Raw genomic sequence first — 55534 nt, 5'->3', positions numbered from 1 at the left:
CATCGCGCGTGCGCTGGCGCTGTCGCCGCGGCTGGTGATCCTCGACGAAGCCGTTTCGGCGCTCGACAAATCCGTCGAGGCACAGGTGCTGAATTTGCTCGCCGATCTCAAGCGCGAGTTCGGCCTGACCTATCTCTTCATCAGCCACGACCTCAACGTCGTCCGCTACATCAGCGATCGCGTGCTGGTGATGTATCTCGGCGAGGTCGTCGAGCTCGGCCCGGTCGACCAGGTCTGGGACAACCCTGCGCATCCCTATACGCGTGCGCTCCTTGCCGCGATGCCGTCCTCGGACCCCGATCGTCGCACCGAGAAGCCGCCGATCACCGGCGACCCGCCCAATCCGATTGATCCGCCCCCGGGTTGCCGCTTCCACACCCGCTGCGCGTTTGCGGAGCCGCTCTGCGCAAATGCAGCACCAAAGCTCACCGCGCTCGATACAATGGGCCACGAAGCCGCGTGCTACATGGCGATACCTGGATCAGGCCATAGCCGCGCGCCCGCAGAGGAAACAGCATGACAAGACCGACACCGAAAGAGATCAAGCCGATCGCGCAAGTCGCGGGCGTTCCTGTCGATGACGAGATCGCAACGCGTATCTCCAATTCCATCGGGCCGGCCTTCGAAGGCTTTGCGGCCATCGCCGGCACGCTGCCATTCGATCTCGAGCCCGCGCTCTATCCGATCGCGCAGACACAGAAGGTGTCGAAATGAGCCGTGAGCCTGCATTGATGACGCTCACCGAGGTCGCGCGCGCGATCGCGATGAAGCAGGTGTCCTCGCATGAGGTGACGCGCGCGCTGCTGCACCGCATCGCGCAGTGGCAGCCGCATCTGAACGCTTTCATGTCGGTTGAAGCCGAATCCGCGTTGAAGGCTGCCGCGGCCGCCGATGCCGAGCTCGCCAAGGGCAATGTCCGCGGTCCGCTGCACGGCGTGCCGCTCGCGCACAAGGACATGTATTACGACGCAGGCCACGTCTCGACCTGCGGCTCGCTGATTCGCCGCGATTTCGTGCCGACCGTCACGTCCACGGCCTTGCAGCGGCTGAAGGATGCCGGGCAGGTCCGCCTCGGCACGCTGCATCTGGCCGAATTCGCCTATGGACCGACGGGGCACAACGCCCATTACGGCCCTGTGCGCAATCCCTGGAACGTCGCGCACATCACCGGCGGCTCATCCTCCGGCTCCGGCTCGTCGGTCGCGGCGCGCCTGACGTTCGCGGCGCTCGGCTCGGACACCGGCGGTTCGATCCGCATGCCCGCGCATTTCTGCGGCGTCACGGGATTGAAAACCACCGTCGGCCGCGTGAGCCGCGCCGGCGCGATGCCGCTGTCGCAATCGCTCGACACCGTCGGCCCGCTCGCCCGCACCGCCGAGGATTGCGCGCTGCTGCTGGCGCTGATGGCCGGTCCCGATCCCGCGGATTCGACCTGCAGCCACGAGCCGCTGTCCGACTATGTCGGCGCCACCAAGGGTTCGCTCAAGGGCCTGAAAATCGGCGTGCCCGCGTCCTTCTATGTCGACGATCTCGACGGCGAGGTCGCGCGCGTGCTGGACGAGACCATCGCGGTGCTCAAGCGCGAAGGCGCCGACATCGTCACGGTCGAGCTGCCGGACCAGCGGCAATTGTCGTCGGCAAGCCAGCTCGTGCTCGCGGCTGAAGCGGCCGCCTTCCACAAGCGCTGGATGATCGAGCGTCCGCAGGACTACGGTCCGCAGGTCCTGATGCGGCTTCAGAACGGTCTTGCCGTTCCAGCCATCACTTATCTGGAGGCGATGCGCTGGCGTGGTCCGGCGCTCGCCGCCCACAATGCGGCCACGGCTGGTGTTGACGCGATCATCGCGCCGGCATCGCCGGTGCCGGCACCGACGATCGAGGAGAGCGATGTCGGCGGGGGCCCGAACGCGCCGGCGATGGTGCAGCGGCTGACACTGTTCACCCGCCCGGTGAATTTTCTGGGCCTGCCGTCGCTCACCATTCCCTCCGGCTTCACCAAAGGCGGCCTGCCGGTCGGCATGCAGCTGATCGGCCGCTCCTTCGATGAAGCGACCCTGCTCACCATCGGCGCCGCCTTCCAGCGCGTCACCGACTATCACGATAGGTTGCCGAAACTGCCGTCATGACAAAGCTCGTCGACATCTCAGGCCTCAACATCCGCTTCACCGGCGAGCGCACGGTCTTTGCCGTGAACGATCTCAGTCTCTCGCTCGGTGACGGCGAGGTGTTGGGCCTGCTCGGCGAGTCCGGTTCCGGCAAGAGCGTGACCCTGCGTGCGCTGATGCGGCTGCTGCCGAAGAAGCGCACGCAGATCACGGGCAAGGTCAATGTGATGGGCCGCGACGTGCTCGCCATGAACGACGAGGAACTTTCGTCCTTCCGCGGCCAGACCGTGTCGATGATCTTCCAGGAGCCCGCGCTCGCGCTCGATCCGGTCTACACCATCGGCGCGCAGATCGCCGAAAGCGTCGTGCGCCACGAAGGCAAGAGCTTTGCGGAAGGGCGGGCGAGGGCGCTCGAAATGCTCGAGGTCGTGCGCATTCCCTCCGCAAAGCGCAGGCTCGATGCCTATCCGCACGAGATGTCCGGCGGCATGCGCCAGCGCGCGATGATTGCCCTTGCGCTCGCCTGCCGCCCGAAGATCTTGCTCGCGGATGAGCCGACCACCGCGCTCGATGCCACCGTGCAGATCCAGATCCTGCTGTTGCTGCGTGAGCTGCAGCGCGAATTCGGCATGTCCGTCATCTTCGTCACCCATGACATTGGTGTTGCGATCGAGATCTGCGACCGCGTCGCGGTGATGTATGCCGGCCAGATCGTGGAGCAGGGGACGCTCCGCGACATCGTCCGCACGCCGGTGCACCCCTACGCCAAGGGCCTGCTCGCCTCCACCATCCACGGCGCCAAGCGCGGCGCCCGGCTGGAGACCATCCCCGGCACCCCGCCCTCGCTGGCCGAAAAGCCGAACAACTGCTCCTTCGCCCCGCGTTGTGCGGTCGCCCAGCCGCGGTGTCTGGAGCAATTGCCTGCGAATGTGGATGTAGGGCCGGGTAGGGCGGCGAGATGCGTGCTGGCCGAGCCGGTGACGGCGTCGTAGTTCGTTCTCCAGCCGTACTACATCCCCGCGCAACACTGCGCTCCCTCCCCCCTTGCGGGGGAGGGCGGGGGAGAGGGGTAGCCACAAACTCAGACCTCGCCCGTGGCCACCCCTCTCCCTGCCCCTCCCCCGCAAGGGGGGAGGGAATGAGAGAGCGGCTCCCTCACTTCGCTGGGTGGAAAGTGAGTGCCGCGCGCCCCCACCTCCAATCGCGCACTTCTTCAGAATCCCTCTACGACAACACCGACTTGTCACAGTTCACCTCGCACCGCCGGCCAACTGCACTCCTACTGTGCATGGGGTTGTTTTCGACATTTTTATCCGAACCGACCATTCAGACCCCATTCATCCCGGTTCCGGTTCCATGCCCCCGTTCATGGAGAGGGACTTCAACTTATGTACATTTCTGGCCAAGGCCTCATCGTCATCCTGTTCGTCGGCCTCGTCGCCGGCTGGCTCGCCGGCAAGGTGGTGCGCGGCAGCGGGTTCGGCATCATTGGCGACATCGTGATCGGCATCGCCGGCGCGTTTGTCGCAAGCTTCCTGTTCCCGAAACTCGGCATCCATCTCGGCACCGGGCTCGTGTCCGAGATCATCTATTCCGCCATCGGCGCCATCATCCTGCTCCTGGTGGTGCGGTTGGTGCGCGGCGGCGGCCGGCTCTAGCGTCACATTGGCTCGGTGAGCCAGAACTTTCGCCTCTCCCCCGCTGGGGAGAGGCCGCGATGTCTGCTATAAAAAGCCGCAAAGACTGTGAAATACCGGACTTGCGTGCGAGGCCGTCAGGGGTAGAGGTGGCCTATCAGGGACCTGGATTAATTCGACCGCGTTCGTCGCGGGGGAATACGATGTTAATCCGGGTCGCGTACCCCTGAACGACCTAGGAAATCAGGGGCGTTGCCCCTTACCCGAAAGAGATCAGACTGATGGCAGCCGTACCCGGCGTCCGCCGTTCAGAGCTCGGTGACGCCTTGCGTGCTTGTCGCACGGCGTTCGTCGGCGTCGGCTTGATGAGCTGCATGATCAACCTGCTCTATCTGACCGGGTCGATCTTCATGCTGGAGGTCTACGACCGGGTTCTGCCGAGCCGCAGCGTTCCGACTCTCGTCGGCCTGATCATCATCGCCAGCTTCCTCTATATCGCGCAGGGCATGCTCGACATGATCCGAAACCGGATCCTGGGGCGGGTCGGCACGGCGCTCGATGAAGCCCTCAACAAGCGCGTGTTCGACACCGTCGTGCGCCTGCCGCTCCTGGTCGGCAGCCGCAACGAGGGCCTGCAGCCGCTGCGCGACCTCGACAATGTCCGCTCGTTCCTCGGCGGCATGGGCCCGAGCGCGTTCTTCGACCTGCCCTGGCTGCCGCTGTACCTGGCCATCTGCTTCGCCTTCCACGTCATGATCGGCCTCACCGCTCTGGTCGGCGCCATCATCCTGGTCGGGCTGACGCTGGTCACCGAATTCATGTCCCGCCAGCCGGCGAAGGACGCGATGGGCCTCGCCGCCCAGCGCAACGATCTCGCCGCCTCGAGCCGGCGCAACGCCGAAGTCATGGTCTCGATGGGCATGACCGGCCGGATGAACCAGCGCTGGAGCGAAGCCAACGAAAAATACCTCGACGGCAATCAGCGTGCGAGCGACGTCGCCGGCGGTCTCGGCGCGGTCGCAAAAGTGCTGCGCATGATGCTGCAATCGGCCGTGCTCGCAGTCGGCGCCTATCTCGTCATCCACCAGGAAGCGACCGCAGGCATCATCATTGCCGGCTCGATCCTCTCCGCCCGCGCGCTCGCGCCGGTCGATCTCGCCATCGCGCACTGGAAATCCTTTGTCGCGGCACGTCAGAGCTGGCAGCGCCTCACGCGCCTGCTGGAGCAGATGCCGCCGCAGACGATGCCGACCCAGTTGCAGGCGCCCACCAGCCGTCTGTCGGTCGAGGGCATCGCCATGGTGCCGCCGGGCGATCAGCGCCTCATCGTGCAGGACGTCAGCTTCGCGCTCACCGCCGGCAATGGCCTCGGCGTGATCGGGCCGAGCGGCTCCGGCAAATCGTCGCTGATCCGCGCGCTGGTCGGCGTCTGGCATCCGGTCCGTGGCAAGGTGCGGCTCGACGGCGCGGCGCTCGACCAGTGGGCCTCCGACATGCTCGGCCGCCACATCGGCTATCTGCCGCAGGACGTCGAATTGTTCGGCGGCACCATCGCGCAGAACATCAGCCGTTTCGATCCCGAGGCCACCTCTGACGGCATCATTTCCGCGGCGAAGGAAGCCGGCGTGCACGAGATGATCATCAAGATGCGCGAGGGCTACAACACGCAGGTCGGCGAACAGGGCACCGCGCTCTCCGCGGGCCAGGCGCAGCGCGTGGCGCTGGCGCGCGCGCTCTACGGCAGCCCGTTCCTGATCGTGCTCGACGAGCCCAATTCCAATCTCGACACCGAAGGCGACGAGGCGCTGACCCGCGCGATCCGCAGCGCGCGCGAGCGCGGCGCCATCGTCATCGTGGTGGCGCATCGCCCGATCGGCGTCGAGGCGGTCGACCAGATCCTGGTGCTGCGCGACGGCCGTATGCAGGCGTTCGGGCCGAAGGAGCAGGTGCTTGCCCAGGTGCTTCAGCCGCGCGTGACGCCGCCGGCACCGATCAAGATCGTCAGCGAAGGCGGAGTGCCCAAGTCATGAGCACGATGGCTATCGGCGGCGGAAAGCCCGCCGCGAAGAGGACCGTGCGGGATTCCATCAGGTTTCACCTGATGCTCGGGCTCGCCATCGTGGTGGCCCTCGTCGTCGGCCTCGGCGGCTGGGCCTCGACGGTGCAGATCTCGGGGGCCCTGATCGCGCCGGGCCAGGTCGTGGTCGAATCCAACGTCAAGAAGGTGCAGCATCCGACCGGCGGCGTGGTCGGCGAGCTGCGCGCCCGCGACGGCGACGTGGTCAAGGCCGGCGATATCGTGGTGCGGCTCGACGACACCGTCACCAAGGCGAACCTCGCCATCGTCACCAAGAATCTCGACGCAGCGCTGGCGCGCGCGTCGCGGCTCCAGGCCGAGCAGCGCGCGCTCGACAAGATCGAGTTTCCGCAACCGCTGCTCGATCGCACCAATGAGTCCGACGTCAAGACGCTGCTCTCCGCCGAAACCAAGCTGTTCGACGTCCGCGTCAATGGCCGTGCCGGGCAGAAGGCGCAGCTCCGCGAGCGTGTCCAGCAGCTCAATGAGGAGATCGAAGGACTGTCCGCGCAGGAAAAGGCCAAGGACAGGGAGATCGTCCTGGTGCAGCAGGAGCTGGTCGGTGTCCGCGATCTCTATGAGAAGCACCTGGTGCAGATCTCCCGCCTGACCACGCTGGAACGCGACAGCGCCCGCCTCAACGGCGAGCGCGCGCAATACATCGCCTCGCGCGCGCAGGCCAAGGGCAAGATCACCGAGACCGAGCTCCAGATCATCCAGGTCGACAAGGACATGGTGAGCGAGGTCTCCAAGGATCTGCGCGAGACCAACGACAAGATCGGTGAAATGATCGAGCGCAAGGTCGCCGCCGAAGACCAGCTCCGCCGCGTCGATATCCGTGCGCCGCAGGACGGCATGGTGCTGCAATCGACGGTGCATACCGTCGGCGGCGTCGTCACCGCCGGCGATGCCCTCATGCTGATTGTGCCGCAGGCGGACGATCTCCAGGTCGAGGCCAAGGTCAATCCTGTCGATATCGACAAGCTTCAGATCGGCCAGAAGACGCTGCTTCGCCTGTCCGCGTTCAACCAGCGCACCACGCCCGAGCTCAACGGCGTCGTCAGCCGCGTTTCGCCCGACGTCACCACCGACCAGCGCACCGGCCAGAGCTACTACACCATCCGCGTGTCGATGTCCCCGGAAGAGGTCGCCAAGCTCGGCGACTCCAAGCTGATCCCCGGCATGCCGGCGGAAGCCTTCGTCCAGACCGGCGACCGCACCATGTTGTCCTATCTGATGAAGCCGCTGCACGACCAGCTGATGCGGGCCTTCCGCGAGAAGTGACGCGCGAAGGCGCGTCATCCCGGAGCGCACTTAGCGCGGATCCGGGATCTCGGGCGACATACGCGATCTCGTAGGGTGGGCAAAGGCGCAGCGCGCCGTGCCCACCGCTCTTCGTGCGATGGTCAAGATGGTGGGCACGCTTCGCTTTGCCCACCCTACGGGACCGCCTTCTTTGCTATAGTTCGACTCAAGCCCAGCAACCCGGCGGTCGAACAATGCAGTCCCCACCCTCCATCGCCACCAAATCCTTCACCGACGCCGTCCTCGCCGTCGCCCGCCTCGAGGAAATCTACGAGCGCAACACGAAATTCCTGCGCGACCGGTTCGAGGCCTATGTCAACGGCGAGGCGATCACGACGCGGGTGCGGGCCTATTATCCCTTCGTCCGCGTCACCACCGCGACGTATGCGCGGCTGGACTCGCGTCTCGCCTACGGCTTCGTCGCCGGCCCCGGCGTGCACGAGACCAGCGTCACGCGGCCGGATCTGTTCCGCGCCTATCTCACCGAGCAGATCGGATTGTTGATCCAGAACCACGGCGTTCCCGTCGAGATCGGCGAATCCGCCGAGTCGATCCCGATCCACTTCGCCTATCGCCGCGACATCAACATCGAAGCCGCCATCACCACCAGCGAGAATTCCCTTGTGACGCGATCGCTGCGCGATGCGTTCGACGTGCCCGACCTCGCCACCATGGACGATTCGATCGCCGACGGCACCTTCGAACTCCAGCCAGGCGCGCCCGAGCCGTTGTCATTGTTTCGCGCCGCCCGTGTCGATTATTCGTTGCGGCGGCTCTATCACTACACCGGCACCGATCCCGAGCATTTCCAGAATTTCGTGATCTTCACCAACTACCAGTTCTATGTCGATGCCTTCGCGCAGCTTTGCCAGCAGCGGCTGCAGTCCGGCGAAGCCGGCCTCGAAGCCTTCGTCGCGCCCGGCAATGTGATCACGGGCAGCGGCGGCGCAACCAGCGGGGTGGCGCCTGCCCGCGCGCCGCAGATGCCGGCTTTCCATCTGGTTGCGCCTGGCTATCGCGGCATCACCCTGATCAACATCGGCACCGGCCCGTCGAACGCGCGCAACGTCACCGACCACGTTGCAGTGCTGCGCCCGCATGCCTGGCTGATGCTCGGCCATTGCGCAGGCCTACGCAACACGCAGCGGCTCGGCGACTACGTGCTCGCCCACGGCTATGTACGCGAGGACCACGTGCTCGACCGCGAGCTGCCGCTCTGGGTGCCGATCCCGGCACTGGCCGAGATGCAGGTCGCGCTCGAACAGGCGGTCGAGGACGTCACCGGCCTCGAAGGCTTCGAGCTGAAGCGCCTGATGCGCACGGGCACCGTTGCGAGCGTCGACAACCGCAACTGGGAGATCTCGGGGCCCGAGGTGATCCGCCGCATGTCGCAGTCGCGCGCGGTCGCGCTCGACATGGAATCGGCCGCGATCGCCGCCAACGGCTACCGCTTCCGCGTTCCCTACGGCACGCTGCTCTGCGTCTCCGACAAGCCGCTGCATGGCGAGATCAAGCTCGCGGGCATGGCCAGCGAGTTCTACCGCCGCCGCGTCGGCCAGCATCTCGAGATCGGCCTGAAGGCGCTGGAGCGGCTCAAGCAGCAGGAATCGGAACGGCTGCATTCGCGAAAGCTGCGAAGCTTCGCCGAGGTCGCGTTCCAGTAAAGGACAACGTGACTGTCGTACGAACGCTGACGTCTCTGTGAGCACAGTGTCCCGGAATATCGCGGCCGACGCAGGGTTATCACGTCGTCCGGGGCCGCTTGAACAGGACAGGAGGCAGACATGATCACAGCGATGATCAGGCTCGTCACGCTCGGTACATTTGCGGCAGTACTGTTGAGCTCGCCGGCCTTTGCCGCCGGCGGCGGCGGTGGTGGTGGCGGGGGCGGCATCAGCTCCACTGATCCCTATGCCGGAGCCTACTCGGATCAGAGGCTGCAGCCGCAGCCAGTCTACCCGAAGCGCTGGGGCACCAAGGCAACACACAAGGGCAGGAAGCCGAACAACCAGTCCAGTATCGGCGATCCCGCCTTCGCGGCCGGCTACCGCGTGGCTTATGACACCATCTACGAGCGCAACGACTATGCGACCGCGATCGAGCAACTAAAATCGCTCGGCCATGACGACCATCCGAACGTCGCCAACCTCATCGGCTATTCCTACCGCAAGCTCGGCGACTACGAGCAGTCGCAGGTCTGGTACGAGCGCGCGTTGAAGGCAGATCCGAACCACGTATTGACGTGGCAGTACTACGGATTGTGGCAGCTCGAGCGGGGTAACCGCGAGCAGGCGCTCTATCATCTCAGCCGGATTGCCGCCATCTGCGGGACGGATTGTGAGGAGTATCGATCGCTGGCCGCGGCACTCGACAAGCCGACCGGCACGGCGCTCGCCTACTGACGTCGGAGCCGGGCCGACCGACGGAAGCTCGCTGTTGATGAACATCGCATGACAGCGATGCCTCCTGGCGCGGGTGGTGACAAAGCGTCAGATTTTCAGCATTGTCCCGTTCGGGGGCGCGAACGGGACAATTGGATGCCGCTGTCGCGCGACAGGATCATCGGCCACGACCTCGAACGGTTGGCCTTTCGCTTCACGATGATGCGTGAGGATGAGGTCGTGCATTGCCAGATCAGCGATGCCGCGATGGACGAGCTCGCGGGCATGCAGGGCACCGAGAGCAGCGCGCGCCAGGCGCAGTTCCTATCCCTGCGTGAGACCATCGAGCGGCTCGCGTCGGATATCTATGACGAGGCGCCGCGGGTCCAGGGATATGTGGTGCGGATCTTCATGCGGCATCTGGCAAGATAGCAGGGCATCCGCGCAACTCGCCACGGCTGCGAAAGGATTCATTAAGAGCAGCCTGTAGTTGCAATGGATGGCGGTGACCCGGCGTGAGATGATCTCTCGCGGTAACCCACACCAAAACTCTCACATGACCAGAAGATTAATCCTGCTGCTCGTCGTCGTCGCCCTGCTGGCCGGAAACCTGGCATATGCGAGCCTCTCCGGGCCGAGCGCGTTTGCGCGCGATTTCGATCAGAACATCGCGCGCTTCCCTTTGGCCGCGTCGATTGCTCGCAGCGATCCCGCGCTCAGGGCGGTCTTCCTTCGGGAGACCGAAGAGGCCTTCAACGAGGGCGGATGGCCCGCCGCCAATGGTGCACTCAACATGATCCTGGCGAGCGAGATGGAAGTCTATGCCGACGACGAGCACATCAATGCCCTGGACCGGGCGGAGCTGGCGACCCTCCTGAAGCTCGCGAGCAACCCGTTGGCTTGCAAGTCCTATCTGTTGGCCGGTTCCCAGCGCGGTGAGTTTACGGACGCAGCGCAAGAGGTTGCGGATCTTGGTGCGGCACATGGGGCGGCGATCGCAAACGGCTTCGAACGCAGGATGAAGGGTGTTGCCCGGACGCAGGCGAGCGACGCTGAAATCGCAGCGGTCGAAACGCAATTGCGTCTGGGGCCATTCGCGGAGCTCACCCGGCAGGAGCTTGGCGCCCAGTCGAGATACCTCGGCGGCAACGCTGCTCTGATGTGCAGCGCGGCGACCAAGAAGCAGCTCAATCTGCTTTCGATGGACAGTGCCGACTCGGCCTCCGCCTCGCGCAAGCGGAGAGCCGGGAAGTACGATATCGATATCGTAGAGGTTCGCGCGAAGCTCTGCCGCGAGCCCGGCAACGGCTTGTCCTGCTCTTAGGCCGGCGCGGCGCCGGGCCGAGGGCCGCGTCACGGCTTGGCGCTTTCGGCGAAATGCTTGCGAAAAAACGCAACGACATCGACGTGAAGCCGTCGGTGGAAATCGACGCGATCGAAATCCGGCGCATCGGTGCAGACGGCGGGGGCCTCCCGGGCGTCCTTTGGGGTGCAGGTCGCGAGGAAGGAAAAATGCCGGGCATTGTCCACGAAATGGTAGTCCGGCTTGATCGGAAGCCTTTGATTGATGGCTGCCGCACAGCATCCGGATAGACCATCGGCATTCTGCGCGGGGTCAGAACTCCACAATTGAACCGGCACTGCTATTGCTTTCAGATTCTCCTCCGGGAAGACGAACACCGGATAGGGATCGATGATGACCGCGGCCTTGACGCGCTTATCATGGGTCGTCGGCTGATCAGGAAGCTCGCCGCTCTCGAGTTGTTTGCACGCCTTCAAGCTCGACGTCTCGCAATTCGGCAATCCCTTGCGCAGATCGGGATCGCCGCCGATGACGACAAGGCCGGTGTAGCCGCCAAACGAAAACCCGTAGAGCCCGATGCGCTGAGGATCGATGCGGGATGCGTCTGGCCACCCGTCCAGCATATAGTCGATCAGCCGGCTCATATCCGTGGGGCGCTCGACGAGAACCGAAAGACTGTCGGTGCGGCTGGTGTCACGCATGGTGTCGCCGGGATGATTGAGCGCCGCCACGACGAACCCGGCATCGGCCAAAGCCGCGGCGGTGTCATGGTGACCGCCGAACCATCCTCGGCGGCCGTGCGACATCACGATGAGTGGAAGCTTTTCTCCGGTGACCGGACATGCGGGCACGGCGAAGAAGGTGGCGCCACGCGCATCCATCTCGCGAGGTGGCTCGGCACACGGAGTCCAGACCAGCAATCGGATTGCCGGTCCCGCCGGACCGGCAGGAATGTCGAAGTTTCTGATACCGGCGGCTTGCGCCGTCGTTATCCCAAGGACGAGCAGGGCGGCGAAGACGAACGCAGGCAATTGCATCATTGCTCCTATCGCGCCTGGGCGGTGACGCGCTCGCTCATGCGCCGGCACGACGGTCAGCCGGGCAAGAGATCGGGAGCGCGTGCGGTTCCCATGTGAGGGCGTTCACCCCTCCAGCTTCCTCAGCAACAGCTTCAGCGCCGTGGCAGCAAACATTTGCATGTTCGCAAACCGGTCGTTGTTGCCCGTCTCCAGCGTGATCACCTCTGCCGCGGGGCCGGCGACGGCCATGCAACTGTGCCCGGCGGCGTCGCCGTAGCGGTTGCCGGTGGGGCCGGCGGCGCCGGTTTCGGACAGGCCCCAGTCGCAGCCGAAGCGGCTGCGCATCTGTTCGGCCAGCAGCTTTGCATAAGGCTCCGACGAGGAGCGAAAGCCCTTCATTCCTTCGTCCGAAATATCCATCAGCACGCGCCTGGCATCGCGGGTGTAGACCACGGCGCCGCCGAGGAAATAGGCGGAGGCGCCGGGCACCGCGAGCAGGCTGGCCGAGATCAGGCCGCCGGTCGAGGATTCAGCCACTGCAATGGTCTGTTTGCGCGCGATTAGTCGGGCCGCAACCTGTTCCGCAATGCCGACGAGCTCTTTCATCCCTTTAACCTCTCAGTCCTCGCAACGGAGCTGTGCCTTCCTAGCATATGACAGCGGCCTTGGCCGAGTTGCGGGCGACGGGCAGGCCTGCTTGAATGGTGGGCACGACAAAACGTGACGAGGAAACGTGAAGGAGACGTGATGGCGTCCCTGATCGCCGGCGGGGTGGATTGCGACGTGCATCCGGCCGTGCCGCATCTGACCAGCCTGCTGCCGTACTTGAATGACTATTGGCGCGATCAGGTGACGACGCGCGGCATGGTCGACCTTGTCTCGCAATCCTATCCGCAGAACTCGCCGATCGTTGCGCGTCCCGATTGGCGGCCGGAAACCGGCAAGCCCGGCGCAAGTCTGGAGGACATGCAGCGTCATCTGCTCGATCCCTTCCAGCTCACGCACGCCATCTGCAATCCCCTCTACGGCGTGCAGATGGTGTTTTCGGAAGATTTGCAGGCCGCCTTCTGCCGCGCGTTGAACGAGTGGCTCGTGAAGGAATGGCTCGATCGCGATTCACGGCTGCGTGGTTCGATCGTGATCCCCGCGCAAAGTGTCGAGAAAGCCGTCGCCGAGATCGAGCGCTGCGCACAGGACCGCCGCTTCGTGCAGGTGCTGATGCTGGTCATGGGCGACACGCCGCTCGGCAAGCGCGCGCTGTGGCCGATCTACGAAGCGGCGGAACGGCTCCAGCTGCCCGTCGGAATTCACGCCGGTTCCGCCTATCACAATCCGCCGACTGCCGTGGGCTGGGGTTCCTATCACATCGAGGATTATGTCGGTCAGGCCCAGGCGTTCCAGACTCAGCTCACCAGTCTGATCGTCGAGGGCGTGTTCGCCAAATATCCGCGGCTGAAAATGGTCATGCTCGAATCCGGCGTCTCCTGGATCTCCCCTTTTCTCTGGCGCCTGCACAAGTTCTGGCGCGGGGTGCGAATGGAGACGCCATGGGTCGATCGCGCGCCGCTCGACATTGTGCGCAGCAACATCCGGTTCTCTTTACAGCCATTTGATGCGCCGCCGGAACCTGAGACATTAATTCGCCTGTTTGATCATATGCAGTCCGACGAATTGGTTCTATTCTCCACGGACTATCCGCACTGGCAATTCGACGGCCAGGATGCGCTGCCCGAGGGCCTCACCCCCGATCTCGTGCGCAAGATCATGATCGAAAATCCGCATGCGACCTATCCCCGCCTGACTTAGCCCGCTGCCAAAGGAGGCAAGGCGATGAATGTCCAATTCCGCGAGAGCACCGAAGCCGCTTCCCCACTGACCGTCAAAACCGCAATCGCGGACTGCGACATCCATCCGGCACGCGCCACCCGCACCGAGCTCTATCCTTATCTGGCGAAACGCTGGCAGCATCATCTCGAAGTCTACGGCGTCCATGCCTATCAGGGCATGATGGAAGGCCCGCCCTATCCGAAGGCCCAGCCCAACGCATCGCGTCGCGACGCCTATCCGCCGGAAGGCGGGCCGCAGGGCTCTTCGTTGTCCTTCATGCAGAAGCAGCTGCTCGATCCCAACAACGTGGAACTCGGCGTGCTCAATCCGCTCAACACCGGGCAGGGCATCCGCAATCACGAGCTCTCGGCGGCGCTGTGCTCGGCGATCAACGACTGGCAGATCGACAAATGGACCAGCAAGGACAAGCGCCTGAAGGCGTCCATTGTCGTCGGCAATGAGGACGGCCTGTCGGCCGCCGCCGAAATCCGCGAGCGCGCCGGCGACAAGAATTTCGTGCAGGTGCTGCTGCTCAGCCGCAATGTCGAGCCGCTCGGCCAGCGCCGTTACTGGCCGATCTACCAGGCCGCGGAAGAGGCAGGACTTCCCGTCGGCGTGCACGCTTTCGGCTTCGGCGGCAATCCGATCACGCCGTCCGGCTGGCCTTCCTATTACATCGAGGAGATGGTGGGCCACTCGCAGTGCCAGCAATCGGCGCTGGCGAGCCTTGTCTTGGAAGGTGTGTTCGAGCGCTTTCCGAAGCTGAAGATGGTGATGATCGAGGCCGGCTTCGGCTGGGCCCCGTCGCTCGCCTGGCGGCTCGACAAGGTCTGGCACCGGCTGCGCAGCGAAGTGCCGCATGTGAAGCGGCCGCCGTCGGAATATATCCGCGAGCAGGTGTGGTGGACCACGCAGCCGATGGAGGACCCGGAGCGGCGCGAGGACCTGTTCGACGTCATCAAGTGGATCGGCTGGGACCGACTGCTGTTCGCGACCGACTATCCGCATTGGGACTATGACGAGCCGTCGCGCGTGCTGCCCGCGGGCGTCAGCGACGCCAACCGCGAAGCGTTCTATCTCGGCAATGCGCGCAAGCTGTATGGGATAGCCGCATGATCCGGAAAAGTGTGAAGCGGTTTTCCGATCAGATCATGCGGAAGACATAAGCATGGCGCGGCACGTGATTGCGGCGGTGGATGAGCTTCCGCCGGGCACGCGAAAATTTCTGGAGATCGACGGACGGCCGATCGCGGTCTTCAACATCAAGGGCGAGTATTTCGGCCTGATGAACCGCTGCCCGCATCAGGGCGCGGCGCTGTGCGAGGGCCCGCTGATCGGGCTCGCGCAATCAAAGGATCCCGGCGAGATCGAATACACCAAGCTCGGCGAGATCATCCGCTGCCCCTGGCACGGTTGGGAGTTCGACATCCGCACCGGCCAGTCCTATTGCGACCCCCGCCGCTTCCGCGTGAAGGCCTATCCGGCGCATGTCGAGCCGGGTGCGAGTGTGGTGAAGGGCCCATATGTCGCCGAGACCATCCCGGTGAAGGTCGAGAGCGATTACGTGGTGGTGGAGCTTTAGGTTACTGTCATTCCGGGGCGATGCGAAGCATCGAGCCCGGAATCCATCGTGCCGCAAGAATGTTGGGAGAAATGGATTCCGGGCTCGCCTCTTCGAGGCGCCCCGGAATGACCATCAGTGGCTCACCGCCGGCGCCGCTTCACCGGTCGCATCGTACGTCGTCACCGCTTGGCGGCCACCGCGATAGACGATCGATGCGGCAATGATGCCAAGCGCAGCGGCGAACATCAGCCAGAAGCCGGGTGAGGCTTTGTTGCCGGTGTAGTCGATCAGCAAGGTCGAGGCGAATGGCGTGAACGTGCCGAACAGCGCAGCGGCGAGCGCGAAGGCCAGCGAGAAGCAGGTGGTGCGGACATGCGCCGGCACGATCTCGACGAGAGCACCGAGCATGGTGCCGCTGTACATGCCGAAATAGAACGAGAACAACATCTCGACCGCGAGCAGTTTGCCGAAAGTCGGCGCGGCGACCAGCCAGGACAGTGCGGGGTAGGCGGTGACGAGCGCCAGGCCGGCGATGGCGAGCAGTACCGGCTTGCGGCCGATGCGATCGGACAGCGCGCCGCCGACGGGATTCCAGAAGAAGTTGGTCACGGCGACGAGCAGCGTCACGAGCAGTGCGTCCTGCGTCGAGAGCTTCAGCACCGTCTTGCCGAAGGTCGGCGTGTACACGGTGACGAAGTAGAATGTCGTCGTTGTCAGGACCGCGATCATCATGCCGAGGATGACGATGCGCCAGTTGGCGAGCGCGGAGGCGAACACCTCGTTTGCCGTCGGGTGCTTCTTCATGGCGAGGAAGGCCGGCGTTTCCTCGAGCGTCCGCCGCAGCATGAAGATCAGGGGAATGATGAGGCAACCGACGAAGAAGGGAATGCGCCAGCCCCAGGCGGTCACGACGTCCGCCGGCATCACCTCGGACAGGATGAAGCCGAGGATCGAGGCGACGAAGATCGCGACCTGCTGGCTCGACGACTGGAACGAGGTGTAGAAGCCGCGATTGCCGGGCGTGGAGATTTCCGCGAGATAGACCGAGACGCCGCCGAGCTCGACGCCGGCGGAGAAGCCCTGCAGCAGGCGGCCGATCAGCACGATGACGGGCGCCGCGATGCCGATGGTCGCATAGCTCGGGCAGAACGCGATCACGACGGTGCCGATGGCCATGATGCCGAGCGTGACGATCAGGCCCTGGCGGCGGCCGATGCGGTCGATGTAGGCGCCGAGCACGATCGCGCCGACGGGGCGCATCAGCGCGCCGAGCCAGAACACGCCAAAAGTGTTGAGCAGCGAGGCTGTCTCGTTACTGGAGGGAAAGAACGCCTTGCCGATGGCGGCGGCATAGAAGCCGAACAGGAAGAAATCGAACTGCTCGAGAAAATTGCCGGAGGTGGCGCGGAGGATCGCGCCGATGCGCGACTTGATCTCGGGCGGATTGGTTGCTGGTCCAGCCATGACGTTTCTCCCCTGGAAGGCGCGGCCGGACCGGAACTCATTTCACGGCAAGGCATCAGATTGTCGGCTGCGACAATCTGTCCTACCCCTCTCGCGCGGGGCGCGGCGAGTCAATCGATTTCACCGGGGAAGCTGATGATTTTTCACGCTTTATTCTGCGTTGCAGCGATCATCCACTCGCGGAACGCGGCCAGCTTCGGCGCCTCGCGCCGGCCCTCCGGCGCGACCAGGTAGAAGCCCGCATCGGCCGGCAGCGCGATCTTGAAGGGCACCACGAGCCGGCCCTTGGCGATGTCATCCTGGACGTAGGAGGTCCGGCCCATCGCCACGCCGATGCCGTCGATTGCGGCCTGGATGGTCATGAAGATCATGTCGAAGGTGATGCCGGGCTGCCTGGCGATGTCGCCCGGAAGGCCGGCCGCCGTCAGCCATAGCCGCCAGTCATCGCTGTTGGCATTGGAGGTGTGCAGCAGCGGATAGCCCTTGAGATCCTCAGGCTGGCGCAGCGGCTTGTCGCCGCGCAGCAGCGACGGACTGCACACCGGAAACAGCTCGTCCGCCATCAGCCAGTCGGCGCGCAGGCCCGGCCATTGACCGCGGCCATAGCGAATCGCGGCATCGACATTGTCGCGCTGGAAATCGACGAGGCTGGTCGAGGTGGTGATGCGGACGTCGATGCCGGGGTGCTGCTCCTGGAAATCGGTCAGCCGCGGCAGCAGCCATTTCGCGGCGAGCGATGCCAGCGTCGAGACGGTCAGCACCTTGTCGTCGTCCTTGCGCAGCAGCCGGTCGGTCGCAAGGCGGAGGTCGTTGAAGGCGGCACGGACGCCCGGCAAATAGTCGCGCGCTTCCGGCGTCAGCGCCAGCGCGCGGTTCTGCCGGACGAACAGGCGGATGCCGAGCTCCTCCTCGAGCCGCCGGATCTGATGGCTGATCGCGGTCTGGGTCACGTTCAGCTCGGACGCGGCCAGCGTGAAGCTGAGATGGCGCGCGGCGGCCTCAAAGGCCCGCAATCCGTTCAGGGAGGGCAATCTGGCAGTCATCTGGCAGCAGGATGCATGACGTTATTTCATGCGAAGGGGTACAAATTGTCGTTTGTCGCAGCGCGGTAGCAAGCAGATATTAGCGGTCAAGTTAGCTCAAGGAGCTGAAAATGTCTACTTTGACCCACCATTCGATGACAAATAATCATGCACCCGGCCTCATCCAGCAGATCGGCGAGACGCTTCACGTCTGGCACGAGCGCTACCGGACCCGGCGCGAACTGACCCACTGGACGGCCCGCGATCTCCACGACGTCGGCCTGTCCTGGACCGACATCGCCTACGAGGCTGACAAACCCTTCTGGCGGGCCTGATTGGCCGCCAGGCCGGCGCCGCCTGATCACAGGGGCGCCGGCGGTCCCTCTTTCCGCAAGGGCTCGTGTCATGAGCACTCTTCGCCTGGAAGATCTGAAGCAATATTCGGACGTGCTGCGCACCCGGCAGGGTGAGGCGATCAACGTTCGCTTCGTCGAGCCGCGCGACACCGAGGAGCTTCAGCACTATTTCCGCTCGCTCTCGACCCGCTCCCGCTACAACCGCTTCTTCGGTGCGATCAGCGAATTGCCGAAGGGCCTGCTGAGCGAGTTCCTAGATGTCGGCGCGCGCGAGCGCTTTACCGTTGTGGCGACCAAGATGGTCGACGGCTTCGAGACCATCGTCGCCGAGGCGCGCTACGCCTTCCATCCAGAGACCTCCACGCTCGAGTTCGGCCTGTCGGTCGACGATCGCTGGCAGGGTCACGGCATCGCCACCGCGCTGATGAAGAATCTCGAATGCCGCGCGGCAGCCCTTGGTGCCGAGCACATGTTCGGCGACACGCTGCGCTCCAACGAGACCATGATCTCGCTCGCCCGCAAATCCGGCTTCGCTTTCGTCAATCATCCCGACGACTGGAAGCTGGTGCGCTTCGACAAGGAGATCGCCGTCGCACCGAAAGACATTCCCTGCGCRAGCTGGCGCCTCGCCGCCCTTTCCCGTCAGGCCGACAGCCCCTCAGCCTCGGCCTGACACCACTCCGAGCCCGGCCTGGTCATCCAGAGCCGGGCTTTTTTTGCCTTCGCTCAAGCGCCGTCATTGGTGAAGTCGGTCGAGGTCGCGACTGATCGCCATCCCGCCAGCTCCCGCGCAACGAATGCGTTCTTCGCCTCGATCCGCTCCACCGTGTCGCTGCCGAGCGGCAGGCGCAGCGGCGGGTTCTTGGCATCGACCAGCGTCAGGAAGGCCTGCGCCAGCTTGCGCGGATCGCCGCGTTGGCCGTGGTTGAATTCGACGGCGTGAGCGCGGGTCTTGCCGACGCTCTCGTGATAGTCGTCGATCACCTGAGCGGTGCGCGACAGCGAGGTGTCGTCGAGGAAGTCGGTGCGGAAGAAGCCCGGTTCGACCACGGTGACCTTGATGCCGAGCGGCGCCACTTCGCCGGCCAGCGCTTCGCTGATCCCCTCGACCGCGAACTTGGTCGCGCCATAGACGCCCCAACCGGGATAGCCGGTGTAACCGCCGACCGACGAGATGTTGATGACGTGGCCGGAACGCTGGCGGCGCATATGCGGCAGCACCGCGCGGGTGACACCGAGCAGGCCGAACACATTCGTGCCGAACAGCTTTTGCGTCTCCGCGCCGCTGGCCTCCTCGATCGCGCCGAGCAGGCCGTAGCCGGCATTGTTGACCAGGATATCGATGCGCCCGAAGCGCTTCACTGCCTGGCCCGCCGCCTCATGCGCCTCGGCCTCGCTGGTGACGTCGAGCCGGGTCGCGAGCAGGCGCTCGTGGCTGCCGAGCCGCGCGGTGACGGTCGACGGGTCGCGCGCCGTCGCGACCACCGCATCGCCGGCCTTCAAGGCGGCTTCGGCGATCAAAGCGCCAAATCCGCGGGATGCTCCTGTGATGAACCAGACACGCATGATGTTGCCCTTTCCATTTTGGCCCGGCGATGTGCCGAGCCGATGGGCAAGGTGTAGCGGCTCGCCATAGCTGAGATAATCCGCTATAAATTTTGCAAGCTGCTGAGAAAAATTCATCAATGGGGATCGACCCGTCCGACCTCGCGACCTTCCTCGCCATCGCCCGCCACCGCAGTTTTCGCGCGGCGGCGACCGAGCTCGGCGTCACGCCATCGGCGCTGTCCCACGCTTTGCGCAATGTCGAAGAGCGGCTCGGCCTGCGCCTCGTCAACCGCACCACCCGCAGCGTCGCGCTCACCGAGGCCGGCGAGCGGCTGTTTGCCCGCATCACGCCGGCCTTCCGCGACATCGACGACGCGCTCGAGGACCTTAACAATTTCCGCGGCAAGCCCGCCGGCACGCTGCGCTTCACCGCCGCGCGCCAATCTGCGCAGCTGGTGCTGCTGCCGATCGTAACGCGCTTCCTGAAATCATTCCCCGATGTCAGCGTCGAGATCGTCATCAACGACGTCCTGATCGACATGGTCGCGGCCGGCTTCGATGCCGGCGTGCGCTTCGGCGAGACCATCGCCGCCGACATGATCGCGGTCCCGATCGGCCCGCGGCACCGTTTTGCCGTGGTCGGCACGCCCGCGTTCTTCAAATCGCACAAGCCGCCCACCACGCCGCGCGACCTGAAAGGCCTGCCCTGCATCCGCTATCGATTCACCTCAGGCGCGCTCTATCATTGGGAATTCGAGCGCGGCGGCGTCGAGCTCGCGATCGACGTCGCGGGACCGCTGACCATGAACGATCAGGACCTGATGGTCGATGCGGCGCTCGACGGCGCTGGGCTTGCCTACGTGTTTGAGGCGCAGGTCGAAGCGCTGCTCGCCAAGCGCAAGCTGGTTCGCGTGCTCGCCGACTGGTGCCCGGCCTATCCCGGCTTCTTCCTGTACTATCCAAGCCGCCGCCAATTGCCCGCAGCGCTGCGCGCGTTCGTGGATTTTGCGAGAGGCGAAACTGGTGCTTCCCAATCGAGGAAATGACGGTGCGGGCCTATTCCTCCGCGATCCAGATACCCTGGTCGCCGAGAGCGGTGAGTACGGCTTCGATGTCTTCCGGCTCGATCGTTGTGGACGGCATCAACTCGTTCAGTTGATCGAAAGTAACGTAGCCCGTTTTCTCCGCAAGGATGGCGGCTTTCCGCACCACCTCAGACCAGTCCATTCAGCCCTCCTGAAAATGGGGTACCTACTATATGGAATGATCGAATGGTTTGGACCGTAGCCCCTACTTCCCCGTGAACACTGCTTTCCGCTTCTCGATGAAGGCCTGCACGGCTTCCTTGTGATCAGCAGTCGTGGTCAGGCGGATCAGCCGTCCGGCTTCGTGGTCGCGGGCGGTCTCGAAATCGAACAGCAGCGCCTCGTCGAGATTGTCCTTCATGTAGCGCAGCGCCTGACGCGGGCCTTCGGCGAGCGACTTGGCCAGTGCAAAGGCCTCGGCCTGCAATTTGTCGTCGGGTACGACGCGGTTGACGAGGCCGATGGCCTCTGCACGCGCGGCGTCGACGCGATCGCCGGTGAACAGCAGCTCGCGGGCCCGCGCGGTGCCGACCAGCCGGGTGAGCAGCCAGCCGATGCCGTAGTCGCCGCTCAGCGCGATGCGGGCGTAACCGGTGGCGACGAAGGCCGATTGCGCGGCGATGCGGATGTCGCAGGCCATGGCGATGGCGAGCCCGGCGCCGACCGCGGGGCCGGGCAGCGCGGCGACGGTCGGCTTGCGCACCGACACCAGCGCGCCGGTGAGCAGCCGCTGCCGCTCCTGGAGATCGGCGACCTTGTCGTCAAACGACATCTCGAGCTTCTTCGGGTCGCGATGCGCGCCCATGCCCTTGACGTTGCCGCCGGCACAGAAGGCCGCGCCCGCGCCGGTGATCAACAGCGCGCCGACATCGGGGCTCTCGCCACAGGTGCGGATCATCGTCCGCAGTGCCGGCGTCAAGGTGTCCGACAACGCGTTGCGCGCCTCCGGCCGGTTCAGCGTGATGACCGCGACGCGGTCGCGGATGACGCAGAGGAGTTCATTGGTGCCGGTATCGATGGTGGTTTCCGTGGTCATTGTTTCCCGCCCTTGTAGGGTGGGCAAAGCGTAGCGTGCCCACCATCTGTTTGTTCATTCACGGCGGTGGGCACGGCGCTATGCGCCTTTGCCCACCCTACGACAGCTCAACTCAAAACTTCTCCACCCACGGCCGCAGCTCCAGCTCCCAGCTCCAGGCGCTACGCGGCTGCTGCAACACGTTCCAGTAGCTCTGCGCGATTGCATCGGGATCGAGCATCGAATCCGGCTTATCGGCGGGTTCGGCCCGCGCCGCGCTGCGGATGCCGCCGTCGATCACGAAATGCGCGACGTGGATGCCCTGCGGCGAGAGCTCGCGCGCCAGGCTCTGCGCCAGCCCGCGCAACGCGAACTTGCCCATCGCGAACGAGGCCGACTGCGCATAGCCCTTGACGCTCGCCGAGGCGCCGGTGAACAGGATCGCGCCGTGCTTGTTCGGCAGCATGCGCTTGGCTGCCTGCTGCGCCACCAGGAAGCCGCCATAGGCGCTAATCGCGATCGCCTGCGCGACATCGGCCGGAACGAGATCGACGAACGGCCCGCGCGTGCGACCGCTGGCGTTGTAGACGACGAGGTCGGGCGTGCCGATCTCGCGTTCGATCAGGCCGAACAGCCGCTCGACCTCCTCAGGTTCGGTGGCGTTGCAGGCATAGGCCTTGGCGCCGGTCTCGCGACAGAGCGCGCCTAATTTCTCGATCTTGCGCGCGGCCAGCGCGACGCGGATGCCTTGCGCAGACAGCAGCCGAGCGAGCGAGGCGCTCAGGCCTTCGCCGGCGCCAACGATGAGGGCGATCTTGTATTTCGGATGTTCCATGGCGTGATCTCTCGGAGACGGGAAGCCGCTGATCTATGCATCCGCCGCGCGGACAACCAGCCGGGTCGATCATAATTCCGCAGAGCGAATTGCTCCTTCACGGCGATCATGCCTCCCTGACAATTTGCGGCTTTATCCGCCTTTGCGACTGGAGCATGATCGACATCATCCCAAGCGGCAAGCGATAAGAATTGCCGTCGGGCGGGAACGAAGAGGACGATCATGCACAAGCCGGTCACAGGTGAGCCAAAAAGTGTCGCGGCCGCACCATCCGGTCTGCTGGCGCCCGATACGTCAGGCATGAATTTCTATCGCGCCGATCCGGCGCTGACGGATCTGTTGCGTATCCATCTGCCGGACCCGCTGTTCCGCCACATCGAGCCGCATCTCGATCGCCTCGGCGAACTTGCCGGCGGCCATCTCGACGACTGCGCGCGGCTCGCCGACCGGCACACGCCGGTGCTGCACCAGCGCGACAAGTTCGGCCGCGACGTGCAGTGGATCGAATATCACCCGGCCTATCGCGAACTGGAGAGCGCGGCCTTCGGCGAGTTCGGCATCCATGCGTTGTCGATCCGCAAGGGCATCATGGGATGGCCCGACAAATATCCCGTCGTGGCCAAGCACGCCTTCACCTTCCTGTTCAATCAGACCGAATTCGGCATGGGCTGCCCGATCAACGTCACCGACGGCTGCGCAAAGCTCTTGGCGAATTTCGGCAGCGAGGCGCTGAAGGCGAAATATCTCGACGGTCTCACCCAGACCGACATGAGCAAGCTGACCCAGGGCGGCCAGTTCATGACCGAGAAGGAGGGCGGCTCCGACGTCGGTACGCTGACCACGCGCGCCGTGCAGGAGGGCGACCATTGGCGCCTCCATGGTGAAAAATGGTTCTGCTCGAACGCCGATGCCAAGGTCGTGATGCTGCTGGCGCGCCCCGAAGGCGCCGGCCCCGGCACGCGCGGCGTCGGCCTGTTCCTGATGCCGCGCTTCCTCGACGACGGTTCGCAGAACCACTATCGGATCGTGCGCCTGAAGGACAAGCTCGGTACCCGCTCGATGGCCTCGGGCGAGATCAAGCTCGAAGGCGCAATCGCCTATGCGGTCGGCAAGCTCGACCGCGGCTTTGTGCAGATGGCCGAGATGGTGAACTCGTCGCGGCTCTCGAACGGCGTTAAATCGACCGCGCTGATGCGCCGCGCCTATCATGACGCGATGACGGTGGCGAAGAACCGCGTCGTGTTTGGCAACCGCATCATCGACCTGCCACTGGGACGGCGGCAGATGCTGAAGATCATGCTGCCGGTCGAGCAGGCGCTGTCGATGAGTTTTCTGACCGCCGACGCGCTCGACCGCGCTGAGGCTGGCAGTCAGGATGCTGCGGCGCTGCTGCGCATCCTGACGCCGACGCTGAAATTCCGTGCGACGCGCGATGCGCGCAAGGTTTGCGGCGACGCGCTCGAGATGCGCGGCGGCATCGGCTATATCGAGGAATTCGCCACGCCCCGCCTGCTGCGCGACGCGCATCTCGGTTCGGTCTGGGAAGGCACCGGCAACATCGTCGCCATCGATGCGCTCCGGCGCGCGGTCGGCCGCCACGGCGCCGAATCCGCGCTATCAGCCGATCTGCACGCGCGGCTCGATGATAGCGCGTCGGTCCCGCAGGCCTGGCGCGACAATTTGCGCGGTCTGGTCGATCGCGCCGTCGGCTTCGCGCGCGAGGTCGCGGGCAATTCCGAGAACGAGGCCGATGCGCGCCGCGCGACCAGCCTGCTCTATCACGTCGCAAGCGCGGTCGCGCTCGCCTGGGAAGCGCATCGCATCAACGAAATGCGCGGCGATGCGCGCCGGCTGCTGCTATCGCGGCTGGTGATCGACCATCGTGTGTCGCCGAGCGATCCGTTCCGGCTGACGGAAAATGCGGTGCAAGCGAAGATCGCCGCGCTGCTGCTCGGCGATCGCGATGCCGGCATGAGCGAGGTTGGCGAACTGGTTCTGGCAGCGTAGGCTGCACGCCACGCTCAAACCAAAAGAAGCGATAGGGAGTGCTCGATGAAGGCCGCCGTCCTCTATGAAGTCAATCAGCCGCTGGTCATCGAGGATGTCAGCCTGCCGAAGCCGGGCCCGCGCGAGGTTTTGATCCGAACTTCGGTCGCCGGCCTCTGCCACTCCGATCTGCACTTCATGGAAGGCCTTTATCCGCATCCCCTGCCAGCGGTGCTCGGGCACGAGTCCGCCGGCATCGTCGAACAGGTCGGCTCCGACGTCACCTATGTGAAGCCGGGCGACCACGTCGTCACCTGCCTGTCGGTGTTTTGCGGCACCTGCGACAATTGCACCACGGGCCGCACCGTGCTCTGCACCGACACCACCGTAAAGCTGTTGCCGGGCGCCTCGAACCGGATGCAATGGTCGAAGTCCGAGAAGCTGCATCAGTTCCTCAACCTCTCGTCCTTCGCCGAGCAGATGCTCGTGCACGAGAATGCGATCGTTAAAATCCGGAAGGAGATGCCGCTCGATCTCGCCGCGTTGATCGGCTGCGGCGTCATTACCGGCTACGGCGCGGTCGTGAACACGGCGAAGGTGACGGCGGGCGAGACCGTGGCCGTGATCGGCTGTGGCGGTGTCGGCATGGCCGCGATCAACGGCGCGCAGATCGCAGGCGCCGGACGCATCATCGCCATCGACACCAATCCGGCAAAGCTCCAGCTCGCGACCAAGCTGGGCGCGACCGACATCATCAATCCCGCCGACGGCGACGTCGTGAAGCAGGTGCGCGACCTCACCAATGGCGGCGTGCATCATTCCTTCGAGGTGCTCGGCCGCAAGGAGACCGCTGAGCAGGCTTTTGGCATGCTGGCGTCCGGTGGCACGGCCACCATCGTCGGCATGATCCCGTTCGGCCAGAAGATCGAGCTGCACGGCTTCGACTTTCTGCGCGAGCGCAGGATCCAGGGCTCGTCGATGGGCTCCAACCATTTTCGCGTGGACATGCCGAGGCTGGTCGATTTCTACCTGCGCGGCCGGCTGCACCTCGAGGACTGGATCTCGGCCAAGCTAAAACTGTCGGAGATCAACGAGGGCTTTGCCAACATGAAGGCCGGCAAGACGCTGCGCAGCGTGATTGTGTTTGACAGCTAGCAACCGCAATGACGGTGTCATCGCCCGCGAAAGCGGGCGATCCAGTACTCCGCGGCGGAAGCTATGTGAACCGACTATTGCCGCGGCGTACTGGATGCCCCGGTCAAGCCGGGGCATGACAGCGGAGAGTATGCGGGCAGCGTGCCCCCGCTTCACCGCGACACGTGCGCTGACACCGCGAGCCACGTCCCGTTCTTCTTCGTCCAGCAATCCGTGTACCGTCCCGTTGTCTGCTGGCCGTCGGCGGTGGTGTAGCTGGTTGCGGCGTGGATGATGGCAAAATCGCCCATGATGCGGATGATGACATCATGCGCATGCAGATTGCGGATTGCGATCGGCCGCGCCGTCTGCTCCAGGAAGGCGGCGCGGTCGACCAGAGACTTGTCGGGATTGGAGCAATAGAACTCCGGCGCCAGGATTTCGTCGAAGCGTTTAACGTCGCAGTTCTGTACGGAGGTGACATAGTCGCGGTTGAGCGCGGTGAGCTGGTCGAGGTCTTGGCTCATTGTATTTCCCTCCCTGTCATTCCGGGCGCGCCGAGCGTGGCCCCGGAATCCCGATACTTTTTTTACTCCGTCATTGCGGGGAGCGAAGCGACGAAGCAATCCAGAATCTCTCCGCGGTGACAGACTGGATTGCTTCGCTTCGCTCGCAATGACGCGTCGGCACTAATCATCAAACATCTTCGGCGGCACGAACCCGCCGAATTCGCGCTCGATCAGCTCGGCGAGCTTCAGCGGCGTGCGGTCTTCCAGCCACGGGCCGACGATCTGCACGCCGATGGGCAGTCCATCAGGCGCAAAGCCCGTTGGGATCGCGGTCGAGGGCAGACCGGGGAGCGTCGCGATGCCGGGCCAGGCGAGCTGGTCGGGATAGACGTGCTCCTTGCCGTCGATCTTGATCCGCCGCTGCTCCTGCTCCGGCGAATGATCGTGCGGATAGGCCGCCGTCGGCATCACCGGGCAGATCACCGCGTCGAACGTCTTGAACAGCTCGCGCCATTGCGCGCGCAGGCGGGTGCGCCCGCCGTTGGCCGCCTGCCAGTCGCGATGGCCGAGCGCGATGCCGCGCAGCCGCTCGGCGGCAAGGCTGTTGTCGCCTTCGGGCAGCGCAGCCGCGGCCGCTTTCGCGCCGGCATAGACATCCGGCGCGAAGGTCGAGCCGAGGAACGACATCAGCATGCGCATATAGAGCCGCGAGGAGGCCGCGAAATCCGGCAGCAGCGGGCTGTTGCGCTCGATCTTGACGCCAGCTTTGGCGAGATTGTCGGCGAGCGTGTTGATCGTGCCGCGCACGGCGGTGTCGGTTGGCAGCACCGGATCGGTATCGATCACCAGCACGCGGAAATCCCTGAATGCCGTGTGTCGCGCCGCCGGCAGCTCGAGCCGGTAGGCCAGGCCAGCGTCGATCGGATCGGGCCCGGCCATCACATCGAGCACCAGCGAAAGGTCGGCGGCGCTGCGCGCCATCGGGCCGATCACCGAGAGGTCACGCTCGAACGGCAAAGGCGGCAACGGCGGCGGCGTATGGCCGCGCATCGCGAGGAGATTGAAGGTCGGCTTGTGCGCATAGATGCCGCAATGGAAGGCGGGCACGCGAAGCGAGCCGCCGATGTCGGAGCCGATCGACAGCGGGCCATAGCCCGCAGCGAGCGCGGCCGAGGAGCCGCCGGACGAGCCGCCCGGCGTGCGGCCGAGATCGTAGGGATTGTTGGTAGTGCCGTAGATGTCGTTGTAGCTCTGCCAGTCACCGAGCCCGAGCGGCACGTTGGTCTTGCCGACGATGACGGTGCCGGCGTCCTTCACCCGCGTGACTGGCAGTGCGTCTTCCTTTGCGACAAAATCCTTCTGCGCGGGAATGCCCCAGGTCGTGGGCAGGCCGGCGACGTTGTAGGATTCCTTCACGGTGATTGGGAGGCCGAGCAGCGGCTTCCGCTCGCCGCGCGCCCGCGCCGCGTCCGCGTCCCGCGCGGCGCTAAGCGCGCGGTCGAAATCCCGGACGCAGATCGCGTTGACCTTGCCGTCGTGACGTTCGATGCGATCGATCGCATCCTGCGTGAGCTCGACCGCGGAGACCTTCTTTGCGGTCAACGCGGCCGACAGCTCGACCGCGCTCTTGTAACTCCATTCCGATTTCGCCACGACATGCTCCTGCGCTTCCCTGAAAGGATGATGCGCAGTTTGGCCTAAAGCCGCAACCGCCGTTTGATCGCGATTGATATGTGGCTGGCTGTCATCGCAGGGAAGGTCCAGCAACAAGTCGGCCGTCATCGCCCGCGAAGGCGGGCGATCCAGTATTCCAGAGACCCGCATTGGAGAACTCGCTCTCACCACATCCGCCGCGGCGTACTGGATGCCCCGCCTTCGCGGGGCATGACACCGAGGTACCTACGCCGCCCCGATCAAGATCCCGACCGCCAGCACGATGGCGCCGCCGAGCACGATCTGGAACACGGCCTGGAGGAACGGGGTGTCCATGTAGCGCGCGCGGATGAAGGCGATTGCCCACAATTCGAAGAACACGACGACGCCGGCGATTCCCGTCGCGATCCAGAATGCGTTCGGCCAGCTGTCTGGGACGAGATAAGGCAGGGTGTGGCCGAGCCCGCCGAGCGTCGTCATCGTGCCGCAGGTGATGCCGCGCAGCCATGGCGAGCCGCGCCCGGTGAGCGAGCCGTCGTCGGACAGCGCCTCCGCAAAGCCCATGCTGATGCCGGCGCCGATCGAGGCGGCGAGGCCGACCAGAAAGGTCTGCCAGTTCTGGTGGGTGGCGAAAGCCGCCGCAAACAGCGGCGCCAGCGTCGAGACCGATCCGTCCATCAGGCCGGCGAGGCCCGGCTGCACATACTGCAGCACGAACATCCGCCGTCGCGTGCGATCTTCCTCGGCGCGCACGTCCGGCTTCAGGATTTCGTCGGTCAGCGCGACGGCGCGGTTCTCGTGATGCTTTTCCTCCTCGGCGAGATCGCCGAGCAGGCGGCGCACGCCGACATCCTCGGCCTGCTCGGCGGCCCGCGCGTAGAAGCGCTCGGCTTCGAGCTCCATAGTCTCGACCTCTTTCCGGATGGTGTCGAGCGGCAGGTTTTTCGTCAGCCAGATCGGCCGCCGGCGCAGAAAGCCTTTGACGTTCTCGCGGCGGATCGGCGGCAGGTGCTGGCCGAAGCGTTCCTCATAGAGTTTCAGCAGCCGATGCCGGTGGCCGCGTTCCTCCTCGGCCATCTCCTCGAAAATCTTCGACGTGTCCGGGTAACGCTCGCGCAAGTCCTCGGCGAAGGTCATGTAAATGCGGCTATCCTCCTCCTCGGAGGAGATCGCGACCGCAAGTACCTCGCGCTCGGTCAGTTCGGCAAAAGTCTTCACGGCGGCCCTGTTTGATAGTTTAGAATTATTCTAAACTATAATAAGGCGCCGGGGTTCCCGGGTCAAATCAGGCGGCTTTTGCGAGGAACTCGAGCAGCAAGCGGCTCACCTCGGCCGGCTGTTCCTGCTGCACCCAATGGCCGGCGCCGTCGACGAGGTGACAGCCGAGCATCTTCGTGCAGCCGCGCCCCTGCATCGCTTCGAACACGCCGGGGCGCTGATAGGTGCCCCAATCCTGCTTGCCCGAGATGAAGCACGAGGGCACGTCGATGCTGCGGCCCGCAAACAGCTGCATCTCGCTGTTGAGCATGCCCGAGGTGCCGTAGCGGTACCATTGCAAGCCCCCCTGGAATCCGGTGCGGCCGTATTCGGCGCTGTAATAGGCGAGGTCGCTGTCCGGCAGCCATTGGTTGGCGGCGATCGCGGCCGGCGAGGGCATCTCCTTCGCAACCGTCTCCGCCATCGTCTCGCCGGCGTCCATCACGTAGTAGGTTGGCAGTTTGGCGAGTTCGCCCGCGGACCACGACTTCAGCGGATATGGCTTGTTGTCGGTCCAGTCCGCACTCTTGTGGTGATAGTAAGCGCGCAGGAAATCGTGCACGCCCTGCGGCGCATGCTGCATGTCGGCGTTGGTCGGGCGCGTCGCATAATACCATTGATAGTGTTTGCGCGGGCGCGGCAGCGCGGCGAGCTCGCGATGCACGGGGTCTTCCGCTGGCGGCTTTGCCGGACTGTCGACTGTGCCAAAGGGCAGCGGCGGCGCGCCGCCGAACGGCGCGCTCATCAGCGTCACCGAGCGAAACACGTCGGGCCGGATCAGGGCGCACCAGGCCGCGACCGGGCTGCCGAAATCATGCCCGGCGAGATCGACCTGCCTGTAGCCGAACGCCGACACCAGGGCGAGGGCGTCACGCACGAGGTTGAGCAGAGAGAACGGCGTGAGATCACCGTCGTAATCCGCGGTCCATCCCGTGGTGCGGCCATAGCCGCGCTGGTCCGGCGCGATCACGTGATAGCCGGCCGCGGCCAGCGCCGGCATCACCTTGCGCCAGGAGAAGGCGAGCTCGGGAAAGCCGTGCAGCAGCAGGATACAGGGCCGCCCCTTGGTTTCGAAGCCGGCTTCGAGCACGTGCATGCGCAAGCCGTTGATGCCGTCGACATAGCGCGAGCGGATGCCGGCGGGGAGAGGGACGTCGGGGAGGTCGGCCATTTTTTGTTTCCTCGTCATGGCCGGGCTTGTCCCGGCCATCCACGTTCTTGTTGCCGTTGATTGTAAGAACGTGGATGCCCGGGACAAGCCCGGGCATGACGGAAGCCGGGCGATTGCCGCGCGCTACACCGCCGCACACACGAACGCGCTGCCCTTGCGCTTGATCTTCCCGACCGACGGCGAGGGGAAATGCGCGGTGCAGCACAGCGTGTCGGTGTCGCAATAGCGCTCCAGAAAGCTGCGGCGCGTTTTCGCCGCCGCGGTCGGGTCGACGTCGAACTTGATCGACAGCTCCGGATAGAGCGTCTGCAGCGGCGAATGCATAAGGTCGCCGGAGAACACGGCGTCGTCCTTGCCGCGGCCCATCGTGATGGCGATATGGCCGGGCGTATGTCCCGGCGTCGGCAGGATGCGGACGTGATCGCCGATCTGATGATCGTTGCCGACCAGCTCGTGGCGCCTGGCCTCGACCACCGGCAGCACGCTGTCGGCGAAGGGCGGGATCTCCGCCTTCGCATTCTCCGCGAACCAGTGGTCGTATTCCTGCTTGGCGAAGACGTAGCGTGCCTTGGGGAAGGTCGGCACCCAGTGGCCGTTCTCGAGCCGCGTGTTCCAGCCGACGTGGTCGACATGCAGATGCGTGCACATCACGAAATCGATGTCGTCGACCGCGAACCCGGCTGCGTTGAGTCCGCGCAAGTACGTGTCGTCGGTCTTCATGTTCCATTTCGGCCGCTGCGGGCGCGGCTTGTCGTTGCCGATGCAGCTGTCGATCAGGATGGTGTGGTGCGGCGTCTTCACCACATAGGACTGGAAGCACAGGAGCAGTACGTCCTGCTCGTCCAGCGCCTTGGCCTGCCGCATCCATGCCCGGTTCTCGGCCAGCACCTCGGCCGTCAATCCCGGCAGCATTTCCAGTGCCGGGACGAACGAGGTTTCCTGCTCGATGACGCGATGGATGGTGAGATCGCCGACCGTATATTTCAGGCTCATGCTCGCTTCCCCAGTGATCAGTGCGCGTCGCGCACGGATGGAATGACGATGTTGGTGAGAATGTCGATCGCGGCCAGACCCTCTTTGGGCTGGCCGTATTGCGCGGCGGTCGTCATCATGACGAGATCAAGCTCGGGCACGATGAAGATGCGCTGGCCGCCCCAGCCGAAGGCAGCAACCCATTTGATTTCCTTGTCGCCGGCGAGCGAGCGGCCCATCCACCATTGATAGCCGTAGAACATCGTGCTGCCGAAATAGCCGATCGCCTGGAAGCGCGGCGTGATCGATTGTGCGATCCAGTCGGCCGAGACGATCTGCCGGCCGTTCCACTGGCCGCGATTGAGCACGAGCTGGCCGATCTTCGCCGCATCGCGCGGCCGCAAGCGAAGGCCCGCGGCCGCTGCGATCTTGCCGTTCTTATAGGCTTTCCACTCGACATCGGTGATCCCAAGCGGCTGGAACAGCACCTCGCGAGCAAATGCCTCCAGCGGCTTGCCCGAGACGCGTTCGAGGATGCTGCCGAGCAGTTCAGTCCCGCCGCCATTATAGGTCCAGAGCGCATCCGGCGGCGCAGCGACTGGCTTTGCGAGCACATAGCCAATCGGATCGGCTTCGAAGGTGAGATGCGGCTCGTCATTCTTCGGATCGGCCCAGGCCCGCGCCTCGTCCCATTTCATCCCCAAGGACATCGTCAGCAGATGGCGCAGCGTGATGGCCTCCCAGCCCGCCTGCTTCGCCGCCTGATGGTCGGGGAAGAATTTGAGCACGGGCTCGTCGACGCCTTCGATCAGCTTGCGATCGATCGCGATGCCGACGAGCAGCGAAGCGACACTCTTCGATGTCGAACGCATGTCATGCTTCGTCGTCGCGGTGAACTCGTGCTGGCCGTCCGGTTGTCCCCAGGGTTGGTCGTAGCCGGGAAAATACTGCTCGAAGACGAGCTTGCCGTGGCGCACGACGACAACCGAATGGACCGAGGTCGCGCGTTGATCGAGCCGTGCAGCGATGCTGCAGAGCCGCATGCCGTCCATGCCAACGCTGTCGGGCGACGCAGTCGTCCACCCGTCGTCGATTGACGACGGCGATCCACAGGCGAGGTTTTGTTGTCCAGTCGCCATGCCGTCGGCCTGCACGGAAGTGGCTGAGACGGTCAACGCGAGCACGAGGCTCGCGCCGAGAATGCTGAGGCGGGGGAAGCGATCGCGCATCGTCCTTCTCCCCGCAGCCTAGTTTACGCCGCCGGCGGCACCGAGATCTTGACCGAGGGGCGCTCCAGCATCTTCTGGTGGAAGGCGTCGAGTTTCGGATAGGCCTTGCGCCAACCGCAATCGGCGAAGCGGAAGTCGGCATAGCCGAGCACGCAGACGAGGCCGATCTGCGAGATGTCGAACGGGCCGTTCAAAACTTCGGGCATGTTCTCGAAGCGCGCCATGCCGGTCCAGGCCCGGTTCCAATGGTCGTCCGACCACGCCTGCCATTGCAGGCCCTGCGGCCGCACCATCTTCTCGTAGCGGCACAGCAGCATGGAATCGAGCATGCCGTTGATCAGGGAGTGATCGGTCTTGGCCTTCCAGCGCCGCGGGCCGTAATCGGGGATCAGGCTGCCGCCGGCCATCTCGTTGAGATATTCGACGATCACGTAGGAATCCAGAATGACGTCGCCCTCATTGGTGATCAGCACCGGCAGCTTCTTCAGCGGCGTGATGCGCGAATAGTCCTCGTTGACCGTGCCCGGCGCGACGGTCGCGGGCGTCAGCTCGATCTTGTCGATCAGCCCGAGCTCGATCGCGGCGATACGCACCTTGCGGGCGAAGGGCGAGGCGGCAGAGAAGGAGAGTTTCATGGGGAAATAACCTCTATCCAGACAGGCGGTCCGCATCCTGAGGAGCGCGCAGCTTGGCGCGCGTCTCGAAGGATGGACAACGGGAGGTGTTCTTGCGTCACCCGGCGCGAACGTCGGGTGACTGTATTCTTGGCGCATCCTTCGAGACGCGCACGTTGCGCGCTCCTCAGGATGAGGGTGGAAGCTTACGCCGCCACGATCTCCTGGCGCTGCTCGCCGAGGCCCTCGATGCCGAGCGTGACGACGTCGCCGACATTGAGGAAGGTCGGCGGCTTCATGCCGAGACCGACGCCGGGCGGGGTGCCGGTGGTGATGATGTCGCCCGGCAGCAAGGTCATGAACTGCGACACGTAGGAGACGCATTTGGCCATGGAGAAGATCATGGTCTGGGTCGAGCCGGTCTGGCGGCGCTGGCCGTTGACGTCGAGCCACATCGACAGGTTCTGCACGTCCTTGATCTCGTCCTTGGTGGCGAGCCACGGGCCGACCGGGCCGAAGGTGTCGTGCGACTTGCCCTTGGTCCACTGACCCAGACGCTCCGTCTGGAAGGCGCGCTCGGAGACGTCGTTGCAGACGCAATAGCCGGCGACGTAGTTCAGCGCATCGGCTTCAGAGACATACTTGGCGCGGGTGCCGATGATGGCGGCGATCTCGACTTCCCAGTCGAGCTTGGTCGAGCCGCGCGGCTTCTCGACCGCGTCGTTCGGACCGGACAGCGAGGTGTTGGCCTTCATGAAGATGATCGGCTCGGTCGGGATCGCGGCGCCGGTTTCCTTGGCGTGGTCGCTGTAGTTGAGGCCGATGGCGACGAATTTCGAGATGCCGGTGACGGGCGCGCCGAAGCGCGGCTTGCCGGAGACGGCGGGCAGGGAGGCCGGGTCAAGGCCCGCCAGCTTCTTCAGGGATTCCGGCGAATAGGCCTCGCCGGTCAGGTCCTTCACATGCGCCGACAGATCGCGCAATTGGCCGGATTTGTCGATCAGGCCAGGCTTTTCCGCACCCTTTTCGCCATAACGAACAAGCTTCATTCTCGTTTCTCCCTGGAGATGGACCGATCGGTTAAATAGCTTCATGGAACAGGGCGGCGGGAAATTCAACCGCTCAAAACGGGGCGCATTGCAGCCCTTCCTTTGTAGGGTGGGCAAAGGCGCGGAGCGCCGTGCCCACCAATTCTTTTTGATGGCCCGGTATGGTGGGCACGCGGAGCCTGTCATCGGGCGCGCATTCGCGCGACCCGGTGGCTTTGCCCACCCTACGATTGCAGCGCCACAAATTTGAACGCATTCCCGTCCCGCTTGATGTGCCCGGCCGAGAAATGGCCGCCGATCACCAGCGTCGGGGTATCGGCAAAGCGCGAGAACACCTTGTACCGCGACGCGGCCGATTGGGCGGTATTGGTGTCGACGACCGAGCACCAGCCGAGATGCGCCATCTGGCAGGGGTGATGGGCGACGTCGCCGCTGAGCAACCCTTGTTCGCCGCCGGATTCGATCAGGACGCTCATGTGCCCGGGGCTGTGGCCGGGGGTCGGGATCACGCTGATCTCCTCGCAGAGCCGGTGGTCGCTCGGGATCACCTCGACCAGGCCCGCATCGACGACCGGCTTCACGGAATCGTTGAACACCGCGACCTTGTCCGGCTCGGCCGTATAGTCGCGCCAATATTCATACTCGGTCTTGCCGAACAGGTAGCGCGCCCTGGGGAAAGTCGGCACCCATTTGCCATCGACGAGCCTCGTATTCCAGCCGACATGGTCGACATGAAGATGCGTGCACAGCACGGTGTCGATGCTGTCAGGGGGAAAGCCTGCTTCCGTCATGGTCTCCAGAAACGGCGTGCTGCGGTTATTCCAGACCGGGACACCGCGGCCCTGCTTGTCGTTGCCAAGGCCAGTGTCGACCACGATGCGGCGCGTCGGCGTCTCCACCACCAACGAGTGGATCGACATTTTCAGCCGGCCCTCCTCGGTGGCGAAATGCGGGATCAGCCAGGGCAGCTTCTGGATCTCGTCATTGGTTGCGGCCGGCAGGATGAAGCGGGTCGAGCCGACCGTCTCCATTTCCACGATCTTGGTGATTTTGACCTTGCCCACGGTCCACGGCATGCGGCGATCCCAATTTTCTTGCTTTCGCGAAAGATGCGGCCTTCCGCCGTCGAACGCAATGGATCATCTGTCGCGATGTTGCGTTATCGGGGGAACCCCGAGACAGCCAGAGAGAGCGACGATGCCAGAGCTTGCCATTTCCGCCGAGAAGGTCGCCTTCATCATCGAGAAGGCCCGCGAATTCGACGTCAAGGAGGCGGCGTCCGACCCCGACTCGGGCTCCAATCCCTCTGATGATGACGAGATCGACGTGCTCGAGGACACCAATTCCGACCCGGTCGCAGCCGAGCTGTCCGGTTTCATCCGCGCGCTGAACGAGGACGAGCAGCTCGACCTCATCACGCTGATGTGGCTTGGCCGCGGCGATGGCGAAGTGGAGGAGTGGGACGATCTGCGTGCCCGCGCTGCCGAGGCGCGCGGTGAATACAAGAACCCGCGCCGCGAGACGGTGCAATATCTGCTGGGCGAGCCGATGCTGGGCGATCTCCTCGCCGACGGCATGGACGAGCTCGGCATCGACTGGACCGACGAGCGGACCACGCCGGTATCCTAAGTCGTCATCGCGCGCAGTCGACGATCACGGTGCCGAGCTTGTCACCCTTCTCGACCGCGAGATGCGCCTGCGCCGTGTCCGACAGCGCGAACTGCGCCGCTACGTTGTGAATGCGCGGCCCAGCCGCCAGCCATTTCGTGATGTCGGCCTGCGCCGCCGCAAGCAACGTGGGCGGTAGCGCGAACAGCACCAGCGTGCGGAGCGTGATGCACTTCTCCATCAGTTCGCGCATCGGCACCGTGGGTGTGCGGTTGCCGTTGGTGGCGTAGACGGCGATCGTCGAATTGAGCGCCATCAGCTTCAACGTCGTCGCGATGTTGCCGCCGAAATCGACATCGACCACGCGATCGACACCTCGTCCGCCGGTGAACGCCATCGCCTTGGCAACGACGTCCTCGTCCCTGTAATTGACCACGAGTTCGGCGCCCGCGCGCCGGGCCTGCTCGCCCTTCGTCGCCGAACTGACTGTCGCGATCACCTGCGCGCCGCCCCATTTGGCAAGCTGCACGGCATAATGGCCAACCGCGCCGGCGCCGCCGGTGACGAGCACGGTCTTGCCGACGATCGGCCCATCCGCAAACAGGCTGCACCATGCGGTCATCGCGGGGATGCCGAGCGTTGCGCCTTCCGCAAAGGAAAGATGATCCGGCAGCGGCGTCACCAGCTGCTCGGCGAGCGCGATATATTCGGCCGCCGTGCCGAAGGCGCGGCCGTTGCGCTGGCCGTTGAACAGCCAGACCCGGTCGCCGACCCTGAAGCGCGTTACGCCGTCGCCGATCTGGTCGACGAAACCCGTGCCGTCGCTGTTCGGAATGACGCGCGAAAATTCCATCGCGCGATAGCTGCCGCCGCGCCGGCCGACATCGGCCGGATTGACGCCGGAGGCCTCCAGGCGAATGCGAACTTCGCCTGGGCCAGCGACCGGCGTCGCCATCTCACCATAGGTGAGGACATCCGCCGCCGGTCCTGTTTGCTCGTACCAGACTGCTCTCACAGCGTTCCGGGGAAGGCGCCGCCGTCGAGCAAGATATTCTGGCCCGTGATGAAGCCGGCCTTGGCGCCGCAGAGGAAGGCGCAGGCATAGCCGAACTCGTCAGGCTGGCCGAAGCGGCCGGCCGGGTTGAGTTTTGCTCGCTCGGCCAGGATCTGCTCCGGCGTCGTGCCGCGCTTGTCGGCCTCGGCCTTTGCGGTGCCGGTCAGGCGGTCGGTCTCGAACGGACCCGGCAACAGGCCGTTGATGGTGACGTTGTTGATCACGGTCTTGCGCGACAGGCCGGCGATGAAGCCGGTGAGGCCGGCGCGCGCGCCGTTGGAGAGGCCGAGGATGTCGATCGGCGCCTTCACCGCCGCCGAGGTGATGTTGACGATGCGGCCGAACTTGCGCGCCATCATGCCGTCGACGGTCGACTTGATCAGCTCGATGGGCGTGAGCATGTTGGCGTCGATCGCCTTGATCCAGTCGTCGCGGGTCCAGTTGCGGAAATCGCCGGGCGGCGGGCCGCCGGCATTGTTGATCAAGATGTCCGGCTCTGGGCAGGCCTTCAGCACGGCCTCGCGGCCGGCAGGCGTCGTGATGTCGCCGACGATTTCGGTGACCTTCACGCCCGGATAGGCCTTGCGGATGTCGTCGGCCGTCTTCTTCAGGGCTTCGGCGCCGCGCGCGGTCAGCGTGACGTCAACGCCGGCTTCCGCCAGCGAGATGGCGCAGGCGCGGCCGAGGCCCTTGCTGGATGCGCAGACGATGGCGCGGCGACCTTTGATCCCAAGATCCACTGTTTCACTCCCGTAATGTCAGGCAGGTTTTAGACGGGCCGCACTCTAGCCAATCGTGGCGCCGCTGATAAGGGAGGGGGCCGCGTCAAAATGCATGGCGCGGTCGCGCGGCGATGCAAATGTGCGGGCATGATCCGGAAAAGTGTGCAGCGGTTTTCCGAAAAGATCATGCCCAGACAATAAGCTAGATGCGCCGTTCCTGCTTGAGGCGGTCGATCGCGGCCGCGGCCTCCGGCGGCAATGTCTTGAAGCCCATCTTGCCGGCCGCCGAGAACAGCGGCCGCAGATGCGAACCGGCGAGGAACGGCGGCTGGCGGTTGGCCGGCACGATCTGGTCGAACACCAGCACCAGGGTGGTGGCGACGAGGCCGACCCTGACGGCGCCGAGTGCGGCGCCGGCGAGCCGGTCGCCGATCCCGGCTTCGCGTATCGTGTCGTTCAGCGCCAGGCGGCCGATATAACCAAGGAGCATGCCGACGACCAAGAAGATGCCGAAGAACCAGATCCAGTTTTGCAGCAGCGGCGCGTTCGGATTGCTCGCGACCTGCGGCACGATCAGCGGCATCAGTCCGACGGCGATGGGAGCGGCCAGGAGATAGGCGAGGATGGTCATGGCGCTGCCGAGCAGGCCAGTCCTGAAACCGAAGCCGATCGCGACGACGAGTGCCGCATAGACCGCGAGATCGAAACTGTTCATGAGCGTCAGGCCTGCCTCGATGGAACGCTTGCGTCGATGGAACGAATGAACGCCGGACCGATCATTCCGGTTTCAGATCGTTAAAATCGTCTGTATTGGTGGCTCCAAAGCTCAGGGAAAACACTCAAGGCAAGCGTCATGTCAGACTTATTCGACGTCAGTCAAGAAACCATCCTAGTGACGGGCGCGAGCCAGGGGCTGGGGCGGCAATTTGCCCGGGTTCTGGCGGCCCATGGCGCGGCTGTCGCGCTCGCCGCGCGGCAGACCGACAAGCTGAAGAGCCTTGAGGAGGAGATCCGCGGCAAGGGCGGCCGCGCTGCCGCGGTCGCGCTCGACGTCACGGACATGTCATCGATCGCCAAGGCCGTGGATGCCACGGAAGCCGCGCTCGGTCCGATCACGGTGCTGATCAACAATGCCGGCATCGCCATCGAGAAGCTCGCGACCGAGCAGACCGAGTCCGATTGGGACGCCGTGATCGGCGCCAATTTGAAAGGCGCTTATTTCCTCGCGACCGAAGTCGCGCGCCGCATGATCGCGCGCAAGCAGGAAGGCAACATCGTCAACATCGCTTCCGTGCTCGGCACCGGCGTGCTGAAGGCGGTGTCGCCCTATGCGATCTCCAAGGCCGGCATCCTCCAGGCGACCAGGGCGATGGCGCTGGAGCTCGCAGGCCAAAACATCCGGATCAACGCGCTGGCGCCCGGCTATATCGACACGGAAATGAATCACGCCTTCTGGTCGACGCCCGCGGGCGAGCGATTGGCCAAACGCATCCCGCAGCGCCGCGTCGGCGCCGAGTCCGATCTCGACGGCGCGATCCTGCTGCTGGCGTCACGGGCGTCGCGGTACATGACGGGGAGTGTCATCACTGTCGATGGTGGTTTCCTGCTGAATTGAGCCCGACTTCGCCTCTCCCCGCAAGCGGGGAGAGGCCGGAGTTTGCGAGAGCAAATTCCGGGTGAGAGGGAGTCTCCGCGAGTCCAGCTATCACCGTTTTTGCCGAGATAGCCCTTCACCCCAACCCTCTCCCCGTAAGAACGGGGAGAGGGAGAAGAGCTACCGCATTATCTTGTTTCAGCGTTCCTAGCCGAGGGCGTTAGCAGGATAGCCACGATCTCGACGATCAGCAGCCCGCCGGTGATACCGGCAAGGCGCTCGATGCCGGGAATGATGCTGGACGGCGGCCCTGATCCCTGCACCATCGTCATGATGAAGACGACCGCGCCCTGTGTGCCGACATAGCCGATATCGCGCGCGCTCGCCTGGACATGCGCACCGACCCAGACCCCGATGGCAAGCGCGGCAAGCCAGGGCAGGAAGTTTTCGAACGAGGCGATCAGCACCGCGAGGCCGGCGAGGCCGCCGATCAGGCAGCCGAGGATGCGATGCGTGCCACGGGCCGCGATCTTCTCGCGATTCGCAGCATCGTCGTCGGATATTGCCGGCACGGCCATCACGGCCGCGACCGTGATCGCGGCCTGCGAGAAGCTCGGCAATTGCAGCCAGCTCCATGCCAGCGGCACCAGCATCACACCAAGGCCCGCGCGCATTGCGTGCTGGGTCGAGGCCCATTGCGCGCCGAGAAGGTCGGACCAGCCCGGCGCCCGCGCACGTGGCGGCGCATGATCCTCGCGCGGCGATAGCAGGTGCGAGACCAGAATGGCGGCGAGAGTGCCGATCGTCACCTCGGCAGTACGGTTGCAGGCGACTGACAGCGCCGAGGTCGGATCGTCGAGCGTTGCGAGCAGCACCATGTCGGCCGTGACGGCGCCGAGCAGCCAGGCATAGCCGTGGCGACTGACTTGCAGGCCGAGCACGCCGATGCTGCTTGCGATGAACAGTGCGAGGCTCAGTGCAACCTGGTCCTCGATCAGCCACGGGCTCAAGAGCAGGCCTGCAGCGGCACCGATCGCCGTACCGACGATGCGCAGGGCGCCGCGACGCAAGGAAGAGGGCGCCGTCACCTGCGTCGAGACGAAGGCACTGATCGCCGCCCACCATGGTGCGTCCACCCGCAGCACAAGCGCCACGATCACGGCCAGCGTGACGGCCAGTGCAACTCGGCTGCAATGATGGCCGCGTGGGTCGGCCAGATCGATCTCCAGCAACTCCCGCCGCAATGCAGAGATCGCTCTCGTCGCGGCCCCGCTCATGGCAGCACGACCACCCTGGCGTCGGCACCCATATAGAGTCTCAGGTCGGGTGGCGGATCGACCAGCGTCAGCGTCACCGGAAAGCGGCGCTTGAGGCGGATCCAGTCAGTGGTCGGCGCCACGTAGTTGAGGAGGCGATTGGGCACGGGTTCGCGGCTGATGCCACGAGCAATGCCGGTCACCTTGGCACGGCGTAGATGCCAGGGATTTGAGTCCAGCGACACCCAGGCCGTGCTGCCGACGGCAAAGCCGCGGATGTAGCTTTCCTTGAAGTTGGCGACGATGCGCCAGGCGCGGGCATCGACGATGCCGATCAGCGGCACATCGGCCTGTGCAGTGTCGCCCACGCGCAGGCTGAGCGACGTGACTGTGCCGCTGGTTGGTGCGACCAGCTTGGTGCGGGCGAGCTGCCATTCTGCGAGCGCCAGCGCCGAATTGGCGCGGGCGTGGCTCGCTTGATGCATGGATAGCGTGGCCTCCGTCGCCGCGACCGACTCCTGTGCGGCGTCGCGTGCCGCATTCGCGCGTCGCAGCGTATCGTTCGCCTGGTCGAGGGCGACGCGGGAGACATCCTGGGCCGAGGCGAGCGTCGTCAGGCGCTTTTCGTTTTCGCTCGCAAAATCCGCGGCCGAGCTCGCCGCCGCCAACGCGTCCCGTGCCGATGCGATCCGGTGCTGGTCGGAGGCGATCTGCGCGCGGGCCTCGGCAAGATCGGCACGCCGCTGATCCAGGGCCAACTGGAAAGGTACGGGATCGATGCTGGCAAGCAGGTCGCCCTCGGCCACATCCTGATTGTCGGCGACATGTACGGCAATGATGCGCCCAGTCACCTGAGGCGCGAGCGCGACCAGATCGGACTGAACATAGGCGTCGTCGGTGAAGGCGACGAACGACGATATCACCTCATAGGCAACGAAAAGCGCCAGCGCGATCGCTGCCGCAAGTCCTACCCGTCGTCCACGCGTCATGTCAGGCAAAACTCCGAGGCAGCGGCGGGCATCAACTTCTCCGGGCTAGATGAGCAGTCTATCCTGGCCGGTTGCAGCTCGAAAAGTCCTGTTCGTGCCGCACCGCTAGTTTGTCCGCATCTCCGCCCTGATCATATCCGCCGCCTTCTCCCCGATCATAATCGTCGGCGCGTTGGTGTTGCCACCGATCAACGTCGGCATGATCGAGGCGTCGACGACGCGCAAGCCCTCGATGCCATGCACCTTCAGCTTCGGATCGACCACCGACATCGCATCGGTGCCCATCTTGCAGGTGCCGACGGGGTGATAGACGGTGTCGACGCGATTGCGCAGGATGGCGCGGATGTCGTCGTCCGTTCTTACATCCGACGTGAACATGTCCTTCTTCTGCAACGCGCGCAGCGCGGGCGTCTCCATCAGCCGCCGCGTGGTCTTGAAGCCCGCGACCATCGACTCGAGATCTTCCGCCTCGCCCAGAAAGTTCGGATCGATCATGGGTGCAGCGAGCGGATCGGCGCTTTTCAGCCAGACGCTGCCGCGGCTCTTCGGTCTGAGCAGGCAGACATGGCACGAGAAGCCCGCCTCCTTGTGCTTCTTGCGGCCGTGGTCGTCGAGCATCGCGATGACGAAGTGCAGCTGGATGTCTGGCACGGCGAGGTCGGGCCTGGTCTTCAGGAAGCCGCCACACTCGGCGAAATTGGTGGTCATCAGGCCGCGTCGCTCGCGGCGATACCGCTGGATGGCGCGGAGCAGGGATGGCAACCGGCCGAGCGATGAATGAACGAAGTGCGGATAGTCGGAAGCATAGACGAACACGAAATCCGGATGGTCCTGCAGATTGCGCCCGACGCCCGGCAGATGATGCGTGACGCCGAGGCCGTGCGTACGAAGCGCATCGCCATCGCCGACACCCGACAGCATCAGCAATTGCGGTGACTGGAAGGCGCCGCCGGCGAGGATCACCTCGCGGCGGGCGCGCAGCTGCTTCGTCTGCTTGCCCTGCACATATTCGATGCCGACCGCGCGCCCGCCTTCGAACAGGATTTTCGTGGCCTGCGCCCCCGTCTCGACGCGCAGATTCGCGCGCTTGTCCATGTGGGGATGCAGATAGGCGCGTGCCGCGCTCCAGCGCTCGCCATGGTGCTGCGTCACCTGGTAGCTGCCGAGCCCTTCATGGTCCTCGGCGTTGAAGTCCTCGCGGATGCGGAACTGCGCTTCGCGCGCCGCCTGGTGGAAGACGTCATGGATCGGATTGTCCGAGCGCAGCCTGTTGACATGCAGCGGGCCGCCCTTGCCGTGATACTCGCCGTCGAAATCGGAATTGTTCTCCGAGCGCTTGAAATAGGGCAGCACGTCGGCGTACGACCAGCCGGCATTGCCGAGCGAGGCCCAGTGGTCGTAGTCGGCGCGATGACCGCGGATATAGACCATGGCGTTGATCGCCGAGGACCCGCCGAGGCCCTTGCCACGCGGTTGATAGCCGATACGGCCGTTCAATCCCTTCTGCGGCACGGTATCGAAGGCCCAATTGGCCGCGCTGTACGGCAGGGCAAGCCCGAATGGCGTGGTGATCCGCCAATTGTCGTTCCGTCCGCCGGCATCGAGCAGCGCCACGGATGTCGCCGGATCCTCCGACAGCCGCCCCGCCACCGCGCAGCCGCCGGAGCCCGCGCCCACGACGACGAAGTCGAATGTGTCAGTCACTGATGTTTCCCCCTCTGCATTTTCTTCTCGTCATTGCGAGCGAAGCGAAGCAATCCAGACTGTCCCCGCGGCGGGATTCTGGATTGCTTCGCTTCGCTCGCAATGACTGAAAGCTACGACATGAACCGCATCAACTTCTCCAGCCGCGCGATCTTGCCGCCGTAGGGCGGATAGAGGTCGGCGAGGCGGTTGAACTTGGAGCGATAAAACACCGGCTTCAGTTTGCTGAACGTGCGAAAGCCCCATTCGCCGTGATAGGCGCCGGTGCCGGATGCGCCGACGCCGCCCATCGGCTGGTTGGCTTGCGCGAAGTGGAACAGGCAGTCGTTGACGGTGACGCCGCCGGAGATCGTGCGCGACAGCACGTCGTCGCGGGCGGCGCGATCCTTGCCGAACCAGTAGAGCGCGAGCGGCCGGTCGCGGGCGTTGACGAAAGCGATCGCCTCCGCCGGATCGCGATAGCCCAGCACCGGCAGAACGGGGCCGAAAATCTCCTCCTGCATCACCGCCATCGCCTCGGTCGCGCCGACGATCAGCGTCGGCGGGAATTTGCGGTGTGCTTTCCAGTTCGGGTCGTCCGCCTTCGCCGGTTGCAAAATCTTTGCGCCGCGCTGGGCGGCGTCCGCGACGAGATTTTCCAGCCGCGCATAGTGCCGGTCGGAGATGACGGAGGTGTAGTCCTTGTTGGCCGGATCGGTGCCGAACATGCGCCGCATCTGCGCGCGCACTTTTTCGGCGAAGGCCTGCAACGAGCGCTCAGGCACCAGCACATAGTCCGGCGCGATGCAGGTCTGCCCGGCATTGAGCAGCTTTCCGTAGGCGATGCGCTCGGCCGCCTCCTCGAGATCGGCGGAGGCGTCGATGATCGCCGGCGACTTGCCGCCAAGTTCGAGCGTTACGGGCGTGAGATTGCGCCCGGCGGCCTCCGCGACCAGCCGGCCGACCCGGGTCGAGCCGGTGAAGACGAGATGGTCGAACGGCAGGCTCGCGAAGGCTTTTGCGATCTCGTTCTCGATGCCGGTGACGAGCACCTCGGTGGCATCGAATTTTTGCGCGATTGTCTCCTTCAGCAGTGCCGAGAAGTGCGCTACCTGTTCGCTCGGCTTGATGATGACCCGGTTGCCGGCGGCGATCGCGCCGATCGCGGGCGCGAGCGTGAGCTGGAGCGGATAATTCCAGGGTGCGATGATGCCGACGACGCCGAGCGGCTGCGGGATCAGCCGGTTGCGCGCGGGCAGGAATTGCAGCGCGGTGGCCACGCGCTGCGGCGCCATCCAGCTCTTCAGGTGCTTGGTCGCATGCCGGATCTCGGAGAACACCAGCATCGTCTCGGCGATGGTGGTCTCGACGGCCGAGCGGTGGCCGAAATCGGCCGAGATCGCCTGCCGGAAACGCTCCTCGTTGTCGGCGACGACAGTGCGCAGCCGCGCCAGCCGGTCGAGCCGCTCGACCAGGTCAGGTGCAGGCTCGGCGCGCGCCCGCGCAACCATGGCGTGGAAGGCCTCGTTGAGGGCCCGAAGCGGGGCGCCCGCCGGGGACTTATCCAGGGGCTGGTCCATGGCGTTCCTCCCGAAAATGGCGTTGGCCCCCCACGTTTTGTTGCCCGCAAGCTGGCCCTTTGTGGAACTTCTGGCAAGAGCGCACCAAACGGGCCGGAAATCGGCCCAACTCACTGTCATAAAGTCGAAAAAAACGTCCTCACAGCCCTTTCCAAAGGCAGCCCGGGTTGGTACATACGCCTCGCACCCGAGGGGCTTTGCCCCGGGGTTGCCTTCCAAGGAAGCCTTTGGGACGGACGAAGCAAGCCACGCGAACAGCGCCGGCCACTTCATCCACCGTCCCCGGCATCTTGGCCAAGGCAAAGCGACGGTTTAACGCGGGGTGGAGCAGCCCGGTAGCTCGTCAGGCTCATAACCTGAAGGTCATAGGTTCAAATCCTATCCCCGCAACCAAGTTCGGACTTTTACCGGTTCCGATACGAAAATGGCCCGCATCACGCGGGCCATTTTTGTTTGGTGGGGCGGGCACCTACCGTCTCAGGTCACGACGAGTCCCTCGGTCAGTGCGGCCTTCCTCAGATAGGTAAGCGAACCACGCCGAACTTCGCTGGTTAGGCCGGGCGCCGCGGCAATTGCGATCTCTATTCACCGCTCAATTGAGTGCGCCATCACCTGAATTCTCATCAGCGCCTTCCAAGGGACCGGCCGCGAACGGAATGAGCAACAGTCCGAGCAGCGCCACGCAAGCGAGGAGGGCCCAGGCTTCGTTGGCGCTGAGCGCGAACGCGGCCTTTTCGACCATGGGACGCAGATAGGCTTCAACCGTGGCATCGGAGACCTGCGGAGGGCGGTGGGTAAACAGCGTGACGTCAAGCCCGATCGCCTGAGCCGCAGTCACATCGCCCGCAATCAGGCGCTCGCGCAAAGCGTCGGCATGCCCGCCGGTGCGCCCGTAAAGGATCGTATCGATCAGCGCGATGCCGATTGCGCCCCCGAGGTTTCGCATCAGGTTGAACAGGCCGCTTGCGTCGGGTACCCGTGATGCGGTCAGCGAACCCAACGCCAGCCGGGTCGGAGGCAGCAGGCAAAACATGATCGCAACGCCGCGCAAGACTTGCGGCCAGAACATTTCTTGGAAGTCGGCGACACGGCTCTCGAATGCACTGCAACCCAGCCCGATCGCGAACAGACCAAACCCCGCCGCCGACAACCAACGGGGATCAAACCTGCTTTCCAGCAGGCCCGCAATCGGCGCGGTGGCAAGCTGCGCAACGCCGGTGACGAGCATGATCGTGCCGATTTCAAATGCGTCATGATGTCGAACATAAGCGAGGAAGACCGGCATGAGATAGACCGAGCCGAACAATCCAACTCCGAGGAAGAAGCTCAATGCGCAACCGATCGCAAACGAGCGCGATCTAAATGTCGACAGTTCGACCACCGGATGCGCGGCCCTGAGTGTTCGGATGGCGAAGACGGTTGCCGCGGCAGCACTCAAGACGATCAGGATGGAGCAGAATGGAGAAAGCCACCCGCGTTGCGGGCCTTCCTTCAGACCGATCTCCAGGCATGCAAGCGAAACCGCAAGAAGTCCGAGAGACGGCACGTCGAGTGTAGCCAGATCAGAAAGCCGGGGTCGTTCGCGCGGCAGCAGCATTGGCGTGGCGAGTGCGGCGACCACCCCGGGAGCGACATTGATCAGAAACAGCCAATGCCAGGACCAGGTGTCGGTGATCCAGCCACCGACCACCGGCCCGACCGTGGGCGCCAGCACGGCCATAATGCCGGCCATGGTGGTGGCAACGGGATGCAAACGGATCGGAAACAGCAGGAAGACAGCGGAAAAAACCGCCGGAATCAGCACGCCGCCAGCGAAACCCTGAAGCACGCGGAAGCTTACAAGCGTCGTAAAACTGCTGCTGAACGCGCAGCCGATGGAGGCAAGGGTAAAGAGGCTGATCGCAATAACGAACAGCCATCGCAGCGTCAGAACGCGCGTAAGCCACCCGGTCAGTGGAATGGCGATGATCTCGGCGATCAGATACGCGGTTTGAATCCAGCTCATCGCCTCTCGCGATATGGCGAGTGTACTCTGGATCGTGGGTAGCGAAGTGGCGACGACCTGAATGTCGAGGATCGCCATGAACATGCCGAGGCACATCAGGACGAAGCCAAGCCACGTAGCTGCACTCGGCTCGGTAACCCGTTCAGTCATTATGCGCCACGCACAATGTCTCACGGGATGCGGCGAGGGCGAGGTTTTCGGCCCGTATGCGGATCGCGAGAACCGCGGCGTTGAGGATGGTGAAGACGATGGCCAGCAGCGGCAGACCCAGAACCAAAGGGAGCACGGCGATCTCGCCGGCAACCACGGCATAGTTGGGATGCGACAGAAATCGATAGGGTCCCGCTGACACGAGCGGCTGTTCGGGCAGAACAATAATCCGCGTCGTCCATCGTGAGCCGAGCGTCCAGATGATCCAGAAGCGAAGGCACTGAAGGATAAGATAGCCGGCCAGGGCAACGACATTCACCGGTTGGTCGCGGCCGAACACCCACAGCGACAACAGCCAGGCGGCATGAACCATGATGATCAACGGATAATGCCGGGGGGCCACCTCGACGGCGCCGCGGGCCAGGAGCTTTCGAGTGTTGGCGCGCGAAATGACGAGCTCGCCGACGCGCTGCAGTGTGATGGCGCCGAGAATGAGTTCAGCAAACGTCACGCAGTGTGCCGTAGCGTGACACAGCTCGCGGTGAAGCCGGGTCCGAGCGCCGTCAACAGTGAGCGCGCCGGCAGCCCTTTCGCGCGAGCCTGCTCAAGCACGAACAATACAGTGGGTGACGACATGTTACCAAAGTCGGCGATAATCTGTCGTTCATGGGAAAGCGTTCCTTGGTCGAGCGCGAGCGCGCCTTCCAATGCACAGATAACCTTCGCGCCGCCGGGATGGCAGATGAACCGGTCAATGTCTTCCACCGAAAGACGCATTCTGGAGAGAATTTCGGTCACGGCGGAGTTGAAATGCCTCGTGACGAAGTCAGGTATGGTGCGACGAAAGATAACGCCGAATCCTTCCGGATCGACACTCCATCCCATAATGCCAAGCGTATCCGGCCAAAGGTGTTCGCCGGCAGCCTCGATCTGCGTCGCACCGCCATCGCCCGCGCGCAACACGATTGCAGCAGCGCCGTCGCCAAACAGGCTGACGGCGACGATGTTGGCTTTGGTAAGTTCGTCCAGGCGAAGTGCGAGTGAGCAGAGTTCGATCGTGACCAACAGCACGTTGGTGCCAGGGCGCGCTTGGGCGAGGCGCGACGCAATCGATAGACCCGAAACCCCGCCCGCACAGCCGAGACCAAACACCGGTACACGCATCGTGTCGGACCGGAAGCCCATCCGGCGAGCAACGCGCGCCTCGAGACTTGGTGTCGCGATTCCCGTGGAAGAGACGGTCACGACAGTGTCGACATCGCCGCCAGCGAGTTGCGCGCTCGCCAGCGCCTTCTCGGCGACATCGACAAATAACGCTTCAGCTCCCTCGAGAAAGGCCTCGGTGCGTTCGGGCCAGCCTCGTCGTTCGAGATACCAGTCGAACGGCTTGACGCCGTGACGCTTGACTATGCCGGTATTCGAGAAAATGCTTGAGAACCGTTCGAATTCGGGAAAGCGGGCGCCGAAGACATCCCATGCCGCCGTCAGCACGTCCTCTTGCAAAAACACGTGGGGAGGCACCGACGTCGCCAGGGAGACCAGCGCAGTCGGAGGCATCGGGGATCCTGGTGTTGCTGTCATCAGCATAAGAAACATCGGCGCGGTGCAAATATTTCGACGCTTGTAAGAAATGATCTAGCCGGACATGTCACTAAAACTTGAATAGCGTTACGACTTCCCAGGTTTGGATTCGACATGCAGAGGTTGTCGCTTCCGCCCAGCGAGGCATTCGAGCGCCATCAGAATCTGACCATGGTCCATCAAACTGTTGCCAACGCGATTGTTGACGCCGTCGCGCACTCCAAGAAGTGAGCTGTCCAATGACCGAGATCGACCTTGTCAACGTGTTCACCCACACGGGGCGCGGCGGCAACCCCTGTCCAATTGTCATCGATGCATCGAACCTGACTGCTGAGGGGATGCAGTCGGTGGCCCGGCACTTCGGGCATGAGTCGGGCTTCGTCCTGCCGGCTCCCAGCGGCGACGCCGACTTTGCCTTCCGGTTCTGGGTTCCGCGACACGAGATGGAGATGTGCGGTCACGCAACCATCGGCGCGCTCTGGGTCCTCGCGACCAAGGGGCGCTTGCCAGGCGAACAGGTCCGCATCGAGACACGCAGCGGATCGGTGACGGGCTATGTCGATCGTGTGGACTCGGGTGAACCGTCCGTCGAGATCAGCCAGCCTGTCGGCAAGGTCGTCGATCTCTCGCGTGCCGAAGAGGAGGACGTTCTGTCGACGCTCAAGCTGTCGCGCCGCGATCTGCTTGATATGCCGGTGCAGAACGCCGTCACCTCACGCGTGAAGACGCTCATCCCGATCAAGGGCGTCCGCGAGCTCAATGAGCTGGTGGCGGACCCGGCGCAGATCGAGGCGGTCTGCGGGCGGATCGGGTCCACCGGACTTTACCCCTACGCCGTCGAACATCAGGGCGAACGGCGCTTCGAGGCGCGACAGTTTCCGAAGTCATCAGGCTACCCGGAAGATGCTGCCACCGGCATTGCCGCCGCGGCGCTCGCCTTCGGACTGCTCAAGAACGGCTTGGTCGAGCGCAACAGCGCGCGGATCACCATCATGCAGGGCCGGGCGATGGGGTCGTTGTCCGAGATTCGGGTGCGGCTTGGCTTCGCCGACAGCCGGCCCGTGGGTTGCCTGCTTGGAGGCTCCGTCACGCGCGCGGAGCAACATGTCTTGCAGCCCTAGCAGGTCGGCGTAGAGACGGCGCGCTAGACCTGGGCCTTCGGCGCTGTAGCCAGAAAATCGATCATGGCGCGAACGCCGGGCAACGCGCTGCGCCGGGACGGAAGCGCGGGCCATTTTTGTTTTGGGATACGCCCGGTGGCAACATCAGCCGATCCCTTGCGCACTCCACAAATCAGTCGTGCGCGAATGCCCTCAGTCTGGAAAGCTCAGGATCATCTTGAGCAGTTTCGGAAACCGCGCGTTGATGTCCTCTTCGCGCAAAACGTTGCGGTGCTGGACGCCTTGCTTTGACGTCCGGATCAGGCCGGCCTCCCGCAGGATCCGAAAATGGTTCGACAGGGTCGACTTCGCCATGTCAGGGCAAGGCGCCGCCTCGGTGCACGACATGCAGTCGTTTTGCGCGGCCAGGCTTTTGACGATGCGCAGCCGCATCGGATCCGCGAGAGCTCCAAGCACCCCGGCGAGTGTAATCTCGTCCCGCGATGGGTGAACGAACTGCACCATGCCCAAAATATAGCACGTCCCTTGAACTCATTCAATAGTTCACTAGTATTGAACGATTGAATATCGGCATCCCGCCGAACAACGGAAGACATGCGATGACCAAGAGACTCGAAGGCAAAGTTGCGCTCGTGACCGGCGCATCCAAAGGCATTGGTGCCGAAATCTCCGCCCGGCTTGCGGCCGAGGGTGCGGCGGTTGCCGTCAACTACAGCGCCAGCAAAGAGGCCGCCGACCGCGTGGTCGCAGCCATCGTCGCCAAGGGTGGCAAAGCCGCCGCCGTCCACGGCAACCTGGCCGATGCCAAAAACGTGAAAAGCGTCGTCGCCGAGACCGTGAAGGCGTTCGGTGCGATCGACATCCTCGTCAACAACGCGGGCATCTACGAGTTCGCGGCGCTCGAGGCCATCACGCCTGAGCATTTCCACAAGCATTTCGACCTCAATGTGCTCGGGCTTCTCTTGATTTCCGGGGAAGCGGTGCAGCACTTCAATCCCAATGGGGGCAGCATCATCAACATCAGCTCCGGCGTATCGACCATCGCGCCGGCGAATACCGCCGTCTACACCGCGACGAAGGCATCGGTGGATGCGATCTCCTCCGTGCTGTCGAAGGAGCTTGCGCCGCGCAAGATCCGCGTCAACGCCGTCAATCCGGGCATGATCGCCACCGAAGGCGTCGTGTCCGCCGGCCTGCACGAGGGCGACATGCGCAACTGGATCGAATCCACCACCCCGCTCGGCCGCATCGGCAAGGTTGAGGAGATCGCTGCCGCGGTGGCCTTCTTCGCTTCGGACGAAGCCTCCTACGTCACGGGCGAGACACTTCACGTCACCGGCGGCCTTCGCTGACGCGCGACGTGCGCTGGCGGCCCGAAATCGCTGAACGGCGTCGTCCCGGCATGGTTGCGGTAGTGTATCCCGCAGCCACGTTCGGACTTCACCGGTCCCGATGAGAAAATGGCTCGCATCAAGCGAGCCATTTTTAATCTGCGGGTGAGAGTCCTGATGTCACCGCGAGCCTCGCAGTGAGGCAGCGGCACCGTCGGATCCGAGCTTTACGGCTTGTCGTCGGTCTCTTCGCTTTCCGAAAGCGCGCGATAACGCACGAGATCGGGATCACCATCCATGTAGAGCCCAATGAAGCCCCGATAGCCGAAGTCGTCGCGGAGAAGCACGAGCAGCCGATCCAGATCCTTGTAGGTACGATCTTCCTTGTCGCCCCAGGTTCGCAGCGGCAGGAATTCGCGTCGCCAGCTCGGCCGAACATAGGCCAGGTGTTCGGCCATACCCTCGATCGTCTTGGTGATGATGAGGACATTGCGCAGGTGCCCGCCATTTTGCAGCTCCTGCTTGATTTCCCCTTCCTGTAACCCTTTCGCCAAGGGTCGCTCCCGCAAATTGATCGCCCAAAGGGCGAAGACCACACGGGGGCAGACTTCCTTGCGCCGACCAATCCGCAGTCGCTTCCCGACTTGCGGTCCGGAAGATTCGGAGCGAGTCGGACTGCTCCGTGGCGAAAGCTGCCTCCGACCCTGTGTCTATCAGCGAAAGGGGTTGCCTTGCGAGCCGACAATGACGTGACGCGCACAGCAAGCGCTTCGATCGCTGCTGCATGCACACTTCGGCGTGCCGACGTTCTCCCGGCGATGCGATTGAAAAATCGATGTAACATCAGCTACATCGATAGGTTTGCAAACGCGGCGAGATGCTTCAAGCTAGCGGTCGATTCCGATGCGTGTTCCCCTAGGCCAATCCGCCGCCCGGCTCTTGCAGGTGGCGGAAGGCGGCGGGCACGTTGACGGAGTTGTGCGCCCAATCGAACAGGCTGTACTCACCGTAGTGCGCCATGGCGACCGCCTCGAGCGTGGCCTCGATCGATCGACCTTCTGCGATCGCCGTGCGCACGGCGCTGTCGAGCTCGCGAAGATAGCGAAGCGGGAATTCGATGTCCGCGGGACGCATCGGCCGCCCGTGGCCGGGAATGATGGTCGCGTCTTCCGGCAGGAAGTCGCGCACGCGCGCAAGGGTCGTAATCGTCTCCTTGTGCCGCCCTTCGAGGAGCCACGGAAGCGCCGGAGACGGTGCTTGGATCATGTTACCGACCCAAAGCACCTTCGCGTCTGGCGCCCATATGACCAAATCGCCTGGCGTCTGCGCGAACCCAAAGTGACGGACCTCGACGATGCGGCTGCCCAGATCGACGCTGATCATGTCGGGGACAGTGATGTCAGCGGCGCGTGCCTGCACGCGTTCGATGCCCTTCCCCTTACCCATGAGGCTGATCATGAAACGGCGATCGTCCTCGAAGCTTTCTTCCATGTAGCGCTTGGTCGCCGGATGCTGAATCACGACAGTGCTGTCGGGGAACAGGTAATTCCCGTAGGCATGGTCACCGTGATAGCTGGTGTTGACGAGGAAGCGGATCGGCTTCGACGTCACTTGACGTACGAGCCCGATAAGCTGCGAGGCGAGCTCGCCATTCAGCATTGACTCGACGACGAGTACGCTGCGTTCGCCGATCACGAAGCCGGCCGTGGTGGCGACGTGGTCTTTCTCGAACACGTCGTCAGGCATGACCGCGAAAACGCCGGGAGCCAGTTCGTTTGATGTGAGGTTGACCCGAGCCGCATCCCAGGGCGGCGTTGCTTCTTGCTCACCGTCCTGCGTCATCGGATGGGCCTCCTGTTTAAATGATGCCAAACAACCGCACTTTGCGGACGCCGTTACTTCGCTGCTGCGCGGGCGGCCTGTTCGATTGCGTCGGCCACGACTTCAGGGTTGGAGACGGGGACGGCGTGCGAAGCGTTGACCTCGATGACGGTAGCGTGGGCGCGATCGGCTTCGAACTTGTATTCGTCGACCGGAATGGCGCGATCCTGCAGGGGCCTGACTTGCCAGCTCGGCTTGCTCGTCCATGCAGCGGATGTCAGCGGTTCGGTCAGGGCCGCCAGGTTCATGGGGCGTTGACCGGCGAGCATCAGGGCGGCCACGCTCGCGGGCACGTCGGCGGCAACGTTGCTGTGGAACTTGTCGGGCTGGTAGAGGAGATACGTGCCGCTGGTCCCGTCGGGCAGGGTGTACGTGGTCGGCTCGACGGATGTGGGGAATGTGCTGCCGGGGTACCGTTCGAGCAAATGGGTTGCGGCCTCCCCGACCGCGGGCATGATGGAGGCCGCGTAGACAAGGCCCTTGACCTTGGGGTCGTCCCCGGCCTGCGTGATGACGGCCCCGCCATAGGAGTGGGCCGCCAGGATCACGGGCCCCTGGATCTTGTCCAACTGGCTGCGCAAGTACGCGGTGTCGATTGCCGGGCCCAGCAGCGGATTGCCGAAGGCGACGACCGGGTAGCCGTCGCGCTGCAGCCTCTCAATCACTCCATTCCAGATCGACGCGTCTTCGAAGGCCCCGTGCACAAGGACGACAGTGGGCTTGGGCGATTCCTGGTTCATCGTGAGTCCTTTTTCAGGAGAATTAGGGGGAGGTCGCGTCGTTGAAGTGTTCGTTAAGTCGCGTCGCCCAAGCTCATCATCTGCCTTGCAACGAAGAGCCTCGGTAAGACGCTCTATTTCTGGGCGATGACGTGAAGCCGGTGCACCTTGGGAGCTTCGGAAAACAGCTCGCCTGCCTTCGCGAACAGCGCCTTTGCAAGTTCGCCGTTCAAATGCGCGTCTCGTCCGACTTCGTCATTGAACGTGTCGATGATTCCGTAGCGTCCCGGCTCCTCTTCCTTGAGCCCGTACCACGCCGCTATTCCGGCCTCTGCCTTCGCCATCGCGGCGCCCTGCTTCAGGAAAGCTTCGACTTCCGCTTCTTTGCCCCGATTGGCTTTCAACTCGACGAAGAAGGCGAACTTGGCCATGCCATTGATCCTTTCGGTTGCATCCGACTGTTGGACGTCTCTATATAAAATGCGTTTTTATAAAAATACACCAAAGAACGAGTGGGGTTGGTTCGCTTTGCCGTGATCGAAGCGAATAATATATCTACGTAATTTCAATTATTTAGAGTAAGTATCATCTTCGGTTGCGAGTCATGATCCAGATTGGATTTGGCAATTTATAAGCGTCATATCAGAAGTCGTTTTTACAAAATCACTGGTGGTCTCGATCATCGCGGCCCTGCCGTCTTCACGGCTCGTGCGGTGAGATGAGCGGTGCCGAAACGATGAATGAGGTCGTCGCGGTCACGCGCCCGATTACGACTTAGGACCTGCTCGGAGTCCCACCGAGAGGTGGAAGCAACTGTTGCGCGGTGTGAGGCGATAGCTGCTCGATGGCCGCTCGAAGGTGGGCCGCGGCCTTCGAATGCTCGGGCCCATCGAGCATGCGCAATGCTTCCAGCATGAGCGACAACGCCACCGAGGCATCGGAGATCGCGTCCGTCATGATCGTTCCTTTCGATGCGTGCACGATCTTCAGAGCGTCGGCCCTCGGCATCGACGTCGCGGGACGCGCTCACATCATCAGTTCGGTGTCCTTGATGTCGGCGATGGGCCCGAGGATCGCAGGGTCAAATTCATCCAGAGAACTGCGGTCCAACAGACGCTTGGGCAGGTCGGGGTTGGCCAAGGCCCCGCGGCCTATCGTGACGACATCGGCGCCATCGTCGAGCGCAGCCACCGCCTGCTCGATGTTGTGCAGGCTGCCATTGGCGAAAATCGTCGCTTTGGGGGCGTAGCGCTTGGCGAGGCGCATCAATGACGGGCCGTCCTCGGCGAAAGCGGGTTTCCACGCCTCAAACTCGGTCACATGGACGAAGTCGGCGCCGGCATCGCCGAGGCTGCCGAAGATGATTTCGGCGTCACGCTCCGCACCCGCCCATTTGTGATGATAGTCGTTCACCTTGCCTTGCGAGATGCGGACGCCGACCGGCACCGCGCTCCCGACCTTCGCGCGCACCGCCTTGAAGGTTTCCACGATTAGCCGCACGCGGTTCTCCGTGGCGCCGCCCCAGCGATCGGTTCTGCTGTTGGCGTAGTCGGTCAGGAACTGGTCGAGCAAGTAGCCGTTGGCGCCGTGAATCTCGATGGCGTCGAACCCGGCGACGTGGATCGCTCGCGCAGCCGAGCCCGCGAAGCCGGCAATGGCGTCGGCGATCTGCTCTTCCGTGATGGCTGCCGGCAGCGCGTAGCGGTCCTTTCCGTGATAGAATGTCATCTGCTCGCCCTTGGGCTGAATGGCAGACGGCCCCACCGTGCTGTCGCGAAAGCGATTGCCTTGACTGATCGCTCCGGCATGCATCATCTGGGCGATGGCCACCGCTCCGTGCGCCTTGATGCCGTTGACGACCGGCTTCCAGGCCATGGCCTGCACGTCGTCGGTCATGCCGGGCTGATGGACGTAGCCCTGCGAGAACGCCTGGTCTGTGTAGATGCCTTCGGTGATGACCGTTCCAAACCCGCCTCGCGCGAACCGCTCGTAGTATCGCGTCATGGTTTCGGTAGCCCGGCCGTCCTGGGTCGCCGTGATGCGCGTCATTGGCGCAACAGCAAGACGGTTCTTCGCGGTACGGCCGTTTATATCGATTGGCGTGAAAAGCGCCTTCGCTTCGCTGTCCATCATTTTTGAATCT

At 64.1% G+C, this 55534-nt stretch carries 57 protein-coding genes and 1 tRNA gene (2 of these 58 cut by a window edge); 25 read left to right on the top strand and 33 right to left on the bottom strand.

Annotation, left to right across the window (positions count from 1 at the left end):
* The 11 genes from AC1DW2_RS03365 to AC1DW2_RS03315 form a co-directional block, all read left to right on the top strand.
* A protein-coding gene (locus AC1DW2_RS03365; protein ID WP_477005251.1) for an ABC transporter ATP-binding protein crosses the window boundary here: on the top strand, nt 1–520 show its 3' portion. It extends 542 nt beyond the left edge of the window; 520 of the gene's 1062 nt are visible here — the last part of the coding sequence; the start codon falls outside the window, past its left edge; it ends in the stop codon at nt 518–520.
* Nucleotides 517–714, top strand: a complete 198-nt coding sequence (locus tag AC1DW2_RS03360; RefSeq protein ID WP_071916846.1) for a hypothetical protein — start codon at nt 517–519, stop codon at nt 712–714. Before AC1DW2_RS03365 ends, AC1DW2_RS03360 begins: the two co-directional genes overlap by 4 nt.
* The gene (locus AC1DW2_RS03355) at nt 711–2126 is read left to right on the top strand and encodes an amidase (RefSeq protein ID WP_477005250.1); all 1416 of its coding nucleotides are present in this window, start codon (nt 711–713) and stop codon (nt 2124–2126) included. Before AC1DW2_RS03360 ends, AC1DW2_RS03355 begins: the two co-directional genes overlap by 4 nt.
* The gene (locus tag AC1DW2_RS03350; protein WP_477005249.1) at nt 2123–3097 is read left to right on the top strand and encodes an ABC transporter ATP-binding protein; all 975 of its coding nucleotides are present in this window, start codon (nt 2123–2125) and stop codon (nt 3095–3097) included. The genes AC1DW2_RS03355 and AC1DW2_RS03350 overlap by 4 nt, the downstream gene beginning before the upstream one ends.
* Nucleotides 3098–3493: 396 nt before the next feature.
* Nucleotides 3494–3763: a GlsB/YeaQ/YmgE family stress response membrane protein gene (locus tag AC1DW2_RS03345; RefSeq protein WP_063980822.1), complete on the top strand. Its 270-nt coding sequence runs from the start codon at nt 3494–3496 to the stop codon at nt 3761–3763.
* 260 nt (nt 3764–4023) lie between these two features.
* Nucleotides 4024–5772, top strand: coding sequence for a type I secretion system permease/ATPase (locus tag AC1DW2_RS03340; protein ID WP_477005248.1), 1749 nt, complete (start codon nt 4024–4026; stop codon nt 5770–5772).
* The gene (locus tag AC1DW2_RS03335) at nt 5769–7103 is read left to right on the top strand and encodes an HlyD family type I secretion periplasmic adaptor subunit (RefSeq protein ID WP_354118748.1); all 1335 of its coding nucleotides are present in this window, start codon (nt 5769–5771) and stop codon (nt 7101–7103) included. The genes AC1DW2_RS03340 and AC1DW2_RS03335 overlap by 4 nt, the downstream gene beginning before the upstream one ends.
* 215 nt (nt 7104–7318) lie before the next feature.
* On the top strand, nt 7319–8788 hold the full coding sequence (locus AC1DW2_RS03330) for an AMP nucleosidase (protein ID WP_167768239.1): 1470 nt from the start codon (nt 7319–7321) through the stop codon (nt 8786–8788).
* Nucleotides 8789–8908: 120 nt separating this feature from the next.
* A complete protein-coding gene (locus AC1DW2_RS03325; protein WP_477005247.1) occupies nt 8909–9526 on the top strand; it encodes a tetratricopeptide repeat protein in 618 nt (205 codons plus the stop codon).
* A 135-nt stretch (nt 9527–9661) separates the two neighbouring features.
* Nucleotides 9662–9937 carry a DUF1488 family protein gene (locus AC1DW2_RS03320; RefSeq protein WP_063980827.1) on the top strand — a complete coding sequence of 92 codons (276 nt, stop codon included), beginning with the start codon at nt 9662–9664 and terminating at the stop codon, nt 9935–9937.
* Between the two features lie 67 nt (nt 9938–10004).
* Entirely contained in the window at nt 10005–10829 is an 825-nt protein-coding gene (locus AC1DW2_RS03315; RefSeq protein ID WP_477005246.1) for a hypothetical protein, read from the top strand.
* Between the two features lie 29 nt (nt 10830–10858).
* On the opposite strand, the gene AC1DW2_RS03310 is transcribed toward AC1DW2_RS03315, so the two are convergent.
* On the bottom strand, nt 10859–11848 hold the full coding sequence (locus tag AC1DW2_RS03310) for an alpha/beta hydrolase family protein (protein WP_477005245.1): 990 nt from the start codon (nt 11846–11848) through the stop codon (nt 10859–10861).
* 102 nt (nt 11849–11950) lie between these two features.
* Nucleotides 11951–12433, bottom strand: a complete 483-nt coding sequence (locus tag AC1DW2_RS03305; RefSeq protein WP_477005244.1) for a CinA family protein — start codon at nt 12431–12433, stop codon at nt 11951–11953.
* A gap of 141 nt (nt 12434–12574) precedes the next feature.
* Here AC1DW2_RS03305 and AC1DW2_RS03300 point away from each other — a divergent pair, with 141 nt between their 5' ends.
* From AC1DW2_RS03300 to AC1DW2_RS03290, 3 genes are read left to right on the top strand one after another with little or no spacing between them, the layout of a single operon-like run.
* Nucleotides 12575–13633 (top strand): amidohydrolase family protein, encoded by a 1059-nt coding sequence (locus AC1DW2_RS03300; protein ID WP_477005243.1) that lies wholly within the window; start codon nt 12575–12577, stop codon nt 13631–13633.
* Between the two features lie 24 nt (nt 13634–13657).
* Complete coding sequence (locus tag AC1DW2_RS03295) at nt 13658–14770, top strand: amidohydrolase family protein (protein ID WP_028149262.1); 1113 nt, start codon at nt 13658–13660, stop codon at nt 14768–14770.
* Between the two features lie 52 nt (nt 14771–14822).
* Nucleotides 14823–15236 carry a Rieske (2Fe-2S) protein gene (locus AC1DW2_RS03290; protein ID WP_028149261.1) on the top strand — a complete coding sequence of 138 codons (414 nt, stop codon included), beginning with the start codon at nt 14823–14825 and terminating at the stop codon, nt 15234–15236.
* A gap of 114 nt (nt 15237–15350) precedes the next feature.
* Here AC1DW2_RS03290 and tcuC read toward each other — a convergent pair whose 3' ends face one another.
* Entirely contained in the window at nt 15351–16682 is a 1332-nt protein-coding gene (tcuC, locus tag AC1DW2_RS03285; protein WP_071916835.1) for an MFS transporter, read from the bottom strand.
* A 143-nt stretch (nt 16683–16825) separates the two neighbouring features.
* Nucleotides 16826–17725 (bottom strand): transcriptional regulator GcvA, encoded by a 900-nt coding sequence (locus tag AC1DW2_RS03280; protein ID WP_063980834.1) that lies wholly within the window; start codon nt 17723–17725, stop codon nt 16826–16828.
* 110 nt (nt 17726–17835) lie between these two features.
* Between AC1DW2_RS03280 and AC1DW2_RS03275 the strand changes: the two genes are divergently transcribed.
* Together AC1DW2_RS03275 and AC1DW2_RS03270 are read left to right on the top strand one after the other, a co-directional pair.
* Nucleotides 17836–18039, top strand: coding sequence for a DUF1127 domain-containing protein (locus tag AC1DW2_RS03275; RefSeq protein WP_477005242.1), 204 nt, complete (start codon nt 17836–17838; stop codon nt 18037–18039).
* Between the two features lie 70 nt (nt 18040–18109).
* Nucleotides 18110–18733 carry an N-acetyltransferase family protein gene (locus tag AC1DW2_RS03270; RefSeq protein ID WP_477005241.1) on the top strand — a complete coding sequence of 208 codons (624 nt, stop codon included), beginning with the start codon at nt 18110–18112 and terminating at the stop codon, nt 18731–18733.
* 53 nt (nt 18734–18786) lie between these two features.
* Here AC1DW2_RS03270 and AC1DW2_RS03265 read toward each other — a convergent pair whose 3' ends face one another.
* The gene (locus tag AC1DW2_RS03265) at nt 18787–19626 is read right to left on the bottom strand and encodes an oxidoreductase (protein ID WP_477005313.1); all 840 of its coding nucleotides are present in this window, start codon (nt 19624–19626) and stop codon (nt 18787–18789) included.
* Nucleotides 19627–19745: 119 nt separating this feature from the next.
* Between AC1DW2_RS03265 and AC1DW2_RS03260 the strand changes: the two genes are divergently transcribed.
* Entirely contained in the window at nt 19746–20654 is a 909-nt protein-coding gene (locus AC1DW2_RS03260; RefSeq protein ID WP_477005240.1) for a LysR family transcriptional regulator, read from the top strand.
* Nucleotides 20655–20664: 10 nt separating this feature from the next.
* On the opposite strand, the gene AC1DW2_RS03255 is transcribed toward AC1DW2_RS03260, so the two are convergent.
* The 3 genes from AC1DW2_RS03255 to AC1DW2_RS03245 all read right to left on the bottom strand — a co-directional run bounded on the left by AC1DW2_RS03255 (nt 20665) and on the right by AC1DW2_RS03245 (nt 22543).
* Nucleotides 20665–20835 (bottom strand): RNA polymerase sigma factor region1.1 domain-containing protein, encoded by a 171-nt coding sequence (locus AC1DW2_RS03255; RefSeq protein WP_354176083.1) that lies wholly within the window; start codon nt 20833–20835, stop codon nt 20665–20667.
* A 63-nt stretch (nt 20836–20898) separates the two neighbouring features.
* Nucleotides 20899–21729 (bottom strand): enoyl-CoA hydratase, encoded by an 831-nt coding sequence (locus AC1DW2_RS03250; protein WP_477005239.1) that lies wholly within the window; start codon nt 21727–21729, stop codon nt 20899–20901.
* A gap of 112 nt (nt 21730–21841) precedes the next feature.
* Nucleotides 21842–22543 carry an SDR family NAD(P)-dependent oxidoreductase gene (locus AC1DW2_RS03245; protein WP_477005238.1) on the bottom strand — a complete coding sequence of 234 codons (702 nt, stop codon included), beginning with the start codon at nt 22541–22543 and terminating at the stop codon, nt 21842–21844.
* Nucleotides 22544–22765: 222 nt separating this feature from the next.
* Between AC1DW2_RS03245 and AC1DW2_RS03240 the strand changes: the two genes are divergently transcribed.
* Together AC1DW2_RS03240 and AC1DW2_RS03235 are read left to right on the top strand one after the other, a co-directional pair.
* A complete protein-coding gene (locus AC1DW2_RS03240; RefSeq protein ID WP_477005237.1) occupies nt 22766–24550 on the top strand; it encodes an acyl-CoA dehydrogenase family protein in 1785 nt (594 codons plus the stop codon).
* 45 nt (nt 24551–24595) lie between these two features.
* Nucleotides 24596–25684 carry a Zn-dependent alcohol dehydrogenase gene (locus AC1DW2_RS03235; RefSeq protein WP_477005236.1) on the top strand — a complete coding sequence of 363 codons (1089 nt, stop codon included), beginning with the start codon at nt 24596–24598 and terminating at the stop codon, nt 25682–25684.
* 152 nt (nt 25685–25836) lie between these two features.
* Here the strand turns inward: AC1DW2_RS03235 and AC1DW2_RS03230 are convergent, their stop codons facing one another.
* The 9 genes from AC1DW2_RS03230 to AC1DW2_RS03190 form a co-directional block, all read right to left on the bottom strand.
* Entirely contained in the window at nt 25837–26190 is a 354-nt protein-coding gene (locus tag AC1DW2_RS03230; protein ID WP_477005235.1) for a nuclear transport factor 2 family protein, read from the bottom strand.
* Between the two features lie 162 nt (nt 26191–26352).
* Nucleotides 26353–27825: an amidase gene (locus tag AC1DW2_RS03225; protein ID WP_477005234.1), complete on the bottom strand. Its 1473-nt coding sequence runs from the start codon at nt 27823–27825 to the stop codon at nt 26353–26355.
* Nucleotides 27826–28071: 246 nt separating this feature from the next.
* Nucleotides 28072–29043: an iron exporter MbfA gene (mbfA, locus tag AC1DW2_RS03220; protein ID WP_063980847.1), complete on the bottom strand. Its 972-nt coding sequence runs from the start codon at nt 29041–29043 to the stop codon at nt 28072–28074.
* A gap of 67 nt (nt 29044–29110) precedes the next feature.
* Nucleotides 29111–30253, bottom strand: coding sequence for an alpha/beta hydrolase (locus AC1DW2_RS03215; RefSeq protein WP_477005233.1), 1143 nt, complete (start codon nt 30251–30253; stop codon nt 29111–29113).
* Between the two features lie 123 nt (nt 30254–30376).
* Nucleotides 30377–31246: an MBL fold metallo-hydrolase gene (locus AC1DW2_RS03210; protein WP_477005232.1), complete on the bottom strand. Its 870-nt coding sequence runs from the start codon at nt 31244–31246 to the stop codon at nt 30377–30379.
* Nucleotides 31247–31263: 17 nt separating this feature from the next.
* On the bottom strand, nt 31264–32454 hold the full coding sequence (locus AC1DW2_RS03205) for a serine hydrolase domain-containing protein (RefSeq protein WP_477005231.1): 1191 nt from the start codon (nt 32452–32454) through the stop codon (nt 31264–31266).
* 23 nt (nt 32455–32477) lie between these two features.
* The gene (locus AC1DW2_RS03200) at nt 32478–33089 is read right to left on the bottom strand and encodes a glutathione S-transferase family protein (RefSeq protein WP_477005230.1); all 612 of its coding nucleotides are present in this window, start codon (nt 33087–33089) and stop codon (nt 32478–32480) included.
* Between the two features lie 185 nt (nt 33090–33274).
* The gene (locus AC1DW2_RS03195) at nt 33275–34117 is read right to left on the bottom strand and encodes a fumarylacetoacetate hydrolase family protein (protein ID WP_071916817.1); all 843 of its coding nucleotides are present in this window, start codon (nt 34115–34117) and stop codon (nt 33275–33277) included.
* 224 nt (nt 34118–34341) lie between these two features.
* Nucleotides 34342–35193: an MBL fold metallo-hydrolase gene (locus tag AC1DW2_RS03190; protein WP_477005229.1), complete on the bottom strand. Its 852-nt coding sequence runs from the start codon at nt 35191–35193 to the stop codon at nt 34342–34344.
* Nucleotides 35194–35314: 121 nt separating this feature from the next.
* Between AC1DW2_RS03190 and AC1DW2_RS03185 the strand changes: the two genes are divergently transcribed.
* Nucleotides 35315–35746, top strand: coding sequence for a DUF3775 domain-containing protein (locus AC1DW2_RS03185; protein WP_477005228.1), 432 nt, complete (start codon nt 35315–35317; stop codon nt 35744–35746).
* A 4-nt stretch (nt 35747–35750) separates the two neighbouring features.
* Here AC1DW2_RS03185 and AC1DW2_RS03180 read toward each other — a convergent pair whose 3' ends face one another.
* The 3 genes from AC1DW2_RS03180 to AC1DW2_RS03170 form a co-directional block, all read right to left on the bottom strand.
* Nucleotides 35751–36740, bottom strand: a complete 990-nt coding sequence (locus tag AC1DW2_RS03180) for an NADPH:quinone reductase (protein ID WP_477005227.1) — start codon at nt 36738–36740, stop codon at nt 35751–35753.
* Nucleotides 36737–37519 carry an SDR family oxidoreductase gene (locus AC1DW2_RS03175; protein WP_014498394.1) on the bottom strand — a complete coding sequence of 261 codons (783 nt, stop codon included), beginning with the start codon at nt 37517–37519 and terminating at the stop codon, nt 36737–36739. The genes AC1DW2_RS03180 and AC1DW2_RS03175 overlap by 4 nt, the downstream gene beginning before the upstream one ends.
* Before the next feature lie 184 nt (nt 37520–37703).
* Nucleotides 37704–38216 (bottom strand): CvpA family protein, encoded by a 513-nt coding sequence (locus tag AC1DW2_RS03170; RefSeq protein WP_477005226.1) that lies wholly within the window; start codon nt 38214–38216, stop codon nt 37704–37706.
* A 138-nt stretch (nt 38217–38354) separates the two neighbouring features.
* Here AC1DW2_RS03170 and AC1DW2_RS03165 point away from each other — a divergent pair, with 138 nt between their 5' ends.
* Complete coding sequence (locus tag AC1DW2_RS03165) at nt 38355–39116, top strand: SDR family oxidoreductase (RefSeq protein WP_477005225.1); 762 nt, start codon at nt 38355–38357, stop codon at nt 39114–39116.
* A 167-nt stretch (nt 39117–39283) separates the two neighbouring features.
* On the opposite strand, the gene AC1DW2_RS03160 is transcribed toward AC1DW2_RS03165, so the two are convergent.
* The 4 genes from AC1DW2_RS03160 to AC1DW2_RS03145 all read right to left on the bottom strand — a co-directional run bounded on the left by AC1DW2_RS03160 (nt 39284) and on the right by AC1DW2_RS03145 (nt 44603).
* Nucleotides 39284–40372 (bottom strand): FUSC family protein, encoded by a 1089-nt coding sequence (locus tag AC1DW2_RS03160; protein WP_477005224.1) that lies wholly within the window; start codon nt 40370–40372, stop codon nt 39284–39286.
* Nucleotides 40369–41340 (bottom strand): HlyD family secretion protein, encoded by a 972-nt coding sequence (locus AC1DW2_RS03155; RefSeq protein ID WP_477005223.1) that lies wholly within the window; start codon nt 41338–41340, stop codon nt 40369–40371. The genes AC1DW2_RS03160 and AC1DW2_RS03155 overlap by 4 nt, the downstream gene beginning before the upstream one ends.
* A 105-nt stretch (nt 41341–41445) precedes the next feature.
* Entirely contained in the window at nt 41446–43044 is a 1599-nt protein-coding gene (locus AC1DW2_RS03150; protein ID WP_477005222.1) for a GMC family oxidoreductase, read from the bottom strand.
* A gap of 113 nt (nt 43045–43157) precedes the next feature.
* The gene (locus AC1DW2_RS03145; RefSeq protein WP_477005221.1) at nt 43158–44603 is read right to left on the bottom strand and encodes a coniferyl aldehyde dehydrogenase; all 1446 of its coding nucleotides are present in this window, start codon (nt 44601–44603) and stop codon (nt 43158–43160) included.
* A gap of 316 nt (nt 44604–44919) precedes the next feature.
* On the opposite strand from AC1DW2_RS03145, the gene AC1DW2_RS03140 reads away from it, so the two are divergent.
* Nucleotides 44920–44996, top strand: a tRNA-Met gene (locus AC1DW2_RS03140).
* 199 nt (nt 44997–45195) lie between these two features.
* Here AC1DW2_RS03140 and AC1DW2_RS03135 read toward each other — a convergent pair.
* Genes AC1DW2_RS03135 through AC1DW2_RS03125 form a run of 3 tightly spaced genes read right to left on the bottom strand, consistent with a single transcriptional unit; the run spans nt 45196 to nt 48315 of the window.
* A complete protein-coding gene (locus AC1DW2_RS03135) occupies nt 45196–46758 on the bottom strand; it encodes a DHA2 family efflux MFS transporter permease subunit (RefSeq protein WP_477005220.1) in 1563 nt (520 codons plus the stop codon).
* Nucleotides 46751–47269, bottom strand: a complete 519-nt coding sequence (locus AC1DW2_RS03130; protein ID WP_477005219.1) for an isoprenylcysteine carboxyl methyltransferase family protein — start codon at nt 47267–47269, stop codon at nt 46751–46753. The genes AC1DW2_RS03135 and AC1DW2_RS03130 overlap by 8 nt, the downstream gene beginning before the upstream one ends.
* Nucleotides 47266–48315 carry a type III polyketide synthase gene (locus tag AC1DW2_RS03125; protein ID WP_477005218.1) on the bottom strand — a complete coding sequence of 350 codons (1050 nt, stop codon included), beginning with the start codon at nt 48313–48315 and terminating at the stop codon, nt 47266–47268. The genes AC1DW2_RS03130 and AC1DW2_RS03125 overlap by 4 nt, the downstream gene beginning before the upstream one ends.
* Before the next feature lie 263 nt (nt 48316–48578).
* Here AC1DW2_RS03125 and AC1DW2_RS03120 point away from each other — a divergent pair, with 263 nt between their 5' ends.
* The gene (locus AC1DW2_RS03120; protein ID WP_477005217.1) at nt 48579–49460 is read left to right on the top strand and encodes a PhzF family phenazine biosynthesis protein; all 882 of its coding nucleotides are present in this window, start codon (nt 48579–48581) and stop codon (nt 49458–49460) included.
* Between the two features lie 192 nt (nt 49461–49652).
* Here the strand turns inward: AC1DW2_RS03120 and AC1DW2_RS03115 are convergent, their stop codons facing one another.
* On the bottom strand, nt 49653–49964 hold the full coding sequence (locus tag AC1DW2_RS03115; RefSeq protein ID WP_028148917.1) for an ArsR/SmtB family transcription factor: 312 nt from the start codon (nt 49962–49964) through the stop codon (nt 49653–49655).
* 95 nt (nt 49965–50059) lie between these two features.
* Here AC1DW2_RS03115 and AC1DW2_RS03110 point away from each other — a divergent pair, with 95 nt between their 5' ends.
* Nucleotides 50060–50812 carry an SDR family NAD(P)-dependent oxidoreductase gene (locus AC1DW2_RS03110; protein WP_477005216.1) on the top strand — a complete coding sequence of 251 codons (753 nt, stop codon included), beginning with the start codon at nt 50060–50062 and terminating at the stop codon, nt 50810–50812.
* A 206-nt stretch (nt 50813–51018) separates the two neighbouring features.
* On the opposite strand, the gene AC1DW2_RS03105 is transcribed toward AC1DW2_RS03110, so the two are convergent.
* From AC1DW2_RS03105 to AC1DW2_RS03085, 5 genes are all read right to left on the bottom strand, one after another.
* Nucleotides 51019–51387 carry a hypothetical protein gene (locus tag AC1DW2_RS03105; RefSeq protein ID WP_477005215.1) on the bottom strand — a complete coding sequence of 123 codons (369 nt, stop codon included), beginning with the start codon at nt 51385–51387 and terminating at the stop codon, nt 51019–51021.
* A gap of 319 nt (nt 51388–51706) precedes the next feature.
* On the bottom strand, nt 51707–52633 hold the full coding sequence (locus AC1DW2_RS03100) for an MBL fold metallo-hydrolase (protein WP_477005214.1): 927 nt from the start codon (nt 52631–52633) through the stop codon (nt 51707–51709).
* A 53-nt stretch (nt 52634–52686) separates the two neighbouring features.
* Nucleotides 52687–53412, bottom strand: a complete 726-nt coding sequence (locus tag AC1DW2_RS03095) for an alpha/beta fold hydrolase (RefSeq protein ID WP_477005213.1) — start codon at nt 53410–53412, stop codon at nt 52687–52689.
* A 113-nt stretch (nt 53413–53525) separates the two neighbouring features.
* The gene (locus AC1DW2_RS03090) at nt 53526–53822 is read right to left on the bottom strand and encodes a putative quinol monooxygenase (RefSeq protein ID WP_063980866.1); all 297 of its coding nucleotides are present in this window, start codon (nt 53820–53822) and stop codon (nt 53526–53528) included.
* Nucleotides 53823–54417: 595 nt separating this feature from the next.
* On the bottom strand, nt 54418–55482 hold the full coding sequence (locus AC1DW2_RS03085; RefSeq protein WP_477005312.1) for an NADH:flavin oxidoreductase: 1065 nt from the start codon (nt 55480–55482) through the stop codon (nt 54418–54420).
* On the opposite strand from AC1DW2_RS03085, the gene AC1DW2_RS03080 reads away from it, so the two are divergent.
* Nucleotides 55394–55534, top strand: the start of a protein-coding gene (locus AC1DW2_RS03080) for a LysR family transcriptional regulator (RefSeq protein ID WP_477005212.1). Its footprint extends 1002 nt past the window's final position; the window shows 141 of its 1143 coding nt (coding positions 1–141); it begins with the start codon at nt 55394–55396; the stop codon falls past the right edge of the window. The two genes, AC1DW2_RS03085 and AC1DW2_RS03080, sit on opposite strands and share 89 nt — an antisense overlap.

This window comes from Bradyrhizobium sp. P3_C3, from assembly GCF_056402655.1.
This window is presented reverse-complemented; position numbering and strand designations above follow the sequence as displayed.

Coding starts and splice junctions, on each gene's coding strand:
- AC1DW2_RS03360 (WP_071916846.1), top strand. CDS start 517: ATGACAAGACCGACACCGAAAGAGATCAAGCCGATCGCGCAAGTCGCG.
- AC1DW2_RS03355 (WP_477005250.1), top strand. CDS start 711: ATGAGCCGTGAGCCTGCATTGATGACGCTCACCGAGGTCGCGCGCGCG.
- AC1DW2_RS03350 (WP_477005249.1), top strand. CDS start 2,123: ATGACAAAGCTCGTCGACATCTCAGGCCTCAACATCCGCTTCACCGGC.
- AC1DW2_RS03345 (WP_063980822.1), top strand. CDS start 3,494: ATGTACATTTCTGGCCAAGGCCTCATCGTCATCCTGTTCGTCGGCCTC.
- AC1DW2_RS03340 (WP_477005248.1), top strand. CDS start 4,024: ATGGCAGCCGTACCCGGCGTCCGCCGTTCAGAGCTCGGTGACGCCTTG.
- AC1DW2_RS03335 (WP_354118748.1), top strand. CDS start 5,769: ATGAGCACGATGGCTATCGGCGGCGGAAAGCCCGCCGCGAAGAGGACC.
- AC1DW2_RS03330 (WP_167768239.1), top strand. CDS start 7,319: ATGCAGTCCCCACCCTCCATCGCCACCAAATCCTTCACCGACGCCGTC.
- AC1DW2_RS03325 (WP_477005247.1), top strand. CDS start 8,909: ATGATCACAGCGATGATCAGGCTCGTCACGCTCGGTACATTTGCGGCA.
- AC1DW2_RS03320 (WP_063980827.1), top strand. CDS start 9,662: ATGCCGCTGTCGCGCGACAGGATCATCGGCCACGACCTCGAACGGTTG.
- AC1DW2_RS03315 (WP_477005246.1), top strand. CDS start 10,005: ATGGCGGTGACCCGGCGTGAGATGATCTCTCGCGGTAACCCACACCAA.
- AC1DW2_RS03310 (WP_477005245.1), bottom strand. CDS start 11,848: ATGATGCAATTGCCTGCGTTCGTCTTCGCCGCCCTGCTCGTCCTTGGG.
- AC1DW2_RS03305 (WP_477005244.1), bottom strand. CDS start 12,433: ATGAAAGAGCTCGTCGGCATTGCGGAACAGGTTGCGGCCCGACTAATC.
- AC1DW2_RS03300 (WP_477005243.1), top strand. CDS start 12,575: ATGGCGTCCCTGATCGCCGGCGGGGTGGATTGCGACGTGCATCCGGCC.
- AC1DW2_RS03295 (WP_028149262.1), top strand. CDS start 13,658: ATGAATGTCCAATTCCGCGAGAGCACCGAAGCCGCTTCCCCACTGACC.
- AC1DW2_RS03290 (WP_028149261.1), top strand. CDS start 14,823: ATGGCGCGGCACGTGATTGCGGCGGTGGATGAGCTTCCGCCGGGCACG.
- tcuC (WP_071916835.1), bottom strand. CDS start 16,682: ATGGCTGGACCAGCAACCAATCCGCCCGAGATCAAGTCGCGCATCGGC.
- AC1DW2_RS03280 (WP_063980834.1), bottom strand. CDS start 17,725: ATGACTGCCAGATTGCCCTCCCTGAACGGATTGCGGGCCTTTGAGGCC.
- AC1DW2_RS03275 (WP_477005242.1), top strand. CDS start 17,836: ATGTCTACTTTGACCCACCATTCGATGACAAATAATCATGCACCCGGC.
- AC1DW2_RS03265 (WP_477005313.1), bottom strand. CDS start 19,626: ATGCGTGTCTGGTTCATCACAGGAGCATCCCGCGGATTTGGCGCTTTG.
- AC1DW2_RS03260 (WP_477005240.1), top strand. CDS start 19,746: ATGGGGATCGACCCGTCCGACCTCGCGACCTTCCTCGCCATCGCCCGC.
- AC1DW2_RS03255 (WP_354176083.1), bottom strand. CDS start 20,835: ATGGACTGGTCTGAGGTGGTGCGGAAAGCCGCCATCCTTGCGGAGAAA.
- AC1DW2_RS03250 (WP_477005239.1), bottom strand. CDS start 21,729: ATGACCACGGAAACCACCATCGATACCGGCACCAATGAACTCCTCTGC.
- AC1DW2_RS03245 (WP_477005238.1), bottom strand. CDS start 22,543: ATGGAACATCCGAAATACAAGATCGCCCTCATCGTTGGCGCCGGCGAA.
- AC1DW2_RS03240 (WP_477005237.1), top strand. CDS start 22,766: ATGCACAAGCCGGTCACAGGTGAGCCAAAAAGTGTCGCGGCCGCACCA.
- AC1DW2_RS03235 (WP_477005236.1), top strand. CDS start 24,596: ATGAAGGCCGCCGTCCTCTATGAAGTCAATCAGCCGCTGGTCATCGAG.
- AC1DW2_RS03230 (WP_477005235.1), bottom strand. CDS start 26,190: ATGAGCCAAGACCTCGACCAGCTCACCGCGCTCAACCGCGACTATGTC.
- AC1DW2_RS03215 (WP_477005233.1), bottom strand. CDS start 30,253: ATGGCCGACCTCCCCGACGTCCCTCTCCCCGCCGGCATCCGCTCGCGC.
- AC1DW2_RS03210 (WP_477005232.1), bottom strand. CDS start 31,246: ATGAGCCTGAAATATACGGTCGGCGATCTCACCATCCATCGCGTCATC.
- AC1DW2_RS03205 (WP_477005231.1), bottom strand. CDS start 32,454: ATGCGCGATCGCTTCCCCCGCCTCAGCATTCTCGGCGCGAGCCTCGTG.
- AC1DW2_RS03200 (WP_477005230.1), bottom strand. CDS start 33,089: ATGAAACTCTCCTTCTCTGCCGCCTCGCCCTTCGCCCGCAAGGTGCGT.
- AC1DW2_RS03195 (WP_071916817.1), bottom strand. CDS start 34,117: ATGAAGCTTGTTCGTTATGGCGAAAAGGGTGCGGAAAAGCCTGGCCTG.
- AC1DW2_RS03190 (WP_477005229.1), bottom strand. CDS start 35,193: ATGCCGTGGACCGTGGGCAAGGTCAAAATCACCAAGATCGTGGAAATG.
- AC1DW2_RS03185 (WP_477005228.1), top strand. CDS start 35,315: ATGCCAGAGCTTGCCATTTCCGCCGAGAAGGTCGCCTTCATCATCGAG.
- AC1DW2_RS03170 (WP_477005226.1), bottom strand. CDS start 38,216: ATGAACAGTTTCGATCTCGCGGTCTATGCGGCACTCGTCGTCGCGATC.
- AC1DW2_RS03165 (WP_477005225.1), top strand. CDS start 38,355: ATGTCAGACTTATTCGACGTCAGTCAAGAAACCATCCTAGTGACGGGC.
- AC1DW2_RS03160 (WP_477005224.1), bottom strand. CDS start 40,372: ATGAGCGGGGCCGCGACGAGAGCGATCTCTGCATTGCGGCGGGAGTTG.
- AC1DW2_RS03155 (WP_477005223.1), bottom strand. CDS start 41,340: ATGACGCGTGGACGACGGGTAGGACTTGCGGCAGCGATCGCGCTGGCG.
- AC1DW2_RS03145 (WP_477005221.1), bottom strand. CDS start 44,603: ATGGACCAGCCCCTGGATAAGTCCCCGGCGGGCGCCCCGCTTCGGGCC.
- AC1DW2_RS03135 (WP_477005220.1), bottom strand. CDS start 46,758: ATGACTGAACGGGTTACCGAGCCGAGTGCAGCTACGTGGCTTGGCTTC.
- AC1DW2_RS03125 (WP_477005218.1), bottom strand. CDS start 48,315: ATGCCTCCGACTGCGCTGGTCTCCCTGGCGACGTCGGTGCCTCCCCAC.
- AC1DW2_RS03120 (WP_477005217.1), top strand. CDS start 48,579: ATGACCGAGATCGACCTTGTCAACGTGTTCACCCACACGGGGCGCGGC.
- AC1DW2_RS03115 (WP_028148917.1), bottom strand. CDS start 49,964: ATGGTGCAGTTCGTTCACCCATCGCGGGACGAGATTACACTCGCCGGG.
- AC1DW2_RS03110 (WP_477005216.1), top strand. CDS start 50,060: ATGACCAAGAGACTCGAAGGCAAAGTTGCGCTCGTGACCGGCGCATCC.
- AC1DW2_RS03100 (WP_477005214.1), bottom strand. CDS start 52,633: ATGACGCAGGACGGTGAGCAAGAAGCAACGCCGCCCTGGGATGCGGCT.
- AC1DW2_RS03095 (WP_477005213.1), bottom strand. CDS start 53,412: ATGAACCAGGAATCGCCCAAGCCCACTGTCGTCCTTGTGCACGGGGCC.
- AC1DW2_RS03090 (WP_063980866.1), bottom strand. CDS start 53,822: ATGGCCAAGTTCGCCTTCTTCGTCGAGTTGAAAGCCAATCGGGGCAAA.